52 protein-coding genes and 1 tRNA gene (3 of these 53 only partly in view) are annotated in these 57,671 nt (G+C 28.4%); 44 read left to right on the top strand and 9 right to left on the bottom strand.

Annotated elements, in window-relative coordinates; genetic code table 4:
- The 8 genes from SCHIN_RS05215 to SCHIN_RS05180 form a co-directional block, all read left to right on the top strand.
- On the top strand, positions 1 to 130 hold the 3' end of the coding sequence (locus SCHIN_RS05215) for a DnaA ATPase domain-containing protein (RefSeq protein ID WP_166508572.1). 761 nt of this gene lie to the left of the window's left edge; 130 of the gene's 891 nt are visible here — the last part of the coding sequence; its start codon lies off the left edge, out of view; the stop codon is at positions 128 to 130.
- Between the two features lie 118 nt (positions 131 to 248).
- Positions 249 to 1,262 carry a type I glyceraldehyde-3-phosphate dehydrogenase gene (gap, locus tag SCHIN_RS05210; RefSeq protein ID WP_166508571.1) on the top strand — a complete coding sequence of 338 codons (1,014 nt, stop codon included), beginning with the start codon at positions 249 to 251 and terminating at the stop codon, positions 1,260 to 1,262.
- A 60-nt stretch (positions 1,263 to 1,322) separates the two neighbouring features.
- Positions 1,323 to 1,823: a Panacea domain-containing protein gene (locus SCHIN_RS05205; RefSeq protein WP_166508570.1), complete on the top strand. Its 501-nt coding sequence runs from the start codon at positions 1,323 to 1,325 to the stop codon at positions 1,821 to 1,823.
- 51 nt (positions 1,824 to 1,874) lie between these two features.
- On the top strand, positions 1,875 to 2,657 hold the full coding sequence (locus SCHIN_RS05200; RefSeq protein WP_166508569.1) for a hypothetical protein: 783 nt from the start codon (positions 1,875 to 1,877) through the stop codon (positions 2,655 to 2,657).
- Positions 2,658 to 2,724: 67 nt separating this feature from the next.
- Positions 2,725 to 3,921 (top strand): phosphoglycerate kinase, encoded by a 1,197-nt coding sequence (locus SCHIN_RS05195; RefSeq protein ID WP_166508568.1) that lies wholly within the window; start codon positions 2,725 to 2,727, stop codon positions 3,919 to 3,921.
- A 63-nt stretch (positions 3,922 to 3,984) separates the two neighbouring features.
- Positions 3,985 to 4,785, top strand: coding sequence for a hypothetical protein (locus SCHIN_RS05190; protein ID WP_166508567.1), 801 nt, complete (start codon positions 3,985 to 3,987; stop codon positions 4,783 to 4,785).
- 30 nt (positions 4,786 to 4,815) lie between these two features.
- Positions 4,816 to 5,607, top strand: coding sequence for a hypothetical protein (locus tag SCHIN_RS05185; RefSeq protein ID WP_166508566.1), 792 nt, complete (start codon positions 4,816 to 4,818; stop codon positions 5,605 to 5,607).
- A 77-nt stretch (positions 5,608 to 5,684) separates the two neighbouring features.
- Positions 5,685 to 6,506 (top strand): aldo/keto reductase, encoded by an 822-nt coding sequence (locus SCHIN_RS05180; protein ID WP_166508565.1) that lies wholly within the window; start codon positions 5,685 to 5,687, stop codon positions 6,504 to 6,506.
- Positions 6,507 to 6,575: 69 nt separating this feature from the next.
- Here SCHIN_RS05180 and SCHIN_RS05175 read toward each other — a convergent pair whose 3' ends face one another.
- The 4 genes from SCHIN_RS05175 to SCHIN_RS05160 all read right to left on the bottom strand — a co-directional run bounded on the left by SCHIN_RS05175 (position 6,576) and on the right by SCHIN_RS05160 (position 12,006).
- A complete protein-coding gene (locus tag SCHIN_RS05175; RefSeq protein ID WP_166508564.1) occupies positions 6,576 to 7,484 on the bottom strand; it encodes a hypothetical protein in 909 nt (302 codons plus the stop codon).
- A gap of 97 nt (positions 7,485 to 7,581) precedes the next feature.
- Positions 7,582 to 8,577 carry a hypothetical protein gene (locus tag SCHIN_RS05170; RefSeq protein ID WP_166508563.1) on the bottom strand — a complete coding sequence of 332 codons (996 nt, stop codon included), beginning with the start codon at positions 8,575 to 8,577 and terminating at the stop codon, positions 7,582 to 7,584.
- A gap of 99 nt (positions 8,578 to 8,676) precedes the next feature.
- A complete protein-coding gene (locus SCHIN_RS05165) occupies positions 8,677 to 10,215 on the bottom strand; it encodes an APC family permease (protein WP_166508562.1) in 1,539 nt (512 codons plus the stop codon).
- A 3-nt stretch (positions 10,216 to 10,218) separates the two neighbouring features.
- The gene (locus SCHIN_RS05160; RefSeq protein WP_166508561.1) at positions 10,219 to 12,006 is read right to left on the bottom strand and encodes a ribonuclease J; all 1,788 of its coding nucleotides are present in this window, start codon (positions 12,004 to 12,006) and stop codon (positions 10,219 to 10,221) included.
- Positions 12,007 to 12,246: 240 nt separating this feature from the next.
- Here SCHIN_RS05160 and SCHIN_RS05155 point away from each other — a divergent pair, with 240 nt between their 5' ends.
- On the top strand, positions 12,247 to 12,738 hold the full coding sequence (locus SCHIN_RS05155; protein WP_166508560.1) for a lipoprotein: 492 nt from the start codon (positions 12,247 to 12,249) through the stop codon (positions 12,736 to 12,738).
- A gap of 35 nt (positions 12,739 to 12,773) precedes the next feature.
- Here SCHIN_RS05155 and SCHIN_RS05150 read toward each other — a convergent pair whose 3' ends face one another.
- Entirely contained in the window at positions 12,774 to 13,382 is a 609-nt protein-coding gene (locus SCHIN_RS05150; protein WP_166508559.1) for a peptide deformylase, read from the bottom strand.
- Positions 13,383 to 13,472: 90 nt separating this feature from the next.
- Between SCHIN_RS05150 and rsmD the strand changes: the two genes are divergently transcribed.
- From rsmD to SCHIN_RS05100, 10 genes are all read left to right on the top strand, one after another.
- Positions 13,473 to 14,039, top strand: a complete 567-nt coding sequence (gene rsmD, locus SCHIN_RS05145; RefSeq protein WP_166508558.1) for a 16S rRNA (guanine(966)-N(2))-methyltransferase RsmD — start codon at positions 13,473 to 13,475, stop codon at positions 14,037 to 14,039.
- Positions 14,040 to 14,924 carry a guanylate kinase gene (gene gmk, locus SCHIN_RS05140; protein WP_166508557.1) on the top strand — a complete coding sequence of 295 codons (885 nt, stop codon included), beginning with the start codon at positions 14,040 to 14,042 and terminating at the stop codon, positions 14,922 to 14,924.
- On the top strand, positions 14,924 to 16,186 hold the full coding sequence (rsmB, locus tag SCHIN_RS05135; RefSeq protein ID WP_166508556.1) for a 16S rRNA (cytosine(967)-C(5))-methyltransferase RsmB: 1,263 nt from the start codon (positions 14,924 to 14,926) through the stop codon (positions 16,184 to 16,186). The genes gmk and rsmB overlap by 1 nt, the downstream gene beginning before the upstream one ends.
- A gap of 78 nt (positions 16,187 to 16,264) precedes the next feature.
- The gene (locus SCHIN_RS05130; RefSeq protein ID WP_166508555.1) at positions 16,265 to 18,790 is read left to right on the top strand and encodes a hypothetical protein; all 2,526 of its coding nucleotides are present in this window, start codon (positions 16,265 to 16,267) and stop codon (positions 18,788 to 18,790) included.
- Between the two features lie 66 nt (positions 18,791 to 18,856).
- Complete coding sequence (gene rlmN, locus SCHIN_RS05125; RefSeq protein ID WP_166508554.1) at positions 18,857 to 19,930, top strand: dual-specificity RNA methyltransferase RlmN; 1,074 nt, start codon at positions 18,857 to 18,859, stop codon at positions 19,928 to 19,930.
- Positions 19,920 to 20,678 (top strand): PP2C family protein-serine/threonine phosphatase, encoded by a 759-nt coding sequence (locus SCHIN_RS05120; RefSeq protein WP_166508553.1) that lies wholly within the window; start codon positions 19,920 to 19,922, stop codon positions 20,676 to 20,678. Before rlmN ends, SCHIN_RS05120 begins: the two co-directional genes overlap by 11 nt.
- Positions 20,679 to 20,730: 52 nt before the next feature.
- Positions 20,731 to 21,747 carry a serine/threonine-protein kinase gene (locus SCHIN_RS05115; protein WP_166508552.1) on the top strand — a complete coding sequence of 339 codons (1,017 nt, stop codon included), beginning with the start codon at positions 20,731 to 20,733 and terminating at the stop codon, positions 21,745 to 21,747.
- Between the two features lies 1 nt (position 21,748).
- Positions 21,749 to 22,645: a ribosome small subunit-dependent GTPase A gene (gene rsgA / locus SCHIN_RS05110; RefSeq protein ID WP_166508551.1), complete on the top strand. Its 897-nt coding sequence runs from the start codon at positions 21,749 to 21,751 to the stop codon at positions 22,643 to 22,645.
- Positions 22,645 to 23,319 carry a ribulose-phosphate 3-epimerase gene (rpe, locus tag SCHIN_RS05105; protein WP_166508550.1) on the top strand — a complete coding sequence of 225 codons (675 nt, stop codon included), beginning with the start codon at positions 22,645 to 22,647 and terminating at the stop codon, positions 23,317 to 23,319. The genes rsgA and rpe overlap by 1 nt, the downstream gene beginning before the upstream one ends.
- Positions 23,309 to 23,926, top strand: a complete 618-nt coding sequence (locus tag SCHIN_RS05100; protein WP_166508549.1) for a thiamine diphosphokinase — start codon at positions 23,309 to 23,311, stop codon at positions 23,924 to 23,926. The genes rpe and SCHIN_RS05100 overlap by 11 nt, the downstream gene beginning before the upstream one ends.
- A 39-nt stretch (positions 23,927 to 23,965) precedes the next feature.
- Here SCHIN_RS05100 and SCHIN_RS05095 read toward each other — a convergent pair.
- Positions 23,966 to 24,048 (bottom strand) — tRNA-Leu (locus SCHIN_RS05095).
- A gap of 126 nt (positions 24,049 to 24,174) precedes the next feature.
- Between SCHIN_RS05095 and SCHIN_RS05090 the strand changes: the two genes are divergently transcribed.
- The 3 genes from SCHIN_RS05090 to SCHIN_RS05080 are packed head-to-tail and all read left to right on the top strand — an operon-like array spanning position 24,175 to position 28,035.
- A complete protein-coding gene (locus SCHIN_RS05090; protein ID WP_166508548.1) occupies positions 24,175 to 25,893 on the top strand; it encodes a PTS transporter subunit EIIC in 1,719 nt (572 codons plus the stop codon).
- 10 nt (positions 25,894 to 25,903) lie between these two features.
- The gene (locus SCHIN_RS05085) at positions 25,904 to 26,590 is read left to right on the top strand and encodes a GntR family transcriptional regulator (protein ID WP_166508547.1); all 687 of its coding nucleotides are present in this window, start codon (positions 25,904 to 25,906) and stop codon (positions 26,588 to 26,590) included.
- An 8-nt stretch (positions 26,591 to 26,598) separates the two neighbouring features.
- A complete protein-coding gene (locus tag SCHIN_RS05080; protein WP_166508546.1) occupies positions 26,599 to 28,035 on the top strand; it encodes a glycoside hydrolase family 32 protein in 1,437 nt (478 codons plus the stop codon).
- Positions 28,036 to 28,077: 42 nt separating this feature from the next.
- On the opposite strand, the gene SCHIN_RS05075 is transcribed toward SCHIN_RS05080, so the two are convergent.
- The gene (locus SCHIN_RS05075) at positions 28,078 to 30,240 is read right to left on the bottom strand and encodes an alpha-galactosidase (RefSeq protein WP_166508545.1); all 2,163 of its coding nucleotides are present in this window, start codon (positions 30,238 to 30,240) and stop codon (positions 28,078 to 28,080) included.
- A gap of 97 nt (positions 30,241 to 30,337) precedes the next feature.
- Between SCHIN_RS05075 and SCHIN_RS05070 the strand changes: the two genes are divergently transcribed.
- From SCHIN_RS05070 to SCHIN_RS05060, 3 genes are all read left to right on the top strand, one after another.
- Positions 30,338 to 31,972: an alpha-amylase family glycosyl hydrolase gene (locus SCHIN_RS05070; RefSeq protein ID WP_166508544.1), complete on the top strand. Its 1,635-nt coding sequence runs from the start codon at positions 30,338 to 30,340 to the stop codon at positions 31,970 to 31,972.
- A gap of 364 nt (positions 31,973 to 32,336) precedes the next feature.
- Positions 32,337 to 32,648 carry an Asp23/Gls24 family envelope stress response protein gene (locus tag SCHIN_RS05065; protein ID WP_166508543.1) on the top strand — a complete coding sequence of 104 codons (312 nt, stop codon included), beginning with the start codon at positions 32,337 to 32,339 and terminating at the stop codon, positions 32,646 to 32,648.
- Between the two features lie 102 nt (positions 32,649 to 32,750).
- Entirely contained in the window at positions 32,751 to 34,400 is a 1,650-nt protein-coding gene (locus tag SCHIN_RS05060; RefSeq protein ID WP_166508542.1) for a DAK2 domain-containing protein, read from the top strand.
- 104 nt (positions 34,401 to 34,504) lie between these two features.
- On the opposite strand, the gene rpmB is transcribed toward SCHIN_RS05060, so the two are convergent.
- Positions 34,505 to 34,705 carry a 50S ribosomal protein L28 gene (rpmB, locus tag SCHIN_RS05055; RefSeq protein ID WP_020834659.1) on the bottom strand — a complete coding sequence of 67 codons (201 nt, stop codon included), beginning with the start codon at positions 34,703 to 34,705 and terminating at the stop codon, positions 34,505 to 34,507.
- 230 nt (positions 34,706 to 34,935) lie between these two features.
- On the opposite strand from rpmB, the gene SCHIN_RS05050 reads away from it, so the two are divergent.
- The 17 genes from SCHIN_RS05050 (at position 34,936) to SCHIN_RS04970 (ending at position 55,832) form a co-directional block, all read left to right on the top strand.
- Positions 34,936 to 38,742, top strand: a complete 3,807-nt coding sequence (locus tag SCHIN_RS05050; protein ID WP_166508541.1) for an ABC transporter permease — start codon at positions 34,936 to 34,938, stop codon at positions 38,740 to 38,742.
- Between the two features lie 73 nt (positions 38,743 to 38,815).
- Positions 38,816 to 38,992: a hypothetical protein gene (locus tag SCHIN_RS05045; RefSeq protein ID WP_166508540.1), complete on the top strand. Its 177-nt coding sequence runs from the start codon at positions 38,816 to 38,818 to the stop codon at positions 38,990 to 38,992.
- 146 nt (positions 38,993 to 39,138) lie between these two features.
- A complete protein-coding gene (locus SCHIN_RS05040) occupies positions 39,139 to 39,357 on the top strand; it encodes a hypothetical protein (RefSeq protein ID WP_166508539.1) in 219 nt (72 codons plus the stop codon).
- 107 nt (positions 39,358 to 39,464) lie between these two features.
- A complete protein-coding gene (gene plsX / locus SCHIN_RS05035) occupies positions 39,465 to 40,472 on the top strand; it encodes a phosphate acyltransferase PlsX (RefSeq protein WP_166508538.1) in 1,008 nt (335 codons plus the stop codon).
- 1 nt (position 40,473) lies between these two features.
- Positions 40,474 to 41,157, top strand: coding sequence for a ribonuclease III (rnc, locus tag SCHIN_RS05030; RefSeq protein WP_166508537.1), 684 nt, complete (start codon positions 40,474 to 40,476; stop codon positions 41,155 to 41,157).
- 139 nt (positions 41,158 to 41,296) lie between these two features.
- Positions 41,297 to 44,248, top strand: a complete 2,952-nt coding sequence (locus tag SCHIN_RS05025; RefSeq protein ID WP_166508536.1) for a chromosome segregation protein SMC — start codon at positions 41,297 to 41,299, stop codon at positions 44,246 to 44,248.
- 21 nt (positions 44,249 to 44,269) lie between these two features.
- Positions 44,270 to 45,454, top strand: coding sequence for a phosphate ABC transporter substrate-binding protein (gene ptsS, locus SCHIN_RS05020; RefSeq protein ID WP_166508535.1), 1,185 nt, complete (start codon positions 44,270 to 44,272; stop codon positions 45,452 to 45,454).
- Positions 45,455 to 45,492: 38 nt separating this feature from the next.
- Positions 45,493 to 47,577 (top strand): phosphate ABC transporter permease PstA, encoded by a 2,085-nt coding sequence (gene pstA / locus SCHIN_RS05015; protein WP_208057181.1) that lies wholly within the window; start codon positions 45,493 to 45,495, stop codon positions 47,575 to 47,577.
- Positions 47,546 to 48,415, top strand: coding sequence for a phosphate ABC transporter ATP-binding protein PstB (pstB, locus tag SCHIN_RS05010; RefSeq protein ID WP_166508533.1), 870 nt, complete (start codon positions 47,546 to 47,548; stop codon positions 48,413 to 48,415). Before pstA ends, pstB begins: the two co-directional genes overlap by 32 nt.
- 14 nt (positions 48,416 to 48,429) lie before the next feature.
- Positions 48,430 to 49,119, top strand: a complete 690-nt coding sequence (gene phoU / locus SCHIN_RS05005) for a phosphate signaling complex protein PhoU (protein ID WP_166508532.1) — start codon at positions 48,430 to 48,432, stop codon at positions 49,117 to 49,119.
- Between the two features lie 159 nt (positions 49,120 to 49,278).
- Positions 49,279 to 50,016, top strand: a complete 738-nt coding sequence (locus SCHIN_RS05000) for a hypothetical protein (RefSeq protein ID WP_166508531.1) — start codon at positions 49,279 to 49,281, stop codon at positions 50,014 to 50,016.
- A 130-nt stretch (positions 50,017 to 50,146) separates the two neighbouring features.
- The gene (locus SCHIN_RS04995; RefSeq protein WP_166508530.1) at positions 50,147 to 50,860 is read left to right on the top strand and encodes a hypothetical protein; all 714 of its coding nucleotides are present in this window, start codon (positions 50,147 to 50,149) and stop codon (positions 50,858 to 50,860) included.
- A gap of 44 nt (positions 50,861 to 50,904) precedes the next feature.
- Positions 50,905 to 51,687, top strand: coding sequence for a MurR/RpiR family transcriptional regulator (locus tag SCHIN_RS04990; protein WP_166508529.1), 783 nt, complete (start codon positions 50,905 to 50,907; stop codon positions 51,685 to 51,687).
- Between the two features lie 86 nt (positions 51,688 to 51,773).
- Positions 51,774 to 53,354, top strand: coding sequence for a PTS sugar transporter subunit IIBC family protein (locus SCHIN_RS04985; protein WP_166508528.1), 1,581 nt, complete (start codon positions 51,774 to 51,776; stop codon positions 53,352 to 53,354).
- Between the two features lie 4 nt (positions 53,355 to 53,358).
- A complete protein-coding gene (locus SCHIN_RS04980; protein WP_166508527.1) occupies positions 53,359 to 53,793 on the top strand; it encodes a PTS sugar transporter subunit IIA in 435 nt (144 codons plus the stop codon).
- Positions 53,793 to 54,692 carry a phosphogluconate dehydrogenase (NAD(+)-dependent, decarboxylating) gene (gene gnd / locus SCHIN_RS04975; RefSeq protein ID WP_166508526.1) on the top strand — a complete coding sequence of 300 codons (900 nt, stop codon included), beginning with the start codon at positions 53,793 to 53,795 and terminating at the stop codon, positions 54,690 to 54,692. The genes SCHIN_RS04980 and gnd overlap by 1 nt, the downstream gene beginning before the upstream one ends.
- 366 nt (positions 54,693 to 55,058) lie before the next feature.
- Complete coding sequence (locus SCHIN_RS04970) at positions 55,059 to 55,832, top strand: hypothetical protein (protein WP_166508525.1); 774 nt, start codon at positions 55,059 to 55,061, stop codon at positions 55,830 to 55,832.
- Between the two features lie 149 nt (positions 55,833 to 55,981).
- Here the strand turns inward: SCHIN_RS04970 and SCHIN_RS04965 are convergent, their stop codons facing one another.
- Positions 55,982 to 56,617 carry a hypothetical protein gene (locus tag SCHIN_RS04965; RefSeq protein WP_166508524.1) on the bottom strand — a complete coding sequence of 212 codons (636 nt, stop codon included), beginning with the start codon at positions 56,615 to 56,617 and terminating at the stop codon, positions 55,982 to 55,984.
- A gap of 75 nt (positions 56,618 to 56,692) precedes the next feature.
- Here SCHIN_RS04965 and ftsY point away from each other — a divergent pair, with 75 nt between their 5' ends.
- Positions 56,693 to 57,671: the 5' portion of a signal recognition particle-docking protein FtsY gene (gene ftsY / locus SCHIN_RS04960; RefSeq protein ID WP_166508523.1), read on the top strand. 2 nt of this gene lie beyond the right edge of the window; the window shows 979 of its 981 coding nt (coding positions 1-979); its start codon is at positions 56,693 to 56,695; its stop codon straddles the right edge of the window (only 1 of its three bases is visible, at position 57,671).
- A protein-coding gene (ylxM, locus tag SCHIN_RS04955; RefSeq protein WP_166508522.1) for a YlxM family DNA-binding protein crosses the window boundary here: on the top strand, positions 57,666 to 57,671 show its beginning. The gene runs 312 nt beyond the window's last position; 6 of the gene's 318 nt are visible here — the first part of the coding sequence; it begins with the start codon at positions 57,666 to 57,668; its stop codon lies beyond the right edge, outside the window. Before ftsY ends, ylxM begins: the two co-directional genes overlap by 8 nt.

Genomic DNA, 57,671 nt, shown 5'->3' with positions numbered 1-57,671 from the left:
CTTTTATTTAAATAAAAGAGTTACTGCAAACCAAAAAGACTTTGAAAAAATGAAAACCATAAGATTTACAGAAAGAATTAAAGGTTTAAGCTATGAAATTGAAATAAAAGGGAAAAATCATAGGTATTAGTAGAATTATTTCCAATTTGTGTCATTTATTGTGGAATTTGTAGAAAAATTTTTGCATTATATATTTACAATATTTAAACATTAAGAATATAATAATTTTGTGAAAGGAATTATTCAATATGAAAAAAATCGCAATTAACGGTTTTGGAAGAATTGGACGTCTAGCATTTAGACAATTATTCTTACAAAACGATATTGAAATCGTTGCAATCAACGATTTAACAAACGCTAATACATTAGCATACTTATTAGAATTTGATTCAGCACATGGAAAATTCATGTCTGGAAAAATCTCAGCAAAAGATGGAGCAATCGTTGTTGATGGTAAAGAAATCAAAATCTTAGCAGAAAGAGATGCTAACAAATTACCTTGAGGAGATATGGGAATTGATTTAGTAGTTGAATGTACAGGATTCTACGCAGACAAAGAAAAATCACAAGCTCACATCAATGCAGGTGCAAAAAAAGTTATTATTTCAGCTCCTGCAACTGGAGACTTAAAAACAATCGTTTATGGAGTTAACCACAAAATTTTAGCAGCTGACGATCAAATCGTATCAGCAGCTTCATGTACAACAAACTGTTTAGCACCAATGGCAAAAGTTTTAGATGAAAACTTTGGAATTGTTAAAGGATTAATGAACACAATTCACGCCGTAACAAACGACCAAACTTTATTAGACTTACCACACGCTGACGTACGTAGAGGACGTGCAGCTGCATGAAACATCGTTCCTTCAAAAACAGGAGCTGCTGCAGCTGTTGGTAAAGTATTACCAACTTTAAACGGAAAATTAGATGGTTTAGCATTACGTGTTCCTACAATTACAGGATCAATCGTAGACTTAACTGTTGAATTAGGTAAAAAAGTTTCAGTTGAAGAAATCAACTCAGCAATCGAAAAAGCTGTTAAATCAGATGCAGAATTAGGAAGAGCATTACAATACAATACTCAACCAATCGTATCACAAGATGTTGTTTCATCAACATACGGATCAATTTTTGATGCAACTCTAACAAGAGTTATGGAAGTTGAAGGAAAACAATTAGTTAAAGTATTCTCATGATACGATAACGAAAACTCATTTACTTCACAATTCATCCGTACAATTAACCACATGTTAAGTTTATAATTTTAAACTTTTTGTACATAAAACATATTTCTGAGTCGATAGTTATATTGAGGAGGAAATATGTTTTTTTATTCTAAAGAAAATTATGTAAGCTTTGTTTTAAATTTACTTGCCAAAGTAAGTAAAGAAAACAATAGAAAGTTTACTCAAATACAAATACAAAAAAGTATTTATATAGTTTATGCTTATTTTCTACTTTTCAGATCTGCCATTTGTAAAATGGAATTTGAGACTTGAAAATATGGACCAGTTATTTATGATTTATGAAAAGAACAAACTAAATTCAAATCAAACAGCGTTCTATTAGAATTTGACTCAAATTTAGATGAACAATATAAGAAATATGAAGAAGATTATTTAGTTTGTGAAAAAATATTGTCATTTTTAAGTAAACTAGACTGCTGAGATATTGTACAAATATGTCACGAACAAACACCTTGAAAAAAACTATATAAGCCAAGCAAGAATATTAAAATAACTGATAAAGATATTTTAAAGTTTCATGTTGAAAATGGTGAAAACTTTTTTTGTTACCTAGATTTTGTTATAAACAAAGTCTAGGTTTATTTTTTTATACTTTATAATATTATTAAGAGTAAATTGAGGTATAAAATGAAAAATTGAAAAGAAATTAAAGGTGTATATATTTCGTTATTTGTAGTGACTATTGTTTCGCTACTAGTTTCGTTATTTTTAAGTTATTTTTATAATGCTACAAACTTAATAGTGAACTCAAATTTTGATCAAAAATCAAAGTTATATCAAATTTCATATCTTGTTCTTAATGTAACAAGTTTAGTGTTGTTATTTTTGGGTTCAGTTTTAGGGGTTTTTGTATTTATTTTTAAAAAACCTATAATTTTAAAAATAAATTTAGCAACCATAATAATGGGTGCTTTAGTAGCAAACTCTTTTAATTTATTTCACAAACAAGGATGATTATTGGTTGAATATCTTTTTGATATGGCCATTATAATTTTGTCTTGTGTAATAATATGTAATTTATTAAAGAATAAACAAATCGATTTTAAAGATAAGTTTAAAAATGATTACCTAATGCTAGCAACTTTTATAATCCTTGTTCTTTTAGTGGCGATGTTTATTTTTAATGTTTACAACATAGTCACAACACGTTTTGGAATAATAGGAATTGTATATTTTGTACTTTGGTTTATGGTTTGTATAGCTTCGATGGTTTTATCGGTTTTTTATATCATTAAACAAAAAGATGTGATATTTTATACATTAGTTTCACTGGTTTATTTGTCAATTCAGTTAGAACCATTTATTTTATTCTTAGGAGTTGCTATGTCAACATTTACGATTTTTGGTTTTATTTTTATTAACCAAACTTTAGAAAACAAAGAAGAAAAACAAGAAGTTAAAAACGACTAGTTTTTAAAAAAATGTGATTTATATATTGATTTTGTTTTAAAATATTAAGGTATAAGGAGATAGAAATATGAAAAAAACACTTAAAGACATTCAAGTCTCAGGAAAAACAGTTCTTGTTAGAGTTGACTTTAACGTACCAATCAAAGATGGTGTTATAACTGATGATAACCGTATCAAAGCAGCTATGCCAACTATTAAATACTTAATGGAAAACAATGCAAAAATCGTATTATTTTCACACTTAAGCAGAATTAAAGAAGAAGCAGATAAAGCTAAAAAATCTTTATTACCAGTTGCTAAAAGATTAGAAGAAGTTGCTGGAACTTCAGTTCAATTCGTTGCACAAACACGTGGAGAAGAATTAGAAAACGCAATTAAATCTTTAGGAGAAGGTCAAATCTTATTATTCGAAAACACAAGATTTGAAGATGTTAAAGATGGAGAAGTTGTTAAATTCGAATCTAAAAATAATCCTGAATTAGGAAAATACTGAGCTGGACTTGGTGATGTATTTGTAAACGATGCATTTGGAACTGCACACCGTGCACATGCTTCAAATGTTGGAATCGCTTCAAACATCGCAGAAAGCTGTGTAGGATTCTTAGTTCAAAAAGAATTAGAAATGTTATCAAAAGGAATTGATTCACCAGAACACCCATTTGTAGCAATTATTGGTGGAGCAAAAGTTTCAGATAAAATTGGGGTAATTGATAACTTATTAACAAAAGCTGACAAAATCATTATTGGAGGAGGTATGGCATATACTTTCTTCAAAGCACAAGGTCACAACATTGGAAAATCACTTTGTGAAGAAGATAAAGTTGCTTTAGCAAAAGAATACTTAGATAAAGCAAACGGAAAAATCATTTTACCAATCGATTCAGCAAACTGTACAGACTTTAAAGACGTTGAAGGAACAGTTTCTGGAGTTGACTTACCAGATGATGTAATGGGATTAGATATTGGTCCTAAATCAATCGAATTATTCCAAGAAACATTAAAAGGAGCAAAAACTGTTGCTTGAAATGGTCCTATGGGAGTATTTGAATTTGAAAACTTTAAAAAAGGTACTGTAGGAGTTTGTGAAGCTATTGCAAACTTAGAAGGTGCATTTACATTAATCGGTGGTGGAGATTCAGCTGCTGCTGCAATCCAATTAGGATTTGCAGATAAATTTACTCACATTTCAACAGGTGGAGGAGCTTCACTTGAATATATGGAAGGTAAAACATTACCTGGAGTAGAAGCAATTCAAAACGCTTAATTTTATAAATAATTTAAAAGTGTCATAGACACTTTTTTTGTTATAATTTTTTTGGTGAAATTTATGAAGTTTAAAGAGAGAAATATCGAAAATACAGAATGAATTACAAATTTTTTTGTTAATAATGAATTTGTTTATTTTGTAGATTCTTTACCAGGAGAAAAATCAAATTTATCAAAGATTTCTATCAAAAACTTAGAAGAAAATTTAAAAATTAAAGGGGACTTAAATAGAACTTTTCTTGCAAATCCCTGTTTAACAGATAATAATTCTTTGTTAGAAATAACTCAAACAGATCTAGAATACATAGGACAATATGATGAATATGTTCAAAATTATTTAGTATTAAAAAATAATGAAATTATAAGCTTTGTTATTGACAATAAAGTTGTTACAAAAAATGTAACCAAAAATCTTGAAACAAGCGCAAGAGTTTTGGATGTTTGAGAAAATAACCTTTTATGTAATTTTGAAAATCAATTGGTTGTCATGAATCTAGACTTTGAAGTTTTAAAAAAACTAGATATAAACGCCCAAATGGCTGTTGTTTTTGAATCAAACATCTTTGTTTTGGATGAAAACAATGATGTTTGAGAAATCAATGATTTCTCTCAAAAAACTAGGTTAGATTTAGAAAAAGGTTTTAAAAAAATATTTTGAGTCAATAAATGTAATCTATTAATTTCAAATTTTGAAAATGAAGTTTCAAAAATAATTAATACTCATACAAAAAACCAGGAAATTTTCTATAAACAAACGATAAATAGGGCGGTAATGGTAAATAAGGATTTAATGATGTGCTTGTGTTTGGATAGCAAAAAAACACCAACATATTCAAAAAATTTATTAAAATTTATCTTTTAATATATAATTATTTAAGTGGAGGACGAAAAAATGCCAAATATTTGAAATGATCATAATAAGTTCATACCCGATTGAAGCAGAATGGCTATAATTGCTGGGTGTGTTCTTGTGACATTTGTTGTATTATTAGCAACAATCATTAACGTTAGTGTTTATGTTAAATCAAAAGGTAGAACTAGTGAAATTAACCAAAGAGAACTTTTTGATAAACTACAAAAAAATTCTGGTTATAACGATATTACTTTACACTACGGTGAAAGAAGAAGATTTAACAACCATTTCAACTATAGAGCAGCTTATCAAGAATTGCATTTAGCAGAATGATATGAAAAAACAAATACCTCAAAAGGTACTATGTTAATGCTTTATAACTTTACAAATATTTTAGACATTCGTAATCAAGTAAGTAACTTTTGAAGTAGATCAATCTACTGTCATATTTTTGCTGCTTTTGGAGTATTTTTAAACTATGGAACATTAATTGCTGCATCAATTGTAAGTGTTGGATACCAAGACAAGGCTCACCTAGCAGAAATTTATGCTTCTTTATGTGGGTTAGGAGTATTAAATATTTTAGTTGGGTGAATTTGATGAACAAAATTGTTTAATAGATTAAATTCTAGAATCAAAGAACTTGCAACACCAATTCTAACAGAAGCTGAGTTAAAATTCATAATGGAACAATTTAGATTACAAGCTTTAGTTCCATTTACTGTTAATACAAGTATTAGAACTCACAGACCTGGTAGAAAACAACCAAAAGAAAAAGATAGCGAACCTAAAATTAGAGAAATCAATGTAACTGAATCAATTTCTCAATAAAATATTTTTAATTAACTTGCACATTTAAGTGCAAGTTTTTTTATTTCCATTAAAATTAAGGTGAAAGGAGTAATGAAATGAAAATTTTAGAGAAAAAAATTAAATTTTATAACAAGGAAGAAATACCTCAAATAGGGTTAGGAACTTATAAACTAACTGATGAGAAAGAGACTTACAATGTGATCATTGAAGCTTTAAAACTTGGATATCGTCATATTGATACAGCTCAAATTTATAAAAACCATAAAGTAGTTGCAAAAGCAATTAAAGATAGTGGGGTACCTAGAAAAGAAATCTTTATTACTTCAAAAATTTGAAATGATAAGCATGATTATGAAGGTGCAAAAGAAGCTATTAATACAATTTTAAATGAATTAGAACTAGACTATATTGATTTGCTATTAATTCATTGACCTACAGAACAAAGATTAGAATGTTGAAAAGCTATGGAAGAAAGTGTAAGTGCAGGTCAAGCAAAATCTATTGGTGTAAGTAACTTTTTAGTTCCTCATTTAGAAGAACTTTTAGATAAGTGCTCTATAAAACCTGTAATTAATCAAATTGAATTACACCCCGCATTACAATGTTGAGATTTAGTACAATATTGTCAATACAACAATATTGTTGTTGAGTCTTGAAGAACTATGATGATGGGTAAATGTTTTGAAGTAGAGCAAATCGTGGAGTTGGCTAAAAAATATAATAAAACAGAACCGCAAATTTGCTTACGTTGAGCATTTCAACAAGATTATGTAATAATTCCAAAAACTTCTAAACCATCAAGACTATCAGAAAATATTGATATTGATGATTTTGAGTTAAGTGATGATGATATGGAGTTATTATCAACAATACCAGAACTTAGAGATGGACCAGATCCTGCAAACTTTGATTTCTAAAAGAAAATCCATTTGTTTAACAAATGGATTTTTTGTATTAAAAAATCACTCAGATGAGTGATTAGTTTATTAGAATCTTCCTTGGTATTCAGCTTGTTTGTCTGATAGTCTTTGGTATTGACCATATTCAAATTCGCCTTTTTTAGATCAGATTCCTTTGATACAATGTCATGCAGTATAAATGATAAACATTTGCATAGCAATTCTTAACCCCAATAACATAGAGTTGAACATTGTTGATAAAAAACCACTACGTCTGTTAAATGTATCTGAAATAGCACTAATTATTGTTGATATTGAATTTATAATAATTCAAATCAATGTAATTGTTGCTATAACAAAGTTTATTATTGCAATAAAGTTTCTAAATCCACTTACTTCAGTAGATGTTTCATCAACTGTTTTACCAATAAATAACGCACAGTTTAAAATTCCTCAGAATAAAAATACTCCAAAGATCGCCATTGATGTTATTAGCGCTGTTGATTGTGTACCTTCTAATGAACCTAGATTAGATAAATTACTTGTAGCTGCATTGAAGATTGTAAATGTAGCAAATCCTACAATAGCACTTGAAAGAGCTATAATTCCATAACCTTTTGAAACTACAATTTTTGGATTAATTGATGTTCTAACATCAACATTTGGCATTCTCATTAAGATAAATGGTGTAAATATTCCACCTGAAGATAAAGAAAATAAAACCAAAATGTATCTGTTGTTTGAAAATGTTGCATCATCACTTTTTTTAGTAAAGTTAATTATGAATGAACACGCTGCAATATTAGCTGCAATAGCAAATGCTGAAATTGCAAATATTAATGATCAAACTGTGTTTGTAACGCCCTCTATACCAATAGTTGTTGCTTGTACAAATGTATAAAACAATATTACAGCTGCAATACTTGCAATAATAAGACCGACAATATTTGCAAAGACTACTCAAAATTTAACTCTCTGTATTTCTCAACTTCTCATTCTAGCACCCCCCTTTGTAATTAATTATATATAAAAAAAGAACTAAAAAACTTTTATTAAAAAAGTAAAAAAATAGGTAAAAACCTATTTTTTATTCTTATTGTGTAATTGCTTCAATTGCAACATAGTTTTCTATTAATAAGTAGAACTTACCAATAGCTTGTTTTTTACTTGTAACTTCCACATAGAAGTAAGGATCTGTATCATGGAATAATTGGTAATTTGCCGCCAATTGTTCTCCTAATTCATATCCACCTTTGCCATTATCAACAGCTTTGTAGATTTTTTCAAATTTATCAATACTTGTGATTTGTGCGTCTAGTAAATCTTGAATATATTTCAAGATTTGCTCTCTTCATTTAACACCACTACCTCCACCATTTAAGCTTTCAAGCATTTGGTTTACGTATAGATAAGCATCTAGTTTTGTATGTTCAATTCCAGCATCAGCGTGTGAATCGATGTGTGAAATGTCAATTACAATGTAGTAAATCATTGATAAGTTATTTGAAAATATTTTTAAAATCTCACCGACTGTTTTAAAAGGGAAAAATCCTGCAAAACTTGAAAGTTGCACGTTATCTATATTTATAAATGGACCACTACTTTGATTTGCTACCTCAAAATCAGCTCCGATTCTAACATTATATTCGTTAGAAATTGAGTTGTTTCTATAATCAATTTGAATTCATTGTCTTCTGACTTTAACTATATTATATTGCAATACTTCATTCATTGACTTTACATGAGCAAAACCATTAGCTCCACTGTTTGTTCCAGAAAGCACAGAACTAATTGCATTAAGTTCGTATTTATTTGATTTTAATTCTTTTGCTCTGTCACTTATTTTTCAAATAACTTTTTGAAGGGGATCTTGCTCTCCACCCCCAGAAATCATGATTTTTTCACCATATTTTATTTCGTTTTCTGGTAACATTGCTCTAATATCTAAGCTATATGAAAAAGACTCTTCTCTTTGGTGAATTGGTGCTTCTTCGTCATCTCGTGTGTTATTCATAACTGCATAAACTGCAGGTGTAACTGCACCCCCGGCAATTCCTGCTGCTGCTAAAGAAATTAGTAGTTTTTTCATATTATCACCCCAACCTATCATTTCTATTATTATAATGGTTTTTAAAGTAAATTAATATAAAAAAACCTTTTAGTGTTAAATTCACTAAAAGGTTTGATTTTATTTTACTATTTTAAATACTTCTTCGTATTTTTCTAATGCTGCTTTTTCTTCCTTGTTTCCTTCAATTTTTTGTAATTGTTTTTTGTGATATACAAAGTATAAACAAACAGCAGCTACAAAGATTAATGCAAGGTAAATTAATTGGAAGATACTTGCTATAACATTTTGTAGGTCAAAGTCACCGTATTTATCGTATGGATTGATAAAAATGTCTATTAACTCATATAATCACATTCCCACATTAAATGTTAAGAATAACATTGTAAATATTCAACCACCAATTTCAAATCAATTAGCTTTTAAATTTTTTCTAAATGCTTGAACAATTGCAGCTGGAATAACCAACATATAAATTGCAATTAAAAGAATTGAAGTTGTACTTGCAAGAGTTGCATAGTTGAAAGGGGAAGGCTTGTGCATTGCGCCCTGAATAACATCGGGAATTATCATAAATAGTATAAATGTAAATGTAACAATAACACCAGTTGTTATAATTCCACCAACGGGAACATTTTCTTCATTTTCTTTAGAAAGTGCTGTTGGTAAAAATCTTTGACTTGCAAGAGGTTCAAGAGTTGAACCTCCAAATAATGTAATTTGTAATAATGAGTTAAATCTCATTAAAATAGTACAAATAATTATTAATGTTGAACCAAATTTTTGTAAGAAATTACTTTTAAATCCATCAAAAATTTGCATATTTGGGTTTCCACCAAAATCACCGCTAATTGCAAACATTATAATCATTGTAAAAATGATATAGAATGCTGTTGTTGCAATCATAATTATAATGATTGCAATTGGCATATTTTTATTTCTGTTTTTGATGTTTTTTCCTGTTGTTATAAAAGTTTCTAAACCACAAAAGGCAAAGAAACATGTTATAAAAGTAGAACTAAAGTTTTTAAATCCTAAATTAAATGTTTTTGCATGATCTATAAAGTTGTTTGCGTCATCACCAAGATGTATAAATCCTGCAACTAGACCAAAAATCATTAATAAAATTGTTATACCTCAAGTTAGGTAACCAATTCCGATTGCTAAAAATTTATATTTTCTTAAACCCATTAATATTACAGTTGCTGCAAATATGTATAATGCATAAGAAATTAAATCTAAGTATAAATTTCCTCAAGCTCCTCAGCTTCCTGAAAATTCACCTAAAGTTGAATCGTAGGCTGCTAGGTTATCAAAGTTATTTCTAACCATTGTAACCATAAGTCCCATTGCAATTACTGGAATTGCAGCGTAGTTGAATAGTCCTAAAAGTAAACCTCAGAATTTACCAAATGCAGTTCTTGTATATTGGCTTCCTCCTCCGTTTGCTTCAGGGTGAACTTGAACTAATTTACCAAAAGCTCAAGCACAAAGGAAGGCGATAACACCTTCAAGTGCAAATATTCAATAGATATTTGCACCAACGCCATCAGCTCCAAGGATAGAGCTGAAACTTGCTGTAAATGTTATACCAGCTATAAATGTAAATCCAATCCAGATAACATTAAGCAAGCTTATTTCTTCTTTTTTTGTTTTCATGTCTTATTTTCCCTCGATTTTTTTGTTTAGTATTACAGGGATTATTAAAGGATTTCTTCTCTTAAATCTAAAGATGAATGGAGAAAGGGTTTCCTTAACCGCTGATTTGATAGCACCAAAAGTAGGTTTTGGTGAATTTAATACTTCTAATACTGCGTTTGTTACTATGTTTATAGATTCTGCAATAACGTTACCGCTATCTCTAACATAAAAGCTTCCTCTAGAAACGATTCTTGGAGGTGCACTCAATTTGTTAGCTTGTGAATCGATTGAAATAATTACAGCCATAAGTCCATCACGGCTTAAAATATTTCTTTCACGAATAACATTGCTTGCTTTTCCTGTCATATCTTTTCCATCGATAAATACAGCATCAGCTGGAATTCTTTTTCCAAGTTCTGAAACTCCATTATGTAATAAGATTTGATCACCGTTAGCAACCACAAATACGTTTTGTGGTTTAACGTTAACTTTCACAGCAGTGTCACCGTGAGTCTTAAGCATTCGATATTCTCCGTGCATAGGCATAAAGTTTTTTGGTTTTAATAAAGTGAATAGTAATTTTTGTTCTTCTTGACTGGCATGTCCTGAAGTATGGATTTTTTGTTCCCCATTGTTTTCAATAACAATAGCTCCGATTTTTGTAAGTTTATTTACAATATTTTCAACATCAGCTCTGTTACCTGGAATTGGTGAAGAAGATAAAATTACTGTATCTCCTGGAATTAATTTAATAGTAGGGTGTTCACTTCTAGCAATTCTTGAAAGAGCTGCCATTGGTTCACCTTGACTTCCTGTACATAAAATCATAATTTGATTTTTTGGGAAATTATCTACTTCATTTTGTTTGATAAACATTTTGTCGTTAATGTTTAAGTGACCCATTTGACGAATTATTTTAATAATACGTTCTAAACTGCGTCCAATAACCAAAATTCTTCTACCATATTTGTTTGCTAATTCTATAATGTGCTGAATTCTGTGCACGTTTGAAGCAAAAGAAGCTATTATTATTCTTCCTTTTGCTTTCAAAAAGTGCGTATCTATATTTTGGATGACTTTTCTTTCACCCAGTGTATAGCCTTCGACTTCAGCATTTGTTGAATCTGCCATTAAAAGTTCGATCCCTTCATTTCCTCAGTGTGCTAATCGTTGTATGTTTGCATCATGTCCAAGTGGAGTTCAGTCAAATTTATAATCTCCTGTTGAAAAGATTGCACCATTTGGTGTAGAAACGTGAATTCCAAAAGCATCTGGAATTGAGTGGTTTACTGCTGCAAATTGAATTGTGAAGTGTTTAGTTTGATAAATATCACTTTCAACATATTCTTTAACTACAGTTTTGTTTTGTAATTTGTACTCTTTTAATCTATCGCGAATTAAAGCAGCTGCTAATTCTGGTGCGTAAATTACAGGTACATCAACTTGTTGTAAAAGATAAGGTATTCCTCCAATATGGTCTTCGTGACCATGAGTAATAAACAATCCTTTTACTTTTTTATTATTTTCAACTAAGTATGTAAAGTCAGGTATAACTGCACTTACTCCAAGTTGTGTTGCATCTGGAAATTTAACTCCAGCATCAATCATAATTAATTCATCATCATATTCTACACAATAAGTATTTTTACCAACTTCTTCTAAACCACCTAAAGCAAAAACTTTAGTTGGTTCTGGAGCTGGATTTAATTTTTTTCTTTCTGGATTGGCATTCGTACCAACCTTTTTGATCTCAATTTTAGCTTCAAGATCGGCTACAATACTTGCTACTTTGTTATCTTTCTTTTCCATTTTTTTATCTCCTGTGTTTTTCTTATTGAAAATTCATACGTAAATGTCGCATTAAAAGGCTGCAACTATAATATTTAATTTTATTAATTATTTTGTCCAAAAAAGTTAAATAAGAATTTTCGTTATTAATATTTTAACAAAACTAAACAATAAAATTCATATTTTAGTAAAAAACTTGTAATTTTTTTTTTTTTTTTATACAATTTATAAGTGTGATACACAGAAAGGTAATTAAAAAATATGAAAAAAATATTAACATTATTAGCCTCAACAGGGCTTGTAGCAACTACTAGTGCTACAGTAGTTTCATGTGAAAACGTGAAATCATTAACTTTTGCAGAAGGAATGGATGCTGCTAAATTAATTAATGCATCAGATGTTTTAAAAGAAAACATTGCTGAGGGAAAACTTATCGCTGATTTTAAAGATGATGAATATAAATCAAACAATTCAGATATTAAAATAAAAGGAAAAGTAACAGGAACTGAAATTACAACAATTGCTAATATGGAAACTTTATACAGCATGTTTAATGAAACAAAAGACTTAAAAAACGAGGTTACATCAATTCTTGATATGACAGTTTATGGTATGTCTGTAGCTGGTAAAAAAGATGCTACTTCATTCAAATTGTATGTTGTTAAAACTACAACAAAAATAAGTGAAAAAGGAAAAGGGACAATTACATTTAAAAATGTTTTCAGTTTAAAAATTGATATTCCACAATCTTAATAAAATAAAAAAGCAAGAATTAAATTCTTGCTTTTTTATGTGATAATTCAGTTTTCATCTTTAAAATGAGGGTCTTTTTCATTAATTCTGTCGTAATAAAGTTTTCCCTCATTATGTTCTAATTCGTGTTGGAAAACTATTGCTTGATAACCTCTTAAAGTTAAATCTAACTCTTGACCAGTTAAGTATTCGTAACCTTTAACTTGTATTTTGTAGCTTCTTGGAACATTTCCGTGTCGATCTTTATCAACACTTAAGCAACCTTCGCCACCACTCAATATAGTAATTTGTTCACTTCTTGCATAAATTTTAGCATTCACCATTGCAAACTCTTCAATATCTCCAGTTTCTTCGTCTCACTCAAATCTTGCAAAGAACATGTTTGTGTTACTTCCGATTTGAGGTGCTGCAAGACCAACTGCAGGTCTTAAGTGATCTGGTGTTCCAGCAACATTTAAAGTTGGGTCTTGTGAATAACGTACAAAATCAATTAATTTTTTCATAACAAGTTCATTTTCTGAACTTAAAGGTAAATCAACATCAACGCTTTTATTTCTAATAACTTCTGGTTGAGTATCTTTTCAAAGTCATTTATTTGTTGGAATTTCACCTTGTAATAAGTCTTTTTCAATATCAAATTTCATAAATAATTACCTCATTTTTGATTATAACTTAATTTTTTTTAGATTTAAGGTTATATTATTAATATGGACAAATTAATAGGAGGTTAAATTATGCAAGTAATTAGTGGAAAATACCGCGGAAGAAAATTAATAGCTCTTGAAGGTCAAAATACAAGACCAACAACAGCTCGTGTAAAAGAAGATATGTTTAATATATTAAACAATTATTTTATTTTCGAAAATAAAATAAGTCTTGATTTATTTGGGGGAAGTGGAGCTTTAAGTATTGAAGGACTTTCAAGGGGAATTGAATTTGCATATATTAATGACCACTATAAGCCAGCACTAGAAATTATTAAACAAAATTTAAGAGACATTGATAAAGAATCTTATAAATTGTTAAATTTAGATTATAAAAGTGCTCTGAGATTTGTCAAAAATGATGCAAAAAGCGTGGATATTATTTATTTAGACCCACCATTTGCACAAATTGAGTACTACTATGAGTTTTTTAGATTCATAGAGCAAGAAAAAATTCTGAATAATTATGGTATAGTTATTACAGAATCAGAATATCCACTAGAAGTTGGCAAGGTGGATTTTCTTGTTTTACTTAAGTACAAAGAGTATAAAAATAAGCACTTGTATGTGTTTAGAAATGAAATAGAGGGCGATTAGATGAACAAAAAAGGTAAAATTATTATTCTTTCAGGACCATCAGGAGTAGGAAAAGGTACAGTTAACAAAGCTTTAAGACAAGATCCAAGCTTAAACCTAGTACAATCAGTTTCTATGACAACAAGACCTCCAAGACCAGGAGAAATTGATGGAATCGATTATTTCTTTGTGGATAGAGAAACATTTAAAGATGCTATCCAACATGATGAATTAATTGAGTATGCTGAATTTATCGGAAATTATTATGGAACTCCAAGAAAAACAGTTCACAAAAAAATTGAAAATGGAGAGAATGTAATTCTTGAAATTGAAGTAATTGGAGCAACACAAGTTCTTAAAAAAGAAAAACCTGAAAACCTAGTTTCAATTTTCTTAATGCCTCCAAGTTTAAAAGCATTGGAACAAAGATTAAGAAGAAGAGGAACTGAAAAAGAAGAAATCATCAAACAAAGACTTGATAAAGCTTTGTTAGAAATTCCTTTAAAACACAAGTACCAATATGTAATTGAAATTGATAGTGTTGATAACGCTGTGGCAAAAGTGAGAGAAGTATTAACTAAAGAAGATACTTTATCAGTTTCAAAAGATAAAAGTTATTATGCAAAACTTAAAAAACAAGTTGATAGAATTGTTGAAGAACAATATAACTTCTTTGTTGAGAATTGAAAAGAAAATGTTGAAAAAGTTGGTGGAGATAAAATTGCAGCTGATTTTGATTTCAAAAACTATTTAGTAGACATCTTAACAGACAAAACTTACTATCACGTATTGGCAAATGAAGAATTAACTATTCTAAATAACGATGAATTTGTTGAGTCAATTGTAGAACACTTTATGATTGATGTTAACTTCTTCAGTATTGAACAAGATCACTTAATTAAATAGTGAACGCAAGAAAAAAAGCATTAGACATTTTATATGAAGTGTTTGAAAATAATCAATTTTCAAACAAGTTATTAAATAAAATGGCTTTGCAAAAAGCTATGTCTAAACAAGACATAGCTTTTATTTTCAAATTAGTATATGGAACCATTCAATACAAAATATATTTAGAATATGTTGTTAATAAATTAATTGATCCAAATAAAACAAACTTTAAAATTCAAATCTTACTGTGAATGAGTTTCTATCAAATAAAATTTTTAGAAACTCCAATTTATTCTGTTGTAAATGAAGCTGTAGAAATTTCAAAAAAAATCGACAGTCATTTATCAGGATTTGTAAACTCAGTATTGAAAAAAATCCAAGATAAAACTTTATGAAATGTAGATATAAAAAATAAGCAAAATGTATTAGCTTTGGAAAACGGATTTCCGTTTTGATTGTACAAACAAATTGCAAATCAATATGGAAGTGATAATGCAGATAAACTAGTTCTTGATTCTATAAAACCTGTAAAAATTTCATTCAGAGTTAATGAAAATTTAATAACAATAGAAGATTTTGTAAAGTTATATCAAGATGAATTAGAACTAGAGAAATCAAAAATAGCTAGAAATTGTTTTTTTACAAGTAACAAACTTTTTGAATCAAACGCATTTAAAGAAGGTTTGGTATACATTCAAGATGAAACAAGTATTTTGGCTGTTGAACTATTAAACCCAAAACCCAATTCAAAAATTGTAGATATGTGTTGTGCTCCTGGGGGTAAATTAACTTATATTGCAAGTTTGGTTGGTAAAGATACAAAAGTTTTGGGTTGTGAAATTAATTCAAGTAAAGAAAATATAATAAGAAAAAACATAGAATCTCAAAAACTAGAAAACATTGATTTGGTTTTTAAAGATGCAACAACCTTAAAAGAAAATAGTTTTGATTACATTCTACTTGATGCACCTTGTTCTGGATATGGTGTTTTAAAAAGAAAACCTGAAATTAAATTAAAGAAACGAAGTAAACAAGAAATAGAAGAGTTATTAAAAGTTCAAAAAGAACTTTTAATAACCGCTTATAACTTAATGGATGAAGGGGCAACTCTTTTATATTCAACTTGCACAGTAAATAAAGATGAAAATCAAAACCAAGTTGAAAATTTATTAAACAACTTTAAAGACCTAGAATTAATTGAAGAAAAACAATTCTTTGGATTTGAAGGAAATAATAATGGTTTTTATATAGCGAAAATATTCAAAAAAATAAATCTTTAAAAAAGATTTATTTTTTTTCATTTTTTTGTACATTTTTCTCAAAAACATGACGATAGTAACTTTGGAGGAAAACAAAAAATGAAAAAACTTATGAAATTATTATTAGCAACTTCAAGTTTTGCAGGAATTATACCTACAGCTTCGACATCAATCAATCAAATGGTTACTAACTCAAAACTTAACTTAGCAAACACTTACAAAACAAATGAAAAAAGCGTAGAAGAAAATGGAGAAGTCTATAGATATAGCATTGATTGAGAACCGGGAGTAAATATAAAACTACCATGTGAACAATATTTCAAGAAATTATTGGTTAATACAAAAGAGCATTATGCCTTTACTATGGAAGATGAGATTTTGATCTCACCAAAACAATTTGGTTTTAATGATCAACAAGAATATTTTGATTATTCAAAAATAGAGATGGATTTTGAGTTTGCAATGAACAGAGCAAATTTCAATGACTCACGAATAACAAATAATCACAATGTAGTTTTAGAAGAATCTAATTTTTCATTAACACTTGAAGAAAAAGAGGTTTATAAAAAAGTATCACACACGTATACTTTTGAAAGTCCTTGAGTAAATGGGGTTATTAAAAACTCAGTTACTTTAGAAATTACTAGAGAAACTGGCGAAAATAGAGGTTTAAGGATAAAATCCTATGCCATTGAAGAAGGTTTTAGAGATCAAGGATATATTGGTAGAAGTGAATGAGTTCAAAATTTTACACTTAGTGGTGGTTTAAATTTAACCAAATCTAGATCATCATTTAAGACTCAACAAAAAAACTTTGACGAAAAAGATTATTATTTTTTAGGCACTCAAGTATTTGATTATGACCAAAGTACATTGATAAATTATAAAGGTGTTGCCGAAACTTTGATGCATGACCTACCAGAATTTGAAGGACTAAAAACAGATGTGATTAATGCCTTTCTAAGAGAACAAGGCCCAGAAAAAGCAAATAACGAAACGATGATGTTTTTTGAGGTATATCTTGGAGCCAGCAACTATGCATACTACAAGGCAAAAGTAGTTTGAGATATTACCAACCCGTACCCACCACAATTTCGTTACTTTGGTCAGAAAAAAAATATCGAAGGAGTAATGGAATTTTTAAGTGAAAATCTGGACAAAGTTTTTCCTATTAGAAAAAACTCAATAGTTGTGGAATGAAATGCAAAACAAATCCTTGAAGCTTTAGATACATACAATGCAGGGGTATATATGGCGTATTTTGAAGTAACTGCCACATCAATTACTGGAGAAGATTTTAAAATTAATATAGGTATTGATCCTTTACATAGCGTAAGTCCAAACGACAATATGACTTTAGAAGATGTGACTTTTGAATACATAAAGGATGCTGTTAACAAACCGGGAGAATGTACAATATTAGAATCTGAATTTGATGAAACTTTAGATTACAAATATTTTGATTTGGATATAACTTTAGATGATATTTCTTTAGAACATGGACAAGGTGAAATATTTTATATTAAAAATTATGAAGACTTTGTTGGTTTAGAAATAGAAAACACTTCAAATCTAGAAGTTATTGATTTTGGAGATGGAAGATATTGAATTGAAATGAAAGGGTGAGGAATAGCACAAGTAACTTTTAATGCAATAAATGCAAAACAAAAAAATATAATCACAATAAATAACTCATCTGTAACGCCTTTTGAATTTGATCAAAACTTAATAACCCAAGACAAAGGAATGGATTATGAATATAAATTTGATCATATTGACCCATTAGATGAAATCATAATTGTAAATGATCAAAGAAATTTAGATATTCAATTAATAGGTGATGTTTTAAAAGTTAAAGGAAAAAATCTAGGAACTTTTCAATTTAAAATTTATTCAACTATTACTTCTCAAGCTCAAGATGTACAAATAGATGTTGTTGAAACCAAAGAAGCACCAGAAATAATTAATCAATTTTATATATTTAAAAAAGGAGACAATTCTGAAATTAATGTAGGAAATCATGATGCCATAAATGAAGAAAAATTACAAATATATGGTGAAGATATAAGACCAGTTTATTATGCAGGAAGAATAATGTTAAACACTAAGGTAGTTGGTGAGTTTAAATTAAATGTTAAATATGGCTCTAACTTTAACAAAGACATTAAAATTCTTGTAAAAGAAGATATAAATAGAACAAAAGAAGAAATAGATGATCCAAGTATAGAACTAGATTTAAGAAGTTATAGTGTGGTTGGCGACATTTCTCAATACAATTACAAAGTACTTGAAAATAAAGTATTTATACATTTAAAACCTGGTCAAACTATTGATTATTTAGATGTCTTTGGAAATGAATATATTAAGACCTACAAAAATGGTGACGACGAAGACAACGGAAACGGAGACAATGAAAACGGTGGAAACGAAAACGGTGGAAACGAAAACGGTGGAAACGAAAATGAAAATGGAGGAAATTCAAATAATAACGAAGATAATGAAGGTAGTGTAGAAACACAAAAAACTAAAGCAACTAAAACATGATTGATAGCTGCAATTACAGCGCCTTTAGTTTTATGCTCTAGTATACTTGGATTTATTTTTATAAAAAGAAGAAAAAAATAGACAGACCCTATGTTTAACACTCCATATTTGCAATTTTGTGATAAAATTTAATGTGGAGAAATTTTTATGGGGAAAACAAGTATATTTAAATACACATTTGAGGAATTAGAAACTCTTTTAGTGGAACAAGGATTTAATAAATTTTCAGCAAAACAAGTTTTTGATTGAATTTATGTAAAATTCGAAACAGACTTTAATAATATGACAAACTTAAGCAAATCTCTTAGAGAGTTTTTAAGTGAAAACTATGAGGCAAAACCATTAAATGATTTAGTGGTTAAAGAATCAAAAGATGGAACAATCAAAATTCTATTTATGCTAGATGATAGCAGAACAATTGAAACTGTTCTTATGCCACAAAAATATGGTCAATCAGTTTGTGTTACAACACAAGTTGGATGTAAAATGGCATGTAAATTCTGTGCTTCAGGATTAATAAAAACTGAAAGAAACTTAGAGAGTGATGAAATTGTAAGACAAATTTTTACAATGAACAAATTGCTAAGAGAAAAATTTAAAGACGATCCAGAAAACCCAAGTGCAAGAGTAAGTCACATTGTAGTTATGGGAATTGGAGAGCCTATGGATAATTTTGAAAATGTTATGAAGTTTGTAAACATTGTAAATGATCCAAAAGGATTTGGAATTGGAGCAAGACATATCACAATTTCAACTTGTGGTGTTGTTCCAAAAATTAAAGAATTTGCAGATTTAAAAACTCAAATAAATCTTGCAATTTCATTACATGCATCTAATAATGAAGTTAGAAATTCTATGATGCCAATTAATAGAGCTTTTCCTATAGAAAAACTTTTAGACTCAATAAGGTATTATATTGATTCAACAAACAGAAGAGTTACTTTTGAATATATTTTAATAGATGATGTTAATGATAGACCAGAACATGCAGTTGAACTTGCAAAACTAATCAGAGGAATTAATGGTTATGTTAACTTAATTCCATATAATGAAGTGGAAGAAAACCCGTACAGAAAATCAAACAGAATAGATGAGTTCTTTAAAATTCTTAAAAAACAAGGTATCAATGCCATTGTTAGAAAAGAGTTTGGAGCAGATATAGATGCTGCTTGTGGACAATTAAGAGCAAAAAGAGAAGGTGTTTTGAAAAATGAAATTTAATCACGCAATGTTAACAGATATAGGAAACTATAGAAAAGCAAACCAAGACTACCTAGATTTTGTTATTAATAAAAACGGGGACGCATTTGGAATAGTTTGTGACGGAATGGGTGGTCACGCTCATGGAGAAGTTGCATCAAAAATGGCAGTTGAAAAGTTTGTTCAATTATTTAAAGAAAAAGATTTTACTGCATTAAATCAAAAAGCAATCAATAGATGATTAAGAAATTGTGTTAGTGAAATCTTAAACGAAATGGTTGAACATTCAAACGAAAATTTTGAAACTAGAGATATGGGAACAACTTTAACAGCAATCCTATTTACTCAAGGCGCAGCTTTTGTTATAAACATTGGAGATTCAAGAACTTATAAAATTGTTGATGATTCTTTATTCCAAATTTCACAAGATCAAAACTTGTGAAATTCAACACCAGAAGCTGAAAGAAGAGATATTCAAATGTCAGGAATGTATGAAAGAGCAAATGATATTACTTTTTGAAAAGTTTTAACAAGTGCTCTTGGACCACAAAAAACTTTAAGAATAGATACTTATTTTATTGAAAATCCAATAGGTACTTATATGCTTACAAGTGATGGTGTTCATGACTATATCGATGAAAAAATAACAGCAGCCACTTTAATTAATAAAAAAATGAAATTAAAAGAGAAGGCTAAATTAATAGTTGAAGATGCAAAAGATAACATCTCAACAGACAACCTATCTATTTTAATAATTCAAGCAGAGTAATATTATTACTCTGTTTTTTTTGTTATTATTATCTTGATAAAAGGGGAGCATTATGACTAAATACGAAGCAGGAGATATGATTGACGGAAGATATGAAATCATAAAAGGTCTTGGTAAAGGTGGGATGGCCACAGTTTACAAAGCCTTAGATTTAATTACAAAAACTTTTGTAGCAATAAAAGTAATGGCGCCAGATATTGTGGTGAAAGAAGCTGGTCAAGAAAGATTTGATGTTGAAAAAGAATCATTTGCAAAATTATGAGACAACCAGTATACTGTTAAATTATTCGATGTACTTCAACATGGAGCTGAATGGTTTATTGTTCTTGAATGTGTTGAGGGTGGAACACTTAAAGACAAAATCAAAGATTATGGTGCTATGACTTTAACTGAAATTAAAAATTATTTTATTCCTCTATGTGATGCACTACAATCTGCTCACAATTTACAAATTGTTCACAGAGATATTAAACCAGATAATATTTTATTAACTCCAGCTGGTGTTGTTAAGTTAGGTGACTTTGGTATTTCAATTATGCCAGGTTATGAAAGTGAAGCTGAAAAAGCAATTGGAACACCAAGATATATGGCTCCAGAAGTATTGATGAAAATGAGAGCAACTCCCAAAAGTGATATTTACTCTTTAGGAATTGTGCTTTATGAATGTGCAGTTGGAGTTGCTCCATTTATTGCACAAGATCAACATATGATTGCAAAAAAACACATTGTAGAAAAACCAACTCCTCCAAGACAAATAAATTCTTCAGTTTCTCAAGGTTTGGAAAATATAATATTAAAAATGATTGAAAAAGATCCAGAATATAGATTTAAAAATATGAACGAAATTAAAATAGCATTAACAAATCTAAAAAGTAATGACAATTCAAAACCGTATTTTTATCAATCAAGATTAAATAATTGAACTAATATTCCAAGTAATAACAAAGTTAAAATAGGAAATACTTATGAGAATTTACCTTTAACAAGTAAAACAAAATTCACAGCAATTTTTTCAATTTTATTCCTTGCATTAATACTTGTGTTTGTAGTTGTCTTATTGGTGCTTTAGTATGAATAAAGGAATTATTTTAAAAATTGTAAGTGAATATGCTTACGTTTTATTTGAAAAAAAACTTTATGAGTGTAAAGGAAAAGGAAAATTAAGACACAAAAACCAAACACCTTGTACTGGAGATTATGTAGAATTTGAAATTATTGACCAAGAAAATTTAAAGGGTTCAATTGAAAATATTTTGGAAAGAAAAAATGAATTATATAGACCAAGAATTACGAATATAGACCAAGTTGTAATCATTACCTCAGTTAAAGAACCTGATCTAAATACTTTTACTTTAAATAAATATTTAGCTTTTGTTGAATATTTAAATATAAAACCAGTTTTAGCATTTACTAAAGTGGATTTGCTTGAAAAAGAAAGTGAAGTTTGAGAGGTAACCAATCAATATAAAGAAATAGGTTATGAAACTTATATGATAAATAACATGATTGATACTGACAAAGAATGGGTTAAATTTTGTAAGAGTTTAAAAGGTTTGGTCTCTGTTTTTACAGGACAAACTGGAGCTGGAAAATCTACAACTTTAAATCACATTATTCCAGATTTATTTGAAAAAACACAAACCATTTCAAAAGCGTTGAATAGAGGAAAACATACAACTACTAAAAATGAGTTGTTTATTTATAAAGACGCTTTAATTGGAGATACTCCTGGTTTTTCATCATTCGAATTAAAAGATATTGATAAATATGAGTTAGCACACAGTTATAGATTTTTTGCAAAGTATATGAATGATTGCAAATTCAATAACTGTATACATTTAAGAGATACTCCTGGATGTAATATAGTAAAACTAATAGATCAAGGAAAATTTCCTGAATTTATTTATGAAGACTATTTAAAAATGCAAAATGAACTAGAAAATCAAGAAAGAAGGAAAAAGTTTTAATGAAAAAATACATTATAGCCCCAAGTATTCTTACTGCAAATTTTTTATGCTTGGAAAAGGATTTAAAAAAATTACAAGATGCAGGAATTGAATGAATTCATTATGATGTTATGGATTACAATTTTGTTCCAAACCTAAGTTTTGGACCAAAAATCTTAGCAGACATTAATTCAAAATTTAACTTTAAAATGGATGCACACCTTATGGTTAAAATTAATAATTTAAGTGTAGAAGAATATTTAACCCCCTTTAAAAACGCAAGAGTGGACCAAATTACATTGCACTTTGAAGCTATTTCAAAAGAACAATTTGAAGAGTTTGAAAGTTTTTGTAAAAAAAATAACATTTTAATTTCTTTAGCCATTAGTCCAGATACTTCGGTTGAAGAAATTAAAGAGTTATTGCCAAGATTGGATAATGTTTTGGTTATGAGTGTTTATCCAGGGTTTGGTGGACAAAAATTTATTCAAAATAGTGCAGAAAAAATTAAATTACTTAAAGAACTTAAAGAAAAAAATAACTTCAAATATAGAGTTGAAGTTGATGGTGGAATTAACAAAGAAACATTTTCTATTGTAAAAGAAGCTGGAGTCGATATGATTGTTGCTGGAAGTTATTTAGTTGACGAAAAAATTACCGATTTAAAAGAAAGAGTTGAAGAACTTGAAAAGTAAATGCTTAATTGTAACTTGTGAGAATAAATTAAATCTTAGTTATTATTTAAAGGATTATTTTATCATCGGAGTTGAAAGAGGTTGTTTAGATTTAATTTCAAAGGGTATTGAAATTGACTATGCAATTAGTGATTTTGATCATGTAACAAACGAAGAATTTGAATTAATCAAAGCAAATGCAAAAGAACTTGAAGTACTAAGCAATGAAAAAGACTTTTTAGATGGAAAAGAAGCTATTCAAAAAGCATACAGTCTTGGAGCTACAGAAGTTTTATTTGTAGCAAATCCAACTAAAAGAAATGATATGAATCTTTCAGTTATTGAATTTTGTGCAAAAGACAGAGTTAAAGTTTTAAGTGATACTTCTATTACTTATTGTTTGCAAAAAGGTGAAAATATCTTGGAATTTGAAAAATACCAAGATTATACATATATAACTTTATTTCCAATTCATCAAACGAATGTAACAATTGAGGGTTTAAAGTATGAAGCAAGTGAGCTTCAACTATTACCTTATTCAACAAGAGCGTATTCAAATTGTTTTATTCCTTATGTGGATGGAAAAATAACAACTTCAAACGCAATGTTGGTTATATTTGGTAAATAAAAAAATGCAAACCATTGGTTTGCATTTTTGTTTCTTTAGTGGTGCCCTCTATCGGAGTCGAACCGATACGATTTCTCGGCAGATTTTGAGTCTGCTGCGTCTACCAATTCCGCCAAGAGGGCATTTGGTACAAAATAATTATATATAAAATATTGGATTATTGCTAAACAATTTTTTTAAAAAAACTCATAGTTATGAGTTCTAAATTGATAGATTTAAAATTTAAAATTAAACCATGGAGGTATATGATGAAAAAAATTGAATGAGAAAAATATAGTCAAGAGTTTTTTGAAGCTGTTGGCGGAATGAAAAACGTTAAAGATATTTATCATTGTGCTACAAGATTAAGATTTCACCTTGTAGACGAAGAAAAAATTGATATTAGCGCATTAAAAAAGATAGCTATTGTCAAAGGATATAATTTAAGCGAAGATGAACACCAATTAATTATTGGTACAGGAGTAGTTGATAAATTTTACAAAGTTGTTATGAGAACCTTTGAAGGAAATGGTGAAGTAAATTTAGCAACTAAGAATAAAGTTAAATTTTGAAATAAAAATTTAAACTTTAAACAAAACTCTTTAGCCCTTACAAAAAGAGGTTTAAATTCATTTGCAGCAATATTTGTTCCTTTAGTTCCTGTTTTTATAGCTGGGGGGATGTCTTTAGCTTTAAAATCACTATTTGAACAAATTACACCAAACTCAGGTTTTGGTAAAATTTTAGATATTATTGGTGGAGGAATTTTGGGAAGTGTACCCGCATTTGTTGGTTTTACAGCAGCTAAAAGATGAGGTGGTAACCCTTATCTTGGAATGTCAATGGGGATAATTTTAATAGCACCTGCGTTATTGAATTCATGATCGAATAGTTCACCAGTTATGATTGGTGTAGACATTAATGCAACTGAGGATGTAGTTAAAATTGCAATTCAAGAAGCATTTGATAAATGAAAAGATCAAAAAATTGGTGAAGGTTGAACACCAGAACAACTTGAAGCTGCAACTTCAGGTGAAGTTATTGGGGTTTACTATACAATTTGATCAGGATTCTTTAAAATTAATTTAATAGGATACCAAGCACAAATAGTTCCAATTCTTTTAGTATTGGCATTATCTGTAAACCTAGAAAGATTATTTAGAAAATTCATACCAGATACTGTTGGAATTATTTTAGTTCCATTAGGAGTGGTGTTGATAAGTTCATGACTAGCATTTTGAGCTATTGGACCTTTAGGACAAATTATTGGAAAAGGAATAGCTTTAGGATTAAATGGATTATTTAAATATACAAACTGATATGGTATTGGATTTGGTGGTATGGTATTTGCCGGTCTATATCCTTTAATTGTTATTACTGGATTACACCAAGGATTATTACCAATAGATACACAATTATTATTAGAAACAAAATTACAATACGGTCACTCATTCTCATTTATTACACCAATTGCTTGTGCATCAAACGTAGCACAAGGGTGTGCAGTATTAGTGGCAGCATTCTTAATAAAAAATAAAGAAGAAAAATCAAAAGTATTTTCAGGTTCATTTGGAGCTAATCTAGGTATTACAGAACCTGCTATGTTTGGAGTAAACTTACAAATTAAACCTCTATTTGTTGGAGGAATGATTGGTAGTGCTGCTGGAGGATACTGATCTGGAATGACCCACACAGTTGCAAACTCTGTGGGAAGTGCATCTTGGGTAGGATTGGTTCAATTTGATTGAACTTCAACTAAATCATCTGCATACTTCGATCAAACAAATATTCACGCATCATTCCAATCAATCCCACCAGGTGTTAATGCAGTTATTGTTATGTTAATATCTGGAGTAGTTGCCTTTGCTGCATCATGATTCTTGATGAAAACAAAATGAGGTAAAAATTCATTAAATGAATATATTACAAATATGGATATTGTAATTGAATCAAAAAAAGAAAGAATTAAAAAAGTAAAAAACAAATAGGAATAAATTTATGAAAAAATGAGAAGAAATTTACAATTACCTTTTAGATTTAATAATGGAAAACAAAGTTAAGGCTGGAGAATTTCTTCCCAGTGAAAGTAAATTAAGAGTTAAGTTTAAAGCATCATTACAACCGATTAGAAAAGCATTTTCGGTTTTAATTGCAGATAAACTTATAATTCCTGTTCACGGAAAAGGTTATCAACTAATAAATTCGGAAAACAACAAGTTGTTTTCCTTTTCCTATTTATACCCAAATGCAAAAAGTATTTACAAATATTTGGGAAAACAAAAAGTTGATAATGAATTAATGAAAAAAACGCACTTCTATTATGAAGACTATGTACACAAAATAGAGGTAAAAAGATATATTGGTGAAAAGCTTTATATCTATCAAATTTCTTATATAAGTGATAGTCTTTTAAAAAGAGAATTAGATATTGAATTCATTCAAAAAAACGGGTTAATGAAATTCTTTACAACTTCTCTTAAAAGTCCAATTGGTTTTGCAGTTAAAAAAATATCTACAAGTTTAAAAAGAGAACTTGTAGATTATGATATAGATGAAATCAAAAGTGAAAATTTAATTCTAGACAAAGGATTATTATTTTCTCTAGGACAACAATTAATGGAATATAGAGAAAGTTATTATAACGAAGAAGAATTTGAGTGAAGTTTTATTGAATATTATAGATAGGAGAAAATATGAACAATTTAGAATATAAGCAAAAATTAATAAATGATAATGATAAAAAAGAGTTAAATGAAAAGCATTTATTAAAAATGAACGACCCTTATAAAAACAAAATATTGTTAAGTTCTTATTCTGGTTTAACAAATGATCCAGTTGGTTTAAATTATTTTAAAGGTGAATATAATATTTTTTTACAAAATGCACCATTTACACATTGGCATGCAAATAAAAGTTGAGGGTATTTTAAAACAAAAAATTTTAAAGATTATAAATATTTAGGTTTAGCTATAACACCATCAATAGATGAAGATTTAAATGGTGCATTTAGTGGTTCTGCTTTTATTGAAGAAGGGGAATTAAAATATTTTTATACCGGAAACAGAAAAGTAAATGATGAAAGAATTTCTCATACAATTGAAGCTAAAGTTGATGTTGAAAATAAAGAAACTCATAAAAAAGTTTTATTTAAAAATCCAGAGTTTACAAATGGAGAATGTAGAGACCCTTATATATTCAAGGATGGAAAAAATAAATTTATGGCTTGTGGAGCTTCAAATGGCAAAAAAGGAGTTTTTCTACTATGAATTTATGATTATGAAAAAAAACAATGAAACTTTCATTGTGAACTTAAAATAGATTTACCTTTAGAACTTGAAGGGTATATGATTGAGTGTCCAAGTTTTATAAAAATCAATGAAAAGGATTGATTGTTAGCATGAAGTAACGAACAAACCGAAGAACAAACACCTTTTATGCATCATAAAACTTTATACGCTATTGGAAATTTTGATAAAGACTTTATGAGTTTCAAATTAATTACAGAACCAAAACTTATAAATGAAGGACCTGACTTTTATGCTCCTCAATTTTTTGAATCTGAAAACGGAAACATGATGACTGGGTGACTTGGAAATTCTAAGAATGAACAAAATGCTTCTCAAGAAAATTGTTGAGCATTTGATTTAGCTCTAATTAGAGACGTTAATGTTATTGACAAAGTTTTATATCAAAAACCAGTCATCAAACAATTGATGTCGGAAGAAGTGTTTAATAGTTTTGAATCTTTAAATTGAAAAAATGAACCTTTATATATTCAAGCAACTAACAAAAAAGATTTTTTCCTAGAAATTTTTAATGATAAGAATGAAAAATTAAGACTTGTTTTTGATGGCGAAATTCTAAAAGTTGAAAGAGACGAAATGACTTTCACTGACAAAATAAATTTACCTTCTTATGAAGTTAATTTATCAAGTGTGAGTGAAGTTGAGATCATAATTGATTCTTCTGTAATTGAAATATTCTTTAATAATGGAGAAAAAGTAATTTCAATAAAATACTTTGTTAAAGACCCATCAAATTTAAATTCTAATCTTGAAATCAAAAAGATTGTGAAATTAAATCCACTAAATATAGAGTGAGAAAATAATATTTTCAAGCAATCAAATTAAAACAAAAACGGATATTACTATCCGTTTTTGTTTTATTAAATTCTAGTTTATCTTTTTAAAATGATAAACTAGAGCTTGAAAATCTTTTCTTAATCTAGGGAAAGAAACTCCGTTTTCCATAAGTTCATCACCATAATAAGATTCTTGTGTTTCTTGATTTTGGTATTTAAATTCAGGATTTAAGTATTTTAGTTTGAAAGGACTAAAAACTATTCCTGGTTTAGACAATACCTTAGCTATTAAAACCTTAAATTCTGTTTTTTCTTTATTGATAATTAGTCACATAAAGTCATTTGAATCTGTTGTTTGAAGTCTGTAAAATTGTGAGTCAAGTAAAAATTTTCTATCATTTTTATATTGAGAAATATATTGTTTTAAATCATCTAATTCTTCTTGAGAACAATTTTCAAGATTTAGTTCAACTCCTAAGTTAAAGAAAGAACCAATATTATATCTAACTTTAAGTTCAGTAACTCTACCGATTTGATGGTTTGGAGAAGTTGTGATGTGATTTGTTAAAACCATTGGACTGTACATTAAACTATATCCGCTTTGAATTTTTAATCTAGAAATAGCATCACTATTATCTGATGTTCAACATTGTGGCATGTAATATAACATTCCCGGATCTAATCTTCCTCCACCAGAAGCACATGATTCAAATAAAATTTCAGGGTATTTATTTGTTAGGTAATTCAAAAGTTTGTAAAGACCTAAAATATATTTATGTTGTAGTTGTTTGTTGCTTACATCGGTTATATTTCTATTCATATCTCATTTGATATATGAAATCTTTCCACATTCAAGAATAGAATCTAACTTTGTTTTTAAATATTCGATAACATCATCATTTGATAAATCTAAAACAAATTGATATCTTGATACTGCTGGGTCATAACCTTTTGATCTTATAATTCAGCTTGGATTTTCTTTTATTACATTTGAATCTAAACTTGCCATTTCAGGTTCAAATCAAAGTCCAAACTTCATACCTAAATCATTTATTTTGGTTGCAAGTCCTTCAATTCCGTTTGGAAGTTTTGTTTTATCACAAACTCAATCTCCTAAACCGGTTTTGTCATTATTTCTATTTTCAAATCAACCATCATCTAAAACTAAAAGTTCTATTCCAACTTCTTTAGCTTTGCTTGCAAGGTTTAAAACTTTTTCTTCTGTAATATCAAAATACATAGACTCTCAAGTGTTGATTAGTAAGGGTCTTTCTTTATTGTTTCATTTACTTGTTATTAAATTATTTTTATAAAATTCATGGAAATTTTGACTTAAGCCATTTAATCCTTTATCGCTATAATTTAAAACAGCTTCTGGTGTATAAAATTCTTGACCTGCATTTAATTTTCACTCAAACACTTCTGGGTTAAGACCAAGTTGTACTCTAATGTGTTCATATTGACTTAATTCAACTTCACCTAAAAATGAACCTGAATAAATTAAATTAAATCCATAACAATTACCTTGGTATTGGTCTGTGTTTGGTGCTTTCAATCCAATAAAAGGATTGTGTTGCGGACTACTAGCTCCTCTTGTACTTTCGATTTTTTGAACACCTTTATGTAGTTTAAACTCATTAATATTTGCTTCATTAGTATGAGCACCTGTTAAAGAGAAGAAATCAAAATCTTGGGGATAAAAATCTAAAGATAAAGATGTTGCTTTGTTAATTGTTATTTCTTTATTTGAATAATTTTTTATAACTGATGATCTAGTTATAATTCCTGCAATATCAAAAATTGTTAAATAAGTAATTAATTCTAAACCAGCTATTTGGTCTAATTGCGTTATTTGTAAAGTAAGTGATCCACTTTCTTTACTTTCAAAACTTGACGGTAAATTTAAAATACTTGGTTTTGCATCCAAAATCTTTCAGTCTTTAAATTTTAATTCAATATGGTTTATGTCATCTGCAGTAACATCAAGTGCAGAAATTCTAAAATCTCCCATTCCTTTAGTGGGTGAAAAAATTAATTCTTCTGACAATGAATAATAATTTTCGCTATTATAAGTTGTTGAAAAACCTCTACTTATAAAAGGTTGATTAAAAGAATTGTTAAATTCTTTTATTTTTTTTCCAAAATACCTATAAGTTAAAACCTTTCCTTCTTTGACCTCTAAAACTAGACTTACCTCTCTATTTGATAAATGACATACTCTTTTTTCATTACTAAATTCTATTTTTGCTTTCATAATGAAATTATATAATTTTTTAGGTTTCAATTTTAAACAATATTTGTTTAATTGTTTCAAAAATTGTTTAAAATTATATAAAGAATAGAGGAAAAAAATGAAAGAAAGAGAAATAGTGTATGAAGTTTTTGTAAAAACCTTCAATGCTCATAAATCAAATGTAGGAAACATAAAAGGAATTAATGAAAAACTTGAATATTTAAAAAGTTTAGGAGTTACTCAAGTTTGAATATCACCTTTTTATGAATCTGATTTTGAAGATTCTGGTTATGATGTAATAAACTATTACAAAGTAGATCCAAGTTTAGGAACAAATAAAGATTTTGAAGAACTTATTGAAAAAGCAAATGAACTAGATATGAAAATTATGATTGATTTAGTTTTAAACCATTGTTCAGATAAAAATGAATGATTTCAAAAGGCTTTAAAAGGTGATAAAAAATATATGGAATATTTTTACTTTAGAGATCCAAAACCCGATGGAAGTGTACCCAACAATTGAATGTCAAAATTTGGGGGTAGTGCTTGAGAATATGTTGAAGAATTAGATAAATATTACATGCATTTATTTACAAAAAACCAACCTGACTTTAATTGAGAAAATGAAGAATTAAGAAATGAAATAATTAAAATTCTTAACTTTTGAATTGAAAAAGGAGTTAGAGGTTTTAGGTTTGATGTATGTAATTTATACTCAAAAGCTGAAGGGTTACCTGATGATACAACAGATTATGGTGGGCGAAATCTTTACACTAATGGACCAAGAATGCATGAATATTTAAAATTCTTGAATCAAAATTCTTTTGGAAATGTTAAAGACTTTTTAACAGTTGGAGAAATGCTTACAAGTAACATGGAAATAATGATTGAATATGTTAGACAAGAAAATAAAGAATTAGACGTTATTTTTGATTTTAATCATATGAAAGTTGATTTTGAAGGTAAAGTTAAATGACTTTATAAAAAACCAGATATAAAAGAATTTAAAAGAATAATAACTGAACTACAAGAATATTACCAAGAACAAAATTGTTTATTATCACTATTTTTCAATAATCACGATCAACCAAGAAGTGTTTCAAGATTTGGAAATGATAGTAAATATTGATATGAATCTGCAACATCTTTTGCAACATATCTTTACTTACAAAGAGGAATTCCTTTTGTATATCAAGGTGAAGAGATAGGGATGACAAATTATAATTTTAAAGATAATGATGATTTTTTTGATGTAGAAACAAAAAACAATGTTGAAATTTTTAGAAATAAAGGATTAAGTGAAGAAGAAATTTTTAAAATAGTTGATTCAAAATGTAGAGACCATTCAAGAACTGTAATGCAATGAGAAAACAAAAAATATGCGGGATTTAGTGAAAATGAACCACAAATAAAAGTAAACCCAAATTATGAAAAAATTAATGTTGCAGATCAACTTAAAGATAAAAATTCAATCTTAAACTTCTATAGTTTCATTTTAAATATGAAGAAAAACTCTGAAGCTTTAGGAGAAGGTAAAATAGAATTCTTAGATAAAAATTCTCAACTATGTTCATACAAAAGAGTTGGTTCTAAAGACGAATATTTAATTGTTGCTAATTTGTTTGAAGAACAATTAAGTAATGATTTAAATTTAGATTTTAAAGATTACGAAGTATTGTTTAATAATTACAAAGACTTGAATACTGGTGAATTCAAACCTTATCAATGTGTAATTTTACATAAGACATACTAATCTTTTTAAAAACAAAATAATATTAAAAAATCAGCGGTTTTACGCTGATTTTTTATGTTGATGTAATTTGACTGATATCTCATATTTGTAAAAGGTTAAGAAAATATTTACTGGTTTTGGTAATGTGAATTTACTTTAAAAATCACTTTTTTATGTGTCATTTTTTGTCTATAATAATAAATAGACTTATAAGTAAGTTGTAAATGTTGAAATAAATTTTTGAAATAAATTTTTGAATTAAAAAAATAAAAGTAATTGATTACAATAATTATCAATATAGTGTAGAATAATATTGTACTGATTTGAAAACATGCAATATGTTTTTCTTTTATTACCTGTTTATTATGTTATGGAGGGCTTGAAGATGATCGACCAAACTGTTTATGATGCAATTAGCAATGCTGTAGTTACTGTACCGGGTGTAATTTCTTTTGCGAATTGCTCAGCAAAATCACAATCAGAAATTAAAACTAGCGACATAAAAAATGCTGTTGAAATTACTTCAGCAGATAACATCGGAAGAGTAAAAATCCATATCATTTTAATCAATGGGGTTAATATTAGAGACGTTGTTAATGAGGTTCAAATTCGCGTAAAGTATGAATTGGAAAAATTAAACCAATTTGTGCGAAATTATATAGTTGACGTAGCTGTGGATGATCTAGAAATTATTTAGATCTCGGGACTACAATTATATATCTGGCAAAAGTATTTTTGCAATTTTTTATTATTTTTTTGATAAGAAAAAAACAATATTAGTAGAAGGTGAAATAGAACTATGAAAGATGTGCAAATTTTAAAAGGCATGATAACTAGCGGTGTTAACAATTTATATAACAATTACCCGCACATTGACAAACTAAATGTTTTCCCCGTACCTGATGGAGATACAGGAACTAACATGAACCTGACATGTACAAATGGTTATGCTGAAATAGAAAATGAAAACTTTGAAGGAATTTCTCCATTAATGGCGAAATTTGCAAGAGGTTTAATTATGGGGGCTCGTGGTAACTCAGGAGTTATATTTTCACAAATCGTAAAAGGATTTTCAAATGGAATGAAAGATAGAGAAGTTTTAGATATTGAAACTTGAAAACTAGCTTTCTCAAACGCAAAAGAAGTAGCATATGCTGCTGTTATGAAACCAGTTGAAGGTACTATTTTAACAGTAATTAGAGAAACAAGTGAATTTGTAAATTCAATTACAGATTCAAAAATGGACGCAAAAACATTTTGAGAAAAAACAGTGGAAGCTGCAAACATCTCGCTAGAAAACACACCAGAACTTTTACCACCTTTAAAAGAAGTGGGAGTTGTTGATAGTGGAGGTTATGGGCTTGTTAAATTTATTGAAGGAATTCAATACTTTGTAAACAAATCTAAACCAATAGACAGATTAAAAAAACTTGAAGAAAATACAGGTGGAAACATCGAAATGGACATCGAGGATGAATTTGGATATTGTACAGAAGCTATTGTTAATTTAAATGAAGAATTAATTGGGAAACTAAAAGTAGATACTGTAAGAACAACATTTGAACAATATGGAAATACTTCAATTGTTGCTGTAGTTGATTCAGACATTCTAAAAATACATACACATGCATTAATGCTTGGACAAGTATTGACTTACTTACAACAATTTGGAGAATTCAAAACTATTAAAGTTGAAAACATGAATCTTCAAGCTGAAAGACACGTTAATGATGCAGGTTCTGTATCAAGTGATGCTAAAAAAACTGCTGAAAAACAAAGAACATTAGCAAATGATGTTGCAACAATTGCTGTTGTAAGATCAAAAGGGATTTTAAATTACTTTAAAGATGAATTAAATGTAGATTACGTAATTGACGGGGGACCAAAAATGAACCCATCAACAAACGACTTCTTAGCAGCTATTGAAAAAGTAGATGCTAAACAAGTTTACATTTTCCCTAATGACTCAAACGTTTTATTAGCAGCAAAACAAGCAAAAGAATTAGAAAATATGTCAAAAGTAACAGTTTTAGAAACTAAAACTATTCCTCAAGGAATTACAGGTTACTTAAGTTTAGATCCAGAAGAATCAAGTAAGAAAAATGAAGCAAACATTGCAAAAACTATTAAAAATGTGACTTCAATTTCAATTAACAAAGCTGCAAGAGACGCAACACTTGATGGTGTAAAAATTGTTGAAGGACAATACATGATGATAGCTGATAAAAAAGTTGTTATCTCAACAAATACTCTAGCAGAAGTATTCTCAAAAGCTTTAGCAAAATACATTACTTCAAAAACTGAAATAATTACTATCTTTACAGGAGTGGACGCTTCTTTTAAAGATATAAACGATTTACGTAAATATTTAGATGAAAATCATGATGTTGAATATGAAGTTGTTGACGGAGGTCAAGAAGTATATTCATTTATCATTGGAATTGAATAATACCAGAAAAAAGGTTTGTAATACTGCAAACCTTTTTTTATGTTTCATTTAACCGGAAGACAAAAAAAGAATTCCTAAATGGAACTCTTAGTTTATTGTTTTATTTATTTTGCTAATTGGTTGTTTTTTTTCAAAGTTCTTAGTGTTCTAGCTGAAACTTTTAAAGTCATAACTTTACCGTTTTCATCCATTACTTGAACTTTCTGTAGGTTAAGGTTTCATTTTCTTTTGTTGGCATTCATAGCATGTGATCTTGAATTACCTGATAATGGTCCTTTTCCTGTTAAACCGTCTTTTCTTGCCATATTAATTCACCTCGGACTAAAATATATTACAATAATTAGATTTAAAAAACAATAGTAAATGCAAATTAATTGAAAATACTCGTTTAATAGGACTATTTAGAACTTTAAATATAATTTTGTATAAATTTATTCTACACTAAAAAGTTTTTTATTTTATTTTTTATAAAGGTTTTTACTACCAAATGGTGTTTATAAAATATATAATCAAAAAGAAATTAGGGGGAATAAATATGACTAATATTTTTAAGTCATACATTAAACTATTTATAAAATCATGAATAGAAACTTTGGGAACAGTTTTATTTTTAGCTATTTTTACAATGGTAATTATGGGTATGTTAGCAACCCCTTTACAATTAACTTTAAAAGCAGCCTCTATTGAAGGGAAAACAAACACTTGAGATAGACAAATGCAGTTTAATTCAGTGGTTTCAGAAGAATCTATTGAAAAAATATGAAATGAAAAAGATATTGAAATAAACTATGAAGGTGCAGAAAACTTTGTAATTGAAACTAAAGGTTGATTACAAGAAGAAGCAAAGCAAAACATAATAGCTTCTGCTCAATATCAAGCAGAACTTGAATTAAATAATAGTGGTACCGATCAAGGTGAAGATATAAAAGAAGAGTTAATCAAAAGTTATGAACTAAAAACTCTTTCATCAATTCTTGCAACTTCAAGAAGAGGTGGGATTGATGCTCATTATTCATTTCCAATGGAGGGTGATAATAAAGAGGTCAAATATAGTGATATTTTTTCACAATCTTTAATTGAAGATTTTGTAAAATATAATGCTGGAGGAAGTTTTGTTTCTTATATTTCTAATAGGTTATTAGAACAAGTTGAACAAAACGAAAAAGATTTTAGATACAATGTTTTTCAAAGACTAGTGTCAAGATTTCAAGACGTTTCAAACTCAACAGAAGTTAAAGTTCAAATCGAATCTTTAAATGCTGTACAAAAAAGCTCAAATGATGCAAATTTAAACAACTTAATTGTAGAAAAAGGTCAAAACAAAATTGACCCTTATACCATTAATACAACTGTGTATGATGCGTATGTAAATGACCTATTTTTAAAATCAAGAAATTTAAAAATAGGAAATACATTAACAATTGCAGTTTCTGGAGCAAGAATTCAGTTTAGAATTGTTGGAGAAGCTATTAAGTATTCTACTTTAACACCATCTAATTCAGGAATTTTTGAATCAAATAAAAATTATGCACAAATATTTGTAGACAGTTCATTTTTTAACCAACAAATATTTGATATAAACTTCAAAACAGATTTTAAATTCGATAGTAATACATATATCATCCAAGATAGAATGATAAAAAATTCTAAATATGACATGAATGATTTGTTTTATAATTTCTTTTCTAGAAGGACTTTACCATTTAAAACCATGAAACATCATGAACAAATAGCACAACTTGAAAACCTTAGAATTATGACTTGAATTTTCGGAGTAATTGGTGGAATCTTGTTTGTACTTGGTTTCTTCTTTGTTTTATTTGTAATAAAGAAAGAAATTAGAGATACTAGAAGACAACTTGGTGTATTTAAATCGCTTGGTTATACAACAAGAGAACTTACATGAGTATTTGCAGTCAAAACTATGATTGTTATGACAATTTCTATTGCAATAGGTTATGCTCTTTCAATTCCTTTCCAAATTAAAGCGGCTACAAAAACATATGCAAACATAGTTATTTTTGATTATCAATCAATTTACTCAAACCCAATCTTTTTAACTCTTTTGATTATTGGGGTACCTTTATTGTTCTCTGCAATTTCATATATGACAATATTTAGATATATGAACGAATCTGCTTTGGACCTTTTAAGCAAAGGTCCAAAACAAAAAACCTTTAAACACTTAAATAAAATAATTTATGTAATTTTCCCTCCAGCATTAATTTTTGCAGGAATAAATTATGCATTGCTAAGTTACTTTAGAAAACGAAACATTGCATTCACTTATAGAATGCAAGATGCTTTTGTGTCTCATGGTAAAGGAAAATTCTTCTTAATAATGGGATTGATAGGATTGAGTTCATATTTGTTTACTATGCAAATGAGAGCATTGCCTGTAATTAATAATATGATAAATGGTGCTTTCAATTATTTCTCAGAAGATATGAATCACTATTATCATTTACAAGGAACTTCAAATATAGCTGTTTGAAATAAAATTACATTAGACGAAAGAAGTTATAAAAAAAGAATTAAATGATTTGATATCAGTGAATATGGAACTGTAGAAAACTTTTTACAAAATTCAGATGATGCAAAATCATTTAATAAGTATTTAGAAATTAACAAATTAATGACAAAGCTTTCTGAAACAAGAGATGATCTTGCTAGAAGAGAGTTGATTACTCAAGAAAATAGCACTTATGCTTCTATGGTGTTTAATGCGTTAGCGTTATTTACTCCATTTGAAAATATTGATGATATTCCTACAAACATAAATGATCTAAATATGACAACTTTGCAGCAATTATTAAAAATCATTGAACCAGATAGTGAAAATACAATGTATGCTGTTAAAAATGACAAAACAGAAGAATTTAATAGTATTTGATTAAGTGATATTGCAAAATACTCATGTATTTCTTCTGCAAGTTCTTCATTTACAAATTGTTCTGACCCACAAGAATATCAAAAATATTTACTTGGACAAGTAAATATTGATAGTTCAAATCCAAATGATGGAAATAATAATAATGAAGAAGAAGGAGAAACTGGTGGAACTAGTGCATTAAATACAGGACTTGCAACTTTCTTGGCAGAAATTGTTATTAAAGATTTTTCAACAGACCAATTTATAACTTCGAATTCAGCGTTATTTGATAAAAACACTGATCTATTAACTTACAATGTTCCAGCTGCTGAAAAAAATAGTTCAGAATTAGACCCAGAAAGTACATATATTATTTCTTTTGATACCACAGGAAAATATGGTAGTCCAAGAAATACTTATAATTTTGATGGAATTACCAATGAACAATTTGATAAATTAAGAGAAGAGTTGCCTGGCCAAGAAATTCCAGGATTAGTTTCTGCAAGAGTTCAAAGACTTTTAAATCTAAAAATTGGAGATGTTATTCCTTTAAACGTTGGAGTTGAAGGAAGAATGAGTATTGATTTAAAAGTTGTTGGTATTAACAAAAACGATAACATGATGGAAAATTTCTATCTTGACTACAACAACTTATTTGATAAGTTTGGAGATAAAGAAAAATTAGATCCGAATGAAAATTACTTTAACGCAAAATATAGTACAAAGCCAAGTATTGACGGAGAATTTAATATTAATGATCTAGAAAACTTGGGTAAAAACTTTAAAAACAGACTTGAAACTTCAGCTGTTCAAACTTCAAATATTTTAGGAGGAACTGAAGCTAAAGAGTGATTGGGCCCTATGTTAGATGTTTATTGAAAAGAAATTGTAGGTTCGGAACAATGAGAAAATTTAGGTGAATTGCTAGAAGCTTTCTTAGGAGATAAAAAACAACAATTAGAAAATGCTTTAAAATCTGTGGATAAAGAATTTAATTACATAATGGATGGAAATGTATTGGGTGGAAATATTGTTGTTTTACCAATTATAAAATCTGCTATTAATTCTATGATGGAAGAAATGTCAAGAACTATGTTAATGTATATTGCAATTGATGTAATGTTGTTAATAATATTGCTGGTAGTAATTATGAACATTATAATAAGTGATGCTATAAGTATCATTACAATTATGAGGTCGTTAGGATATACAGACAAAAAAATCAACTGAATGGTTATTGGAAGATATGTAACAGGTTCTCTGTTTGCATTTATTACAGCTTATGGACTTTCAATGATTACTTGAGCTGTTATTAGGTTAATAGTTTGAAATAAACTAAAAGTATTGCTGGTAATACCAGTATTGCCTTGAATACCAATAGTTTCATTTATTTCAATTGCAGCAATCATGTTTATTGGTTGAGTTTCTGCTATAATTCAAATTAAAAAACGTGCTTTAACAGAATATTAATTGTTTTTAAGAAAAAATTAAGTTAATAAAAAATAAATTGTAAAGTAAATCAAATAAAGAGGGAGTTATTAGAATGTCAAAGTGTCCAATAGGAGTTAGCAAACTTGAAAAAAATATAAAAGAATTAAAAAAACAATTTGAAGAAACAAGAAAACAATTTGAAGAAACAAGAAAACAATCTGAAGAACTAGGAAATGGAATAAAAGAGTTAAGGGCAATGGTTGAAAACAAAACAAAAAACATTGTATAAAAATGCATTAAAAAGTATGGTTATAAATGAAAACGTACAAAAACTTTTTGTGAAATTAAGTGAATAGAACCAAAAATATAGGATATTTGCCTATATTTTTATTTTTGATATAATTATATCTATCATTAGAAAAAGGGGGTAATAACATGCCGTTACCAAAAAATAATGATGCTTCAAACAAAGACGTTTGTTGTCCTGGAGGAGCCCATAACTGTTACACTTGTAGAGTTTGTAGTGGTTCATTCCATGGATGTCAAAGTTGTTTAAAATGTATTGGTTGTCAAGTTTGTTTGACAAAAAAATGTCCTTGTTGTTCAGAGGGAAGTGCCCGCCAACAAGAAAACAAAGCAAAATACAAAAAATAGAAATTATAAACTTTCTGTATCAATTTTTTATAACAGAAAGTTTTTGTTTGAAATTAACAAGATATAAAATTATTAATATATAATTTAAATGGAATTGGAGAAAAAATATGGAATTTAAAACGATAGCATTTGATGTTATGGGTTCGGATAAAGGTTTAATTCCAGCAGTAGATGCTGCTATTAAACTTTTAGGTGAGCGTAAAGATCTTAAAATCATCTTTGTTGGAGATGAAGCAGAGTTAAGAAAAGCGCTAACTAAGAAAAAATATAACCCTGAACAAGTAGAATTTTTAAATACTACTCAAGTCATTGAAATGACTGATGGGATTATGGACATAAGAAGAAAAAAAGATTCTTCTATGGTTAGAGCAATTGAACTTGTAAACGAAGGAAAAGCTGATGCAATTACAACAGGGGGAGCTACAGCTCCGTTTATTGCTGGTTGCCACTTTATACTAAAAGAAATTGAAGGAATCGAAAGACCGGCATTTATGCCAGTTATTCCAACTATTGTTAAAGACAAAGTAACTTTATTATTAGATGTAGGTGCAAACCTTGAATGTAGTGCAGAAGACATTGAAAAATTTGCTATTATGGCAAATGCTTATGCAAAAGCAATTAGAGGAATTGAAAATCCTAACATAGCATTATTGAATCTTGGAGAAGAAAAATCAAAAGGTACAGAAATGCACAAAGAGGCATATAAATTATTAAGCGAAAATAAATCACTTAACTTTACAGGTAATATAGAATCAAGATATTTAGCGTCTGGTCTTGTTGATATTATTGTAACTGATGGTTTTGCAGGAAATATGGTTTTAAAAGCAGTTGAAGGAATGGGGAAAAATCTTTTATCTGAAATTAAAGCAGCAATTACAAAAAATTTATTTAGAAAATTGGCAGCACTTCGTTTGAGAAAAGCTTTCAAAGAAGTGGGGGCAAAATTTGACTACAAAAACCATGCTGGTGCAATTTTATTGGGAGCAAACAAAATTGCTTTCAAATCACATGGATCTAGTGATGCTGTATCTTTCTATGCAACATTATCAATGACATATAACGCAATCAACAACGATGTATTAAATAAAATCAAAAAAGTTCTAAAAGAAGGATAAAATGAGAGAATTTTTAGAAAAGTTTGGCATAACACCAAAAGATAACGCTCTATATGATGAGGCAGTTACACACAATTCTTATTCAAATGAACATAGAATTGCTAAAAACTACCAAAGATTAGAGTTTCTTGGTGATGCAATATTACAACAAAAAGTTAGTGAATATTTATTTAAAAAATTCCCTAAATCAAACGAAGGAATTCTGACAAGATACAGAAGTTCTATTGTTAGAAAAGAAACATTAGCACAGTTTTCAAGAATTATTGGTCTTGGAAAACTGTTGAGACTTGGAGTTGGGGAACTTGAGTCAAAAGGTTATGAAAAAGATTCAATTTTAGCAGATGCTTACGAATCAATGACAGCTGCAATTTATTTAGAAGCTGGTCCTGATGCATTAGTTAAATGACTAAATGCAACCATTTTTAGTGAAAGCAACTTAGATATTTTCTTGGATGCAATTCGTGATTTTAAATCAGAATTGCAAGAACTTATTCAAGTCGAAATGAGAAGTGAATTATCATATGTTACAATAAGTCAAGAAAAACTTGAAGATAACAAAATGATATTTACTGTAAATTGTACTTTAGACGGAATGGTTTATGGAGTAGGTCAAGGATCAAACAAAAAACAAGCAGAACAAGAAGCTGCAAAAAACGCATTATCAAAAATAAAGAACAAAATTTAAAAAATTTTAAAAGCCCCTTTCAAAGGGGTTTTTTGTAGGGAAAAATTTTAAAAAAAGTTTGATTATTTTAAAAAATCTATATAATAACAAATGTAAGTTATATAGGACGGCTATATACAAAAACAAGAGGTAAAAAATTATGATATTTATAAAACGTATCGAAGCGTTTGGGTTTAAGTCTTTCGCAGAACCAACAACCCTAAACTTTGATTTTGCTATGACAGGAATTGTCGGGCCGAATGGGTCAGGAAAATCAAACATTACAGACGCTATAATGTGAGCATTAGGAGAACAATCTTCAAAATCTCTTAGAGGTGATTCTATGGAGGATATTGTTTTTTCTGGTAGTTCAGACAGAAAACCACTAAATATGGCAGAAGTCACTCTTGTTTTTGACAATAGTACACGAGCATTTAGCTCTTTAGATTATAATGAAGTATCAATAACTCGAAAATTTTTCAAGTTAACAAAAGAATCAGAATATTACATAAATGGTTCAAAAGTAAGATTAAAAGATATACAAGATATTGCTCTAGAGACTGGATTGACAAAATCTTCTCTTGCAATTATTTCTCAAGGATCAATTTCATCATTTGTTGAATCAAGTCCAGAACAAAGAAGAAGACTTTTTGATGAAGCAGCAGGTGTTGCTAGATACAAAAAGAGAAAAGAAGAAGCTATTAGAAAACTTTTAAGAAGCCAAGATAATTTGGATAGAATCAATGACATTATTAATGAAATTGAAAGAAAATTGCCTTCACTTAAAAGACAGTCAAAAAAAGCTTCAGAATATCAAACAAAATTTGATGAACTAAAACAAATTGAAGTAGCTGTTTTAGTAAAAGATATTCAACTTTACAAAAAAAGAATTTTAGAAATTAGTGAAGAAAAAGTTGAAATGAAAACTCAAATTTCATCTTTAGAAAAAGCAATTCAAAGTAGAAGTGAAGAATTTAATAATATTAATAAATCAAGTTTTGAAAACGAAAGAGAACTTTCAAAACTTAATAAAGAATTTACAAAAATAGTTGATGAAATAGGTCAATTAAAAGTTTCAAGAATTAGTTTAGAATCTAAAAAATCAAAAGTTGATATTGACGATAAAGAATTTAGAATCAGTGATCTTAAAAATAAGGCAAAAGAATTAGAAATTAAATTAAATTCAGAAGAACAAAAACTGGGTAAATTATTAGCAGACAAAGTGGAAAAAAGAAATGCTTTAGAAGACTTTAGTAAGCAAAGATTTGAATTAAACAAAAAATTAGACCTATTAAGAAAAGAAAACGCTAGAATTGAATCAACTTTAGAAAACTTATATGCTAGAAAAAATTCAAATGATAATCTTTTTGAAGGTGTAAGAAATATTTTAGAAAACAAAAAAGTTTTAGCAGGAATTATTGGAACTGTTCAAGAGTTAATAAACGTAGATAAGCAATATGAAAATGCAATAGCAAGTGTTGTACAAAATTCACTTCAAAACGTTGTTGCTAGAAATAGTGCTGATGTAAAAGCTGCAATTGAATTCTTAAAATCAAATAAAGCAGGTTATGCAACATTCTTACCATTAGATACATTAAGAGCTAACTACATTAAAAGCGACATGAGATTTGCAATTCAAAAAGCAAAAGGTTTTGTAGGTTTTGCAAATGAACTAATTAAAATAGAAAAAAAATATCAAGTAGTTTTAGATTATTTATTGGCAACTTACATTGTTGTTGATAAATATGATGATGCAATTGAAGTTGCAAAATTAACAAACTACAAATTCAACATAGTTACACTGGATGGGGAAAGAGTTTTACCACACGGAGCTATTGTTGGGGGAAGTAGAAAACAAAAAAATAATCTTCTAAACGAATCAATGAGAATTAGTGAACTTGAAGAAAAGAAAAATATACTAGATTCAAACGAACTTGACCTACAAGGACAAGTAAATTCATTAAGTGATCACATCGAACAATCAAGAGAAGAGATTGCAGAAATTCAAACTGCCATTGGTAGTGCAAAAGCTGCAACTGAACAAATTGAAAAATCTCAAGCAGATATTCGTGAAGAATATAGAGTTCTTACCGGAAAAGAGTTGGATGGTGGAGAACAAGAATTTCAATCTCTTGATGAACAAATTATTAAAATTATTGAACAAGTTACAGATTGTGAAGCAAGAAAAGAAGAAATTCAACAACAAATGAACGTTATTAGATCTCTTAAAGATAAATCTAATGAAAGACAAAACAAACTTCACTCAACAATCGATGAAGATAGAAGAATGTTGTCTGCAATGAAAGATAAATATGCAAACCTAAATGCAGATTCAATGTTGATGTTTGAAAAACAATCTTCAGCTTCTGAAAGACTTGCACAAAATTATAACCTAACTTTTGAATCTGCAATTTCAATAGAACAAACAAATGTTGATAATGAAGAACAAACAAGAGATAGAATTAATTTACTAAGACAAGAAATTAAATCATTAGGAAATATTAACCTTGATGCTATCCAGGAATTCAAAGAAGAAAACGAAAGATATGAGCATTATGTTGAACAAACAAATGATGTAATCGAATCAATTAATAATTTAAAAGAAGCTATTAATGACATGGACGAACAAATGGTTGTTCAGTTCAAAAAAATTATTAAAGATGTTAATGGTGCATTACCAAATACTTTCGCAACATTGTTTGGGGGAGGAACAGCAAACATAGTTTATACAAATCCAGACGATATTTTAAATTCTGGAATTGATATTAAAATTTCACCACCAGGTAAAAAAATTAGTAACCTAAACTTATTATCAGGGGGAGAAAAATCTATGGTAGCTTTATCAGTATTATTCTCAATCTTAAAAGTAAAACCAATTCCATTGGTTATTCTTGATGAGGTTGAAGCACCTTTAGATATTGCAAACGTTGAACGTTTTGCAAAATATATAAAAACTTTTATCAATGAGACACAATTTATGATTGTAACTCACAGAATTGGTACTATGGAAAATTGTGATATTTTATTTGGAGCAACAATGCAACAAAAAGGTATTACTAAATTAGTGCAAATTAAACTTATTGAAGCTAAAAAAATTAGTAACGCAAGCTAAGTTTAAATAAGGAGCAAAAAAATGAGCAAGAAGTTAAGTATTATCTTGATAGCTATATTCTCTGTATTTGCAGCAATATGAATTTGATCATTTGCAGCACCCAAGGATTATGTAATTCTTGGTGGGAGTACAAGTGTAAATACTTTTATGCAAAGATTTACAAAAACTTATCATGATGATAAAGATACAGACTTTATTTATAACTCAACAGGGAGTCAAGCTGGAGTTAGTGGAGTTGAAAAAGAAATGTATGCTGGAGGATTTATTTCAAAAGACATTTCTTCATCAACTTTGTCTGACGGAAATGAATTTGCAGTACTCGATAATAACCCAGAGTTTGATGAAAATGTTGTAAACGAAAACGATAAATATGAAATCGAATTTGAAAAAGAAAATTCACAAAACTTTGTAAATTATATGAATCTTTTCAAAGATGAAAATAAACAAAATGCAAAAAGAAAAAGTTATTTTGCTTTTGAATTTGCAATTGATGCAATTGTTTTAATTTATAATCCTCCAACTTGATTCAATAATGATTTAATGAACTTAAAACTAAAAGAGGAAGACAAAACAACAGGAAAAGAATTAGCATTGATTTATGCAGCATCAAATTCTACATGAGAAAATCTTGCAAGAATGTTAGGGCAAGAAGATGTTCCAAATTCTTCTTCAAGAATAAGTACATTCACAAGAGAATCTGGTTCAGGAACTAGAAGTGCATTTAGTGATTTAACAGGAATAAAAGAAATGCCAAGCTCAAGTGTAGTTAACTCAAATGGTTCAATGTTTGAAAATATTAAAAGTAGTAGAGGTACATTTGGATTTGTGTCTTATGCTTTTGTAAAACAAGTAACAAAAGAATCTGGAGTTAAAATAGCTGGAGTATCTGATAAAAAATTAGGAAACCCAGCAGATGAAGATTTATTTGAAAACCCAGCAGATTGAGAGCACGCTCTTAAGTGAAATGGTAGCGAATGAGTTCCAGATAAAACATTAACAAATGATGATTTTATTAAAGATAAAAATGGATATGAACTTAAAAGACCTTTTATTGGAATTTTCAATTCACATAATTCTGACTTTGTAAACATTGTTGAATTCTTTGCATATATGATGAAAAGTGCAACAAAATCTGAAAATGATTTTGTTGATGAAGGTTTAGTACCTGTATTTAAATTGTTATCTAACGAGGGGGTACTGGAATAATGGTTAATTTAAAAAGTAAATCCGGCCCGACGAAGGTGATGCCAAGAGCAAAACTTTCTAAAATGGATGCAACTTCAAAGTGATCAGTTGTTGTAGTAACAGGTTTTACATTACTAATACTAGCTGTACTAATTGCTTTTGTAGTTTATAAATCAGTTCCAGCTCTACATGAGGTTGGTTTCTTCAAATTTATCTTTGGTAAAGTTTGAGAGCCAGGAAAAAACGGAACTGGAAGTTATGGGTTGTTAAGAATTATAGCATCAACATTAATGTTGCTGCTAATTGCTTTATGTTTTTCAATCCCACTTACAATATTTAGTTCTTTATTTATAACAGAATATTTATCGTTAAAAGTTAAAAAGTTTGTTGTTACATTTATTCAATTACTTGCAGGTATTCCTTCAGTAGTATTTGGATTGTTTGCATTAGATCAAATTGGACCTATCTTTGTTAAAATGGGAGCTCCAACTAGTGGAAACATGATGACAGCAAGTTTTACACTTGCATTTATGGCTTTGCCAACAATGATAACTTTATCAATTAATGCAATTGAATCTGTATCTGATGGTTACAGATTGGCATCTCTTGGTTTAGGTATGACAAAAGAAGTTACTACTACAAGAGTTGTTCTTGTAAGTGCTATGCCAAAAATAATTACAGCTATCATTACAGGGATAGCTAGAATTATTGGAGAAACAATGGCAGTTATTTTAATTGCTGGTAACTCAACACAAGGTTTAGAAACTAATAATGGTTTCCTAGGATTTATTTTCTCTTCAATAAGAACTCTTGCAGGAACAATTGGACTTGAGATGTTAGAAAATAATGGAAGAACACATGAATCTGCTCTTTATGCAATTGGATTAATTTTATTCTTCTTAGTTATTATTATTAACTTATTAATAATTGCAGTTGGAAATATTAATAATAGAAAATATAGAAAACTAAAAAAACAAAAAGTTAGAAGAATTATTAAAAGAGATAAAGATGCAATTTATGAACCTTATAAATTAAAAGTATTAGTTCAAACTTATACTGAAAAAAGAACAAGAAAAAAAGTTCACAGTGCAATCACTAAGTTCTTTATGATATCTTCTACAGCTATAATTGTTGCTTTTACAAGTTGAATAATTTTAACAGTAATTGTAAAAGGAATAGCAGGATTTGATCCATCAGCATTTAGAGAAATTGAAGGACAAAGAGCTGGTATTTTTGCAACAATGCTAACAACCATATTGTTGGTTATTGCAACAATTATTTTTGCAATACCATTGGCCTTAATTGTGGCTCTTTACTTAGCAGAGTACGCTCACAAAGATGGTAAGTTTGCAAAAGTTGTAAGATTTGCAATTAATGTATTGGCCTCAACACCAAGTATTGTGTTTGGGGTATTTGGACTTAGTTTATTTGTTGTAGCATTTAAAATACCAATGTCGGTATTTGCTGCAAGTTTAACAATGACAATTGTAATCCTACCTTCACTTATTACAACTTTTGAAGATGCAATTACAAGTGTTCCTTCTTCTTATAGAGAAGCTGCATATGGAATGGGATTAAATAAAACAAGTGTTATTTTTAAAGTTGTATTGCCTAATGCAATGCAAGGAATTTTAACAGGAACAATTCTGGCAGTTGCCAGAATTGTAGGAGAGTCTGCTCCGGTTTATTTAACTCTTGGAACTTCAGTAAGAATGCCTACAGAAGGATTCTTCTCATCAGGAGCTACAATGACAACCCAAATCTATATGATGGCAGCAGAAGGTAGTGATCCAAAAACTTTAGGAGTTGCTTACCAGTTAGCATTTGTAACGATTTTATTTGTATTAGGACTAAATTGATTTAGTTCTTACATTGCAAAAAAATTAGATCCTACTAAGAAAAAACTTACATTTAAAAATTATTGAATCACTAAATATAACAAAGTGTTTAAACATGATTACAAAAATGATTTTGTAATCATAGGAAAACATTTCAGAGCAATGGGAAGAAAAATAAAAAATACATTTAACATAAGAAGAATGAGAATTCATTTAAAAAATTCTAAAACAAGAAAACAGATTATAAAAAACATAATCACGGAGGCTAGAGAAAATGGCAGAATTGAAAAATCAAAAAGAAAATAACGATGATTCACTAGATTTAGAATTAATTAGTGAAGAAAAAGTTTTTGCAAAGCCTAAAAAGGTTGCTTTAAAAAACAGAGACAACGTTATAGAGGTAAAAAACTTAAACTTCTATTATCATGGTGGTGATAAACAAGCACTATTCGATATTTCAATGAAAGTAAAAGAAAATACTGTAACTGCATTCATTGGACCTAGTGGTTGTGGTAAATCAACTTTACTAAGATCAATAAATAGAATGAATGACTTAGTAGAAAACACTGCAATTGATGGAGAAATTCTTGTTAATGGTACAAATGTTTATGAACCAGGAACTGATGTTGTAAAATTAAGAACTGAAGTTGGTATGGTATTTCAAAGAGCAAATCCATTCCCAATGTCAATTTATGATAATGTAGCTTTTGGTCCAAGAAACCAAGGTGTTACAGATAAATCAGCACTTAACCAAATAGTTGAAGACTCATTGAGAAAAGCTGCTCTTTGAGATGATGTAAAAGATTATTTAAAAGATTCAGCGCTTGGATTGAGTGGTGGACAACAACAAAGATTATGTATCGCAAGAGCTATTGCGATGAGACCAAAAATTCTTTTAATGGATGAACCAACAAGTGCGTTGGACCCAATTGCAACATTAAAAGTAGAAGAACTTATACTAAAACTTAAAGATGAGTATACAATAGTAGTAGTAACACACTCAATGGCACAAGCTACCAGAGTGAGTGACTACACAGCATTTTTCTTACAGGGTGAACTTATCGAACACGATAGAACAAAAAAAATATTTACAAACCCAAAAAATAAGAAAACAGAAGATTATATTTCTGGAAGATTTGGATAGGGAGGTAACAAAACATGTCATATAATAAAATTTTAGACAATGATATAAAAGCAATAAAAAGAGATTTAATTTCATTGGTTGAAGCTACAAAATCACAATACGCTACAACTTTTGATGCTCTAAAGAACCAAGACCTTACCTTAGCCCAAGAAGTAATTGATGGCGACATCAAAATTAATGATTTGCAAAATAAATTTACAAAAATGGCACTTTGAAAAATCGCAAAGCAACAAATGGTTGCTGGGGATTTAAGACTTGCTGTTGGTGGAGTTTTAATTAGTAGAGAGATTGAAAGAATTGCTGACGTTGCAAAACACATTTGTAACTTTACAATTAAATACAATCCTGAACCAATTGAAATAGATTTTATTTCAAAAATGTTTGACTTGGTAAATGTTATGTTGAATATTATTTCAGCATTAGTTGAAAACTATGATAATGACCAACATATTAAGGTATTGAAAATGGAAAATGAATTAAATGCACAATTTTCGGAGTTAAGTTTGAAATTGGCAGAAAGAGTTAGATCTTCTTCTAACGATAGTGAAGCTAAAAAAGTTGTAACAATTATTAGACAATTGAAAAACTTAGAAAGAGCTGGAGAACACTTAATTAACGTTGAAGAAACAATGCAATTTATTAGAACTGGTAAATTCGAAGAGTATGATGAAACAGTTCAAAATAATTTAGAAACAAAAAAATAGGAGCGATCCTATTTTTTTGTTTTGCTAAAATAAAATTAAATGTTAAAAACTATTTTACATTGTTTTTAAAAAAATGAATTGGGTTTATAATAATATTGTCGCAAATCATTTGTGGTGCGTTATTACAAAAAATAACTTGTATAGCGAGAAGGGAATAAAATGAAAGATATAGAAAAAAACGTTAATGACGACAAACTTCAAAGAAGAACCTTGTTTTGGGTCAATATGACAGTATTAATTCTTGAATTAATACTTATGGGATTTGTTATTTGGTCGATATTCATGGACTGAGGCAACAAAGCAAAGGTTACTCTTATAGTTTCTAATTATGCATTCATAGTTTTCTTAAACGTAAGTACAACTTTTTCAAGTTATATAGCAATTGAGGAATTTAAATTTAAAAATATTTCATCTACTAAGGATAAAGTGTTTATTAGTTTTATAATGATAAGTTTATTATTTACAATTCTAAATCCAATCTTATTATTGATATTTGCAAAGGACAAAAATGTTACAAACGTAACTCGTGTTGTTCAAGGTAGTGTTAACAAAAAAATTATTAAACGTTTTATGTTGGAAGAGAGTTTGATAGTGCTAGGTTTTATTGTAACTTTATTTGCAGTAGGTTTAACAGAATTTGTACCTAGCCTATTACTTAAAAGTAGTATGCAAGATATTTTAGGTTATGTTTTGTTCGGATTTTTTATAAGTATAATTATTCATAAGGTGGCATATATTAATTTATTAAGTGTAAAAACCGGAAACAAAAAAGCAGATAAAACAATTTTAATAATTGCTTGAAGTATATTTTGAATTCCTATTTTAGGAAGTGTAGTTTGAACTTTTTTACTTATGAAGAAAAATGAATTAGAGAATAATAGGGTAATAGAAATTTAATTTAATAGAGCAAAAAAGATAATGAAAATAAAAAGAATATGAATTATATTGTTAATTCATATTCTTTTTTTATAAGCCCTAGAAGTACAGGTTAGTTTGTTATAATCGATTTATAAGAGGGTGATTTGAAGTGATAAATTTAATGGTTTTGTTTGAACCTAGACCCAAATCTTTATTGGGTTGAGAAATAATAACTTCTTTTGTGTTTTCTATTGCGTTTCCATTTTTGTTTATTTTCCCTTACTATTTTGGTTTTGAAGAAAGTGCAAATGATTACTTTAGTCAGATTTTGATAGTGCTATCTAGTTTTATAATTTACTCAAGAATTGTAACCTTAAATTTAATTAAAAATACTGAACATTTAAATGATCAAAAAAAACTTAAAACTTTATTTTATGTATTTGGTTTAATACCATTTATAAATCCAATAATTATTTTTGTCATTGTTAAATTCGACCGAATAGTTTTAAAGTCAAGAACTGATTGAAGAGAGAGTTTTAAATTCTCGCGTAAAGGATTTTTTGCAGGACTATTAGGAGCAAGTTTGTGAATTTTGTTAGGATTTCTTAGTTTCTTGGTTTTTCTTTATTTTGCAAAAGAATTAAGTAAGGAAAGTATTTTGATATCTGCAATATGTTCTGCTGTAGTTTATTTGTTTATGTTAATAGTTTCTTTTTCTAGCTTATCTTTATTAAAAAGACTTGAGAAAAACAAAAAACAAAAAAATGTTATTTACAATTTAATTGCTCTAATACCTTTTGTAAATATTATATTAGTGGTTAACTTGCTAAATGTTAAAGGTGATGAAGAAATAAAATTTTACACAGAAAACAACTTTAACTAAAAATCAAATATAATAATTAAGAATAAGAAAACGAGAACGAATAAATGGAAAATTTTAAAAATCAACATTTGATTGAAAAGATAGGTATTCTTGCAAATCAAAATCCAAGTTTAATTAAAACTTTGATTGCAAAGTTTTTAAAGGATAATTTGGAAGACTTAAAAAAAATGACAATTAACGATGTTGCTCGAGCTTGTAATTGTGCTAAGAGTAGTGTTGTAAAATTTTGTAAAGAACTTGGTTGTGAAGGTTTTAAAGAGATGAGTATGATTTTAATGTGAGAGCATTCTGTCTTCAAAACTATAAACACTAAGAAAATAGAGAACTTAGAAAATAATAAGTTATTTTTTGAAATTACTGAACAAAATATTGAAAACTTAAAAAATAACTATTTAAATAATTTTATTGAAGTTGCAAATATTTTAAAAGAAAAACCTAAAGTTTACTTATTTGGAAAGGGTCCAAATACTCATGTTATTGAAGTTTTTAATAACTATTTAATGAAACTTGGTTTTACAGTTTTTACATCAACCGATTTTGATGTACAAGTAAGACTGTCACATAACGTTAAGGAAAATGATATTTGTTTTATCTTTAGTGTTTCGGGATTAACTAAAAATATTTTAGATATTGAACAAACAATTAAAGAAGTTGGCGCAAAAACTATTGTGGCATCTTCAAATACTTCTTGTGATCTAGCTAAAAGATCAGATTATTTTTTTGAAGTACTTAACAATGAAGAAATTTTTGAAGGACAAAGAAGTGCTGTTATTTCTTTTTCATTCATAGTGATGCAATTATTATATTTTATAAAAAAGGTGAACTAGTTCACCTTTTTTTAAACCTTTTCAAGAAAAAAAGTAAACCATACAAAAGGTCAATTTAAAAATATAATCAAGGTAAGGAGGATATGATGAGTCAAAAAGAAATTAAACAAGATTTTAAAATAAAAGATAAAACTGTTAATTTAAAATCTAAAGAATGAAAAACAAAAGTTAAAATAATTGTTCAACGTTGTGGTAGTTTTATGGCGGGAATGATTATGCCATCAGTAAGTATTTTAATTGCTTGAGGTCTATTGGCAGCTGCTTTTCTAGGAAAGTATGACAATGGTGTTTGAGTAAGAACAGGTTGATTTAAATCTGAAGCTATAGGTCAATTAATAGGTCCAAGTATGAAATATTTGATCCCAACATTAATTGGTTATACAGCAGGAAATATGATTTATAAAACTCGTGGAGCTGTGTTTGGAGCATTTACAACATTTGCAATTATCATTGGAAGTGATTGAATTTACGAACACATGATTCAAGATTGAAGAATCGGTGACAGTACAGCTGGTGTTGTTAAAGCTCCAAACCAAATTGTTGGAGCTATGATAATAGCACCATTAACAACTTATTTATACAAAACTATAGAGTTAACTTATATTAATAAAGTTAGACCTGGTTATGAAATGGTTGTAAAGAATTTTAGTTTAGCATTATGAGCTATTGCCTTTGGATTAGCAGCTTACTTTACATGAGGATTTGCTCTTTATGGAATAAGTTTTGTAATGGTAGCCATTATAGATTTCTTTACATTGATGCCGTGAATGTTTCCATTCATGTCAATTGTTACAGAACCGTTAAGAGCTGTATTTTTAAATAATGCTCTTAACTATGGAGTTATGATTCCTTTAGGGTTAACAGAAGTTGAACAAGGAAAAGGGTTTTCAAGTTTCTTTATGGTTGGAGGAAATCCTGGACCTGGATTTGGATTGTTAATTGCATATGCAGTTTGAAGAAAAAAACAAAGAGGTGCAGCTTCAAGTAGTAGTTTAATTCAATTAATTGGTGGAATTCACGAAGTTCACTACGTATACATTTTGTCAGAACCAATTATGATTCTTTCAACAATTGCAGGTGCATTTGTGTCTCTATCTATTGTAAGTATTTTCTCTGGAGGGGCTGTTGCAGCTATCAGTCCAGGAAGTTTAATATCTGTAATTTCACTTTCAGGAAGTGGTTATAGAATTGCTATAAATACTTTAGCAGTATTTGCAGGAGCACTTGCTTCATTCTTAGTAGCAAGTTTGATTATGTTCTTTAAAAGAAAAAGCAATACAGAAGTTATGAGTATGAATGTTACAGATGAAGGAATTAGTTTTGAACAAGAAGAAGACAAAAAACAAGAAAGTTCAAAAGAAGTTGTAAGAAACTTTAAAGATGCAAAAATTTTAAAAGTAGCTTGTGATGCTGGTGTTGGTTCAAGTGCCATGGCAGCAGGAATAGTTAGAAAATGAGTAAAAGCAAATGATATAGATCTTGAAGTTTCAAATTGTGCTGTAAAAGATTTGACACCAGATGTTGACATAGTTATAACTATGACAAACTTTAAAGAAGTGGCGCAACAAAATTCGCCAAACGCCTACATTTATCCAGTTAAACAATACTTGGGCAAAAATATATTTGATGATTTGTATGAAAAAATTTTAAAAGATAAGAAGGGATAAAATTATGAAGTTTACAGAAAGTAATGCTTTTATAAATGTTAATTTAAAAAATAAAGACGAAGTATTTAATTTTATAAAAGATTTAAATGAAAAAAATAATTATGCAGATGAAAAACTTGTAGATTCAATGAAAGCGAGAGATAAAACAAGTACTGTAGCTATAGGAAACTATTTAGCTATTCCTCACTGCGAATATGAATATGCAACTAGTATAAAAAATAATAGTTTTATATTCATAAAGTTAAAAAAGAAAATAAATTGAGATGGTCATGATGTTTTATTTGTAATTGCATTGATCTTAAATGATAATGACCAGATTGATGCTTTAGAAGAAATAGCTTTAAGCTTTTCTGATGAAGATAATGTATTAAAATTTTATAAAAATTGTAATAGTGTAGAACAAATAAATGAATTTATAGAAAAACAAGGTGAAATATAATGGAAACAATTGGAGTTATTGGTTTAGGAAAAATGGGACAAGGTTTAGCTAAGAACCTTGAAAGAAATGGTTATGAGGTAAAAGGTTTTGATCTTAACAAAGAAGTTTATAAAGAATTTGAAAAATTAAACTTTAGTGGATTTGAACAAATTGAAGACCTTGTGTCATCAATGCAAAAACCAAGAAAAATTTTAATGGTTGTAAATGCTGGAGAACCTACTGAAATAGTTTTTAAAAAATTAGTATCTATTTTAGAACAAGGAGATGTTATTGTTGATTGTGGTAATGCAAAATACAGTGATTCAATTAGAAGAGGAAGTGAAGCTAAAGAGAAAAATATTCACTTTATTGATGCTGGAATAAGTGGAGGTCCAAAAGGAGCTTTATTAGGGTGTTGTGCTATGGTTGGAGCAACTAAAGAAGCATTTGCTCTAGTTGAACAAATGTTTGATAAAATTACAATTGAAAATGGTTACTTACACACAGGAAACATTGGAAGTGGGCATTTTGCAAAAATGGTTCACAATGGAATTGAATATGGAATGATGCAAGCTATCGCTGAAGGATATCAAGTAATGGAAAAATCTGGATTTGATTATAACCTTGAAGATATTTCAAAAATTTGAAATAACGGAAGTGTTATTAGAAGTTGATTGATTGAATTGATGGAAGAAATTTATAAACAAGATCCAAAATTAGATAGTTATACTGATGTAATGCAAATGAATGGTGAAGGACTTTGAACTGTAGAAGAAGCATTTAAACAAGGTACTCCTGCACCGGTAATTGCATTGTCTGTTATGATGCGTCAAAACTCAATGCAAGATGAAAGTTATGCTGGAAAAGTTGTGGCAGCTTTAAGAAATAAATTTGGTGGACATGCAGTTGTTAAAAAATAACTCAATATTGTAAACACAAGAAATAGGTAAAACTATTTCTTGTGTTTTATTTTGCAAGAAATTAAAAGTTAATAAATAAAGGCGCATTTAGACTAGTATAATTATAGGGATTAAATATTATTTTATTAATCTATCAATCCTATCATTTATAAATGTTATTAATTAATAAGTATAAATTTGAAAGGATGTTAAAAATGGATATAAATATTTTTAAACTTATTGATTCAAGAATATTGGTTATTCTTCCATTAAGAGTTTTTGTTTATCGTCAGGATAATAAATTTAAAAAAATAATGCACACGAATTTTAACTTAGATATTTTTAAAGAAAAATTTAGCAAATTTTTTTGAGAGGAGTTAGTGTAAAATGCCTCTAATTCATCTAAATTCTAAGGAAAAGAATGTTAAAAAAAATAAGGTAGCAACTCTAAAAACTTATATATTAATCAAAGTAATATTTGAATTATTTCTAATCATATCAGCAATAATGGTTTTGACTGTATTTGAAAAAAATATACATTTTTTTGCGGGTAGTACAGCATTAGTTGCTGGAATTTCAACATTGGTATTATATTTTTTTATACATATTGAAAGTGTTGTTTTGTTTTCAATGAATATTAAACTTTTTAAAGAAAAAGGATTTCAAAAAAAGATATTAATAATATCTTTTGTACCTATAATTAACAATTTTGTTTGATTATATTTTTTAAAGAAAAATGAACGAATTGACTGAGAATTTTTAGATAAAGAAGAAGAAAGATTAAAAACTAAGGAAGAAAATAATTTAAATAGATCATTTAAAACTTTTGTTTTACGCGATCTATCTATTTCTCTTTTATTGTTTTTGGTTTTAGCAGCAAGTGGAATGGTAACAACCATAGATAATGCTATATTGAATTTTTCAGCCCAAGAAATTTTAAGATACATATTTTTAGGGGTTTTAGCAGCATTATTATTAAACAAAATTAACTCAATTGCTTTGTTTAAGTCCAAAACTTCTAATCCAAAAAGCGACAAAACTATGTTGATTATTGCATGAGCAACATTTTGAATACCTTTTATTAGTACTATGATTTGAATACCTTTGTTTTTGTTAAAGACTAAACAGGCTAATAAGGAAGATTCAATCGATAAAAAATAACTCAATATTGTAAACAAAAGAAATAGATTAAACTATTTCTTTTTTATTTATGTATAAACATCAAAGATAAAAAAACTCCATACGAAATTCGTATGGAGAAAGTCTCATTTTAATGTCAATTTTAGTTGACAACTTCAACTGATGGTTTTTTATTTTGTTTCAATTTTAAAACTAATATTTGATGAACCTAGAAAATCTGCTTTCAACTCATTGTCATTTGGATGCTCGTGGAAATCTAAGTAATCAAAGAATTCTTCTTCTCCGTTTAGATATATGAAATTACTACAAATTCTATTAAATTTTTCTTTAATAGACTCGTGAATATTATTATGTACGTCTTTGGTATGACTAAGTTCTAGTTTTACTTCGTTTGCCAATGCTTCTTGGATTAAGTCAACATTGTCATAGTTATATAGGTAAAGATCAAAAGATTTAATGATTTTTTTGCCTAAATTAAATGAACCAGGAACATCTGTTATTTCGACTGTCATTGTAAAGTTTTCAACCTCTAAAAGTTTAAAGTTTAGTTTCTTTATCTCATTTACATGAAGGTCATAGTCGCTTAAGTTTTCTTCGATTATTTGTTTGTAGTTTTCTTGTACAAACTTTTCAACATTTTTTGTTTGGCTTAAGTCTATTTTGAAATACATGTCAAATTCATTATCTTCTAAGAAGTTTCTTGTATTATTTTCACTTTCGCTCAAATCAAAATTTCCACCATACAAATTTACCAGTGGAATTACGTTTATGTTTGTTAGAAATAACATTTTTAATCACTTTTTCATCATTATCACCCTAGTTTTATAAACTATAATATATTTTTATTATACAATCATATTGGACAAGAATGGAGAAAAATTATGGGTTTTTTTAGTAATTTAAAAGAAAAAAAGGCTTTGAAAAAAGAGGTCAAAAAACATCAAAAAGAACATAAATCTACACTTACTTTTTCAAGTGATATTAAAAAATTAAGTAAAAAATATAAAGAGCCTAACTCTGATTTTTTTGAGGATTTAGAAAATGTCTTAATTAAAACTGATATGGGTATGAAAATGGTTTTAGAAATTTCAAATAGAGTTCAAAAGAAAGCTAAAGCAAAATCAACATTTGATGATATCAAAGAAATTTTAGTGGATGCACTCTACGATATTTACCAAGAATCTGGTAAATATCGTTCAGAATTAAATTGAAAAGATGGAAGACTTAACATCTTTATGATGGTTGGGGTAAATGGTGTTGGAAAAACTACAAGTATTGCCAAAATTGCAAACCATTACTCAAAAATGGGTAAAAAAGTTTTAATAGCAGCTGCAGATACTTTTAGAGCAGGAGCTGTTGAACAACTGCAAGAATGATGTGAAAAAAGATTAACTGGAGTTGATCTAGTTAAAGGAAATTCATCAGATCCTGCAAGTGTTGTTTTTGATGGGGTTAAAAAAGGATTGGAAGGAAAATACGACCTTTTACTTGTAGATACTGCAGGAAGACTTCAAAACAAGGAACACTTAATGAAAGAATTAGAAAAAATGACAAAAATTGTCAAAAGAGGGGTTGAGGACGGACCTCACGAAAGACTATTGGTAATTGATGCCCAAACCGGTCAAAACGGAGTTACTCAAGCCAAAGCATTTTCAGAAACAACTCAAGTTACTGGAATTGTGCTTACAAAAATGGATGGAACAAGTAAGGGTGGAATTGCTTTATCGATTAAAGATATTTTAAATATCCCAGTTAAACTTGTAGGATTTGGAGAAAAAGTTGATGATTTAAAACCGTTTAATATTGAAGAATATCTTGAAGAATTGACACAAGATTTTATGGAAGAAGATAGTGATGAGT

It is taken from the genome of Spiroplasma chinense, assembly GCF_008086545.1.
Classification (GTDB): Bacteria; Bacillota_I; Bacilli_A; order Mycoplasmatales; family Mycoplasmataceae; genus Spiroplasma_A; species Spiroplasma_A chinense.
This window is presented reverse-complemented; position numbering and strand designations above follow the sequence as displayed.